Annotated in this window: 56 protein-coding genes (2 of these 56 cut by a window edge); 38 read left to right on the top strand and 18 right to left on the bottom strand. The window is 64.5% G+C overall.

Translation table 11 applies throughout. The features are described 5' to 3' along the window. On the bottom strand, window positions 1–663 hold the 5' portion of the coding sequence (locus PCE31107_RS11965) for an AAA family ATPase (protein ID WP_150608630.1). The gene continues 180 nt to the left of window position 1, outside the view; 663 of the gene's 843 nt are visible here — the first part of the coding sequence; it begins with the start codon at window positions 661–663; its stop codon lies beyond the left edge, outside the window. A 281-nt stretch (window positions 664–944) separates the two neighbouring features. Between PCE31107_RS11965 and PCE31107_RS11960 the strand changes: the two genes are divergently transcribed. Next, window positions 945–1,310: a c-type cytochrome gene (locus tag PCE31107_RS11960; RefSeq protein WP_017234928.1), complete on the top strand. Its 366-nt coding sequence runs from the start codon at window positions 945–947 to the stop codon at window positions 1,308–1,310. A gap of 25 nt (window positions 1,311–1,335) precedes the next feature. Continuing rightward, the gene (locus PCE31107_RS11955; RefSeq protein ID WP_017234929.1) at window positions 1,336–1,749 is read left to right on the top strand and encodes a c-type cytochrome; all 414 of its coding nucleotides are present in this window, start codon (window positions 1,336–1,338) and stop codon (window positions 1,747–1,749) included. Window positions 1,750–1,978: 229 nt separating this feature from the next. Here PCE31107_RS11955 and PCE31107_RS11950 read toward each other — a convergent pair whose 3' ends face one another. Then, window positions 1,979–2,410, bottom strand: coding sequence for a DUF1841 family protein (locus tag PCE31107_RS11950; RefSeq protein WP_130025544.1), 432 nt, complete (start codon window positions 2,408–2,410; stop codon window positions 1,979–1,981). A 203-nt stretch (window positions 2,411–2,613) separates the two neighbouring features. Here PCE31107_RS11950 and PCE31107_RS11945 point away from each other — a divergent pair, with 203 nt between their 5' ends. Continuing rightward, window positions 2,614–3,510 carry a DMT family transporter gene (locus tag PCE31107_RS11945; protein WP_150608783.1) on the top strand — a complete coding sequence of 299 codons (897 nt, stop codon included), beginning with the start codon at window positions 2,614–2,616 and terminating at the stop codon, window positions 3,508–3,510. Window positions 3,511–3,601: 91 nt separating this feature from the next. Then, entirely contained in the window at window positions 3,602–4,195 is a 594-nt protein-coding gene (locus PCE31107_RS11940; protein WP_017234931.1) for a malonic semialdehyde reductase, read from the top strand. Window positions 4,196–4,325: 130 nt separating this feature from the next. On the opposite strand, the gene nth is transcribed toward PCE31107_RS11940, so the two are convergent. Together nth and rsxB are read right to left on the bottom strand one after the other, a co-directional pair. Beyond that, the gene (gene nth / locus PCE31107_RS11935) at window positions 4,326–4,970 is read right to left on the bottom strand and encodes an endonuclease III (RefSeq protein WP_017234932.1); all 645 of its coding nucleotides are present in this window, start codon (window positions 4,968–4,970) and stop codon (window positions 4,326–4,328) included. Between the two features lie 65 nt (window positions 4,971–5,035). Further along, the gene (gene rsxB, locus PCE31107_RS11930; protein WP_150608628.1) at window positions 5,036–5,929 is read right to left on the bottom strand and encodes an electron transport complex subunit RsxB; all 894 of its coding nucleotides are present in this window, start codon (window positions 5,927–5,929) and stop codon (window positions 5,036–5,038) included. Window positions 5,930–6,033: 104 nt separating this feature from the next. Here rsxB and PCE31107_RS11925 point away from each other — a divergent pair, with 104 nt between their 5' ends. Beyond that, window positions 6,034–6,672, top strand: a complete 639-nt coding sequence (locus PCE31107_RS11925) for a TetR/AcrR family transcriptional regulator (RefSeq protein ID WP_130025545.1) — start codon at window positions 6,034–6,036, stop codon at window positions 6,670–6,672. 107 nt (window positions 6,673–6,779) lie between these two features. On the opposite strand, the gene PCE31107_RS11920 is transcribed toward PCE31107_RS11925, so the two are convergent. After that, window positions 6,780–8,021 (bottom strand): polyhydroxyalkanoate depolymerase, encoded by a 1,242-nt coding sequence (locus tag PCE31107_RS11920; RefSeq protein WP_130025546.1) that lies wholly within the window; start codon window positions 8,019–8,021, stop codon window positions 6,780–6,782. 218 nt (window positions 8,022–8,239) lie between these two features. Then, entirely contained in the window at window positions 8,240–9,439 is a 1,200-nt protein-coding gene (locus PCE31107_RS11915) for an amino acid aminotransferase (RefSeq protein WP_150608626.1), read from the bottom strand. A gap of 320 nt (window positions 9,440–9,759) precedes the next feature. Here PCE31107_RS11915 and uvrB point away from each other — a divergent pair, with 320 nt between their 5' ends. From uvrB to iscX, 12 genes are all read left to right on the top strand, one after another. Next, a complete protein-coding gene (gene uvrB / locus PCE31107_RS11910; RefSeq protein ID WP_130025548.1) occupies window positions 9,760–11,847 on the top strand; it encodes an excinuclease ABC subunit UvrB in 2,088 nt (695 codons plus the stop codon). Beyond that, window positions 11,844–12,320, top strand: coding sequence for a low molecular weight protein-tyrosine-phosphatase (locus PCE31107_RS11905; RefSeq protein ID WP_165385261.1), 477 nt, complete (start codon window positions 11,844–11,846; stop codon window positions 12,318–12,320). Before uvrB ends, PCE31107_RS11905 begins: the two co-directional genes overlap by 4 nt. A 78-nt stretch (window positions 12,321–12,398) precedes the next feature. After that, complete coding sequence (locus PCE31107_RS11900) at window positions 12,399–14,507, top strand: site-specific recombinase (RefSeq protein WP_150608624.1); 2,109 nt, start codon at window positions 12,399–12,401, stop codon at window positions 14,505–14,507. A gap of 115 nt (window positions 14,508–14,622) precedes the next feature. Then, entirely contained in the window at window positions 14,623–15,150 is a 528-nt protein-coding gene (iscR, locus tag PCE31107_RS11895; protein WP_017234962.1) for a Fe-S cluster assembly transcriptional regulator IscR, read from the top strand. 30 nt (window positions 15,151–15,180) lie between these two features. Next, window positions 15,181–16,404 carry an IscS subfamily cysteine desulfurase gene (locus tag PCE31107_RS11890; protein WP_130025550.1) on the top strand — a complete coding sequence of 408 codons (1,224 nt, stop codon included), beginning with the start codon at window positions 15,181–15,183 and terminating at the stop codon, window positions 16,402–16,404. 18 nt (window positions 16,405–16,422) lie between these two features. Continuing rightward, on the top strand, window positions 16,423–16,830 hold the full coding sequence (gene iscU, locus PCE31107_RS11885; protein WP_017234964.1) for a Fe-S cluster assembly scaffold IscU: 408 nt from the start codon (window positions 16,423–16,425) through the stop codon (window positions 16,828–16,830). 31 nt (window positions 16,831–16,861) lie between these two features. Continuing rightward, complete coding sequence (iscA, locus tag PCE31107_RS11880) at window positions 16,862–17,185, top strand: iron-sulfur cluster assembly protein IscA (RefSeq protein ID WP_017234965.1); 324 nt, start codon at window positions 16,862–16,864, stop codon at window positions 17,183–17,185. Next, a complete protein-coding gene (locus tag PCE31107_RS11875; protein ID WP_130025551.1) occupies window positions 17,151–17,396 on the top strand; it encodes a DUF3565 domain-containing protein in 246 nt (81 codons plus the stop codon). Before iscA ends, PCE31107_RS11875 begins: the two co-directional genes overlap by 35 nt. A 198-nt stretch (window positions 17,397–17,594) precedes the next feature. After that, a complete protein-coding gene (gene hscB / locus PCE31107_RS11870; protein ID WP_130025552.1) occupies window positions 17,595–18,125 on the top strand; it encodes a Fe-S protein assembly co-chaperone HscB in 531 nt (176 codons plus the stop codon). Between the two features lie 86 nt (window positions 18,126–18,211). Further along, window positions 18,212–20,089 carry a Fe-S protein assembly chaperone HscA gene (gene hscA, locus PCE31107_RS11865; RefSeq protein WP_150608622.1) on the top strand — a complete coding sequence of 626 codons (1,878 nt, stop codon included), beginning with the start codon at window positions 18,212–18,214 and terminating at the stop codon, window positions 20,087–20,089. Between the two features lie 23 nt (window positions 20,090–20,112). Continuing rightward, window positions 20,113–20,454, top strand: a complete 342-nt coding sequence (fdx, locus tag PCE31107_RS11860; RefSeq protein WP_130025554.1) for an ISC system 2Fe-2S type ferredoxin — start codon at window positions 20,113–20,115, stop codon at window positions 20,452–20,454. Between the two features lie 53 nt (window positions 20,455–20,507). Beyond that, entirely contained in the window at window positions 20,508–20,699 is a 192-nt protein-coding gene (gene iscX, locus PCE31107_RS11855; RefSeq protein WP_017234969.1) for a Fe-S cluster assembly protein IscX, read from the top strand. Between the two features lie 121 nt (window positions 20,700–20,820). Here iscX and PCE31107_RS11850 read toward each other — a convergent pair whose 3' ends face one another. Continuing rightward, window positions 20,821–21,516, bottom strand: coding sequence for a glycine zipper 2TM domain-containing protein (locus tag PCE31107_RS11850; RefSeq protein ID WP_150608620.1), 696 nt, complete (start codon window positions 21,514–21,516; stop codon window positions 20,821–20,823). A 328-nt stretch (window positions 21,517–21,844) separates the two neighbouring features. Between PCE31107_RS11850 and PCE31107_RS11845 the strand changes: the two genes are divergently transcribed. Continuing rightward, window positions 21,845–22,447 (top strand): DUF1444 domain-containing protein, encoded by a 603-nt coding sequence (locus PCE31107_RS11845; protein ID WP_150608618.1) that lies wholly within the window; start codon window positions 21,845–21,847, stop codon window positions 22,445–22,447. Window positions 22,448–22,461: 14 nt separating this feature from the next. On the opposite strand, the gene lysS is transcribed toward PCE31107_RS11845, so the two are convergent. The 5 genes from lysS to PCE31107_RS11820 all read right to left on the bottom strand — a co-directional run bounded on the left by lysS (window position 22,462) and on the right by PCE31107_RS11820 (window position 28,555). After that, complete coding sequence (gene lysS / locus PCE31107_RS11840) at window positions 22,462–24,006, bottom strand: lysine--tRNA ligase (protein ID WP_150608616.1); 1,545 nt, start codon at window positions 24,004–24,006, stop codon at window positions 22,462–22,464. Between the two features lie 16 nt (window positions 24,007–24,022). Beyond that, entirely contained in the window at window positions 24,023–24,502 is a 480-nt protein-coding gene (locus PCE31107_RS11835; RefSeq protein ID WP_130025558.1) for an Ivy family c-type lysozyme inhibitor, read from the bottom strand. 3 nt (window positions 24,503–24,505) lie between these two features. After that, a protein-coding gene (gene prfB, locus PCE31107_RS11830) for a peptide chain release factor 2 (RefSeq protein WP_174966640.1) occupies window positions 24,506–25,610 on the bottom strand; the annotation gives its coding sequence in 2 pieces (ribosomal slippage) (window positions 24,506–25,537 and window positions 25,539–25,610; 1,104 coding nt in all). A 171-nt stretch (window positions 25,611–25,781) separates the two neighbouring features. Then, complete coding sequence (recJ, locus tag PCE31107_RS11825; protein WP_150608614.1) at window positions 25,782–27,479, bottom strand: single-stranded-DNA-specific exonuclease RecJ; 1,698 nt, start codon at window positions 27,477–27,479, stop codon at window positions 25,782–25,784. Beyond that, window positions 27,476–28,555 (bottom strand): regulator, encoded by a 1,080-nt coding sequence (locus tag PCE31107_RS11820; RefSeq protein WP_130025561.1) that lies wholly within the window; start codon window positions 28,553–28,555, stop codon window positions 27,476–27,478. The genes recJ and PCE31107_RS11820 overlap by 4 nt, the downstream gene beginning before the upstream one ends. Before the next feature lie 217 nt (window positions 28,556–28,772). Here PCE31107_RS11820 and PCE31107_RS11815 point away from each other — a divergent pair, with 217 nt between their 5' ends. The 9 genes from PCE31107_RS11815 (at window position 28,773) to ftsB (ending at window position 40,881) form a co-directional block, all read left to right on the top strand. Next, a complete protein-coding gene (locus tag PCE31107_RS11815; RefSeq protein ID WP_130025562.1) occupies window positions 28,773–30,026 on the top strand; it encodes a lipoprotein-releasing ABC transporter permease subunit in 1,254 nt (417 codons plus the stop codon). Beyond that, a complete protein-coding gene (lolD, locus tag PCE31107_RS11810) occupies window positions 30,019–30,756 on the top strand; it encodes a lipoprotein-releasing ABC transporter ATP-binding protein LolD (RefSeq protein ID WP_240756228.1) in 738 nt (245 codons plus the stop codon). Before PCE31107_RS11815 ends, lolD begins: the two co-directional genes overlap by 8 nt. Before the next feature lie 209 nt (window positions 30,757–30,965). After that, complete coding sequence (locus PCE31107_RS11805; protein ID WP_150608612.1) at window positions 30,966–31,841, top strand: TatD family hydrolase; 876 nt, start codon at window positions 30,966–30,968, stop codon at window positions 31,839–31,841. Between the two features lie 44 nt (window positions 31,842–31,885). Next, window positions 31,886–34,837, top strand: a complete 2,952-nt coding sequence (locus PCE31107_RS11800; RefSeq protein ID WP_150608610.1) for a DNA internalization-related competence protein ComEC/Rec2 — start codon at window positions 31,886–31,888, stop codon at window positions 34,835–34,837. A gap of 298 nt (window positions 34,838–35,135) precedes the next feature. Next, the gene (locus tag PCE31107_RS11795) at window positions 35,136–35,966 is read left to right on the top strand and encodes an alpha/beta fold hydrolase (RefSeq protein WP_130025565.1); all 831 of its coding nucleotides are present in this window, start codon (window positions 35,136–35,138) and stop codon (window positions 35,964–35,966) included. A 186-nt stretch (window positions 35,967–36,152) separates the two neighbouring features. Then, complete coding sequence (pyrG, locus tag PCE31107_RS11790) at window positions 36,153–37,811, top strand: CTP synthase (RefSeq protein WP_150608608.1); 1,659 nt, start codon at window positions 36,153–36,155, stop codon at window positions 37,809–37,811. Between the two features lie 37 nt (window positions 37,812–37,848). Next, entirely contained in the window at window positions 37,849–38,703 is an 855-nt protein-coding gene (kdsA, locus tag PCE31107_RS11785) for a 3-deoxy-8-phosphooctulonate synthase (protein WP_150608606.1), read from the top strand. Window positions 38,704–39,093: 390 nt separating this feature from the next. After that, complete coding sequence (gene eno, locus PCE31107_RS11780) at window positions 39,094–40,377, top strand: phosphopyruvate hydratase (RefSeq protein ID WP_130025566.1); 1,284 nt, start codon at window positions 39,094–39,096, stop codon at window positions 40,375–40,377. Window positions 40,378–40,449: 72 nt separating this feature from the next. After that, window positions 40,450–40,881, top strand: coding sequence for a cell division protein FtsB (gene ftsB, locus PCE31107_RS23800; RefSeq protein ID WP_343032345.1), 432 nt, complete (start codon window positions 40,450–40,452; stop codon window positions 40,879–40,881). An 88-nt stretch (window positions 40,882–40,969) separates the two neighbouring features. On the opposite strand, the gene PCE31107_RS11770 is transcribed toward ftsB, so the two are convergent. The 3 genes from PCE31107_RS11770 to PCE31107_RS11760 all read right to left on the bottom strand — a co-directional run bounded on the left by PCE31107_RS11770 (window position 40,970) and on the right by PCE31107_RS11760 (window position 43,164). Further along, the gene (locus PCE31107_RS11770) at window positions 40,970–41,515 is read right to left on the bottom strand and encodes a hypothetical protein (protein WP_150608604.1); all 546 of its coding nucleotides are present in this window, start codon (window positions 41,513–41,515) and stop codon (window positions 40,970–40,972) included. A 20-nt stretch (window positions 41,516–41,535) separates the two neighbouring features. After that, on the bottom strand, window positions 41,536–42,471 hold the full coding sequence (hslO, locus tag PCE31107_RS11765; RefSeq protein ID WP_130025568.1) for an Hsp33 family molecular chaperone HslO: 936 nt from the start codon (window positions 42,469–42,471) through the stop codon (window positions 41,536–41,538). 168 nt (window positions 42,472–42,639) lie between these two features. Continuing rightward, the gene (locus PCE31107_RS11760) at window positions 42,640–43,164 is read right to left on the bottom strand and encodes a gamma carbonic anhydrase family protein (protein WP_130025569.1); all 525 of its coding nucleotides are present in this window, start codon (window positions 43,162–43,164) and stop codon (window positions 42,640–42,642) included. A 49-nt stretch (window positions 43,165–43,213) separates the two neighbouring features. Between PCE31107_RS11760 and PCE31107_RS11755 the strand changes: the two genes are divergently transcribed. From PCE31107_RS11755 to PCE31107_RS11710, 10 genes are all read left to right on the top strand, one after another. After that, the gene (locus tag PCE31107_RS11755; RefSeq protein ID WP_150608602.1) at window positions 43,214–44,158 is read left to right on the top strand and encodes a ferritin-like domain-containing protein; all 945 of its coding nucleotides are present in this window, start codon (window positions 43,214–43,216) and stop codon (window positions 44,156–44,158) included. A gap of 81 nt (window positions 44,159–44,239) precedes the next feature. Then, a complete protein-coding gene (locus tag PCE31107_RS11750; protein WP_150608600.1) occupies window positions 44,240–45,130 on the top strand; it encodes an alpha/beta fold hydrolase in 891 nt (296 codons plus the stop codon). 88 nt (window positions 45,131–45,218) lie between these two features. Next, a complete protein-coding gene (locus PCE31107_RS11745; RefSeq protein ID WP_246181809.1) occupies window positions 45,219–46,076 on the top strand; it encodes a 3',5'-nucleoside bisphosphate phosphatase in 858 nt (285 codons plus the stop codon). Window positions 46,077–46,088: 12 nt separating this feature from the next. Beyond that, entirely contained in the window at window positions 46,089–46,715 is a 627-nt protein-coding gene (locus tag PCE31107_RS11740) for an L-threonylcarbamoyladenylate synthase (protein ID WP_130025573.1), read from the top strand. 73 nt (window positions 46,716–46,788) lie between these two features. Continuing rightward, window positions 46,789–47,454 carry a site-2 protease family protein gene (locus PCE31107_RS11735; RefSeq protein WP_017232996.1) on the top strand — a complete coding sequence of 222 codons (666 nt, stop codon included), beginning with the start codon at window positions 46,789–46,791 and terminating at the stop codon, window positions 47,452–47,454. A gap of 25 nt (window positions 47,455–47,479) precedes the next feature. Next, on the top strand, window positions 47,480–48,682 hold the full coding sequence (locus tag PCE31107_RS11730) for a tryptophan--tRNA ligase (protein WP_150608598.1): 1,203 nt from the start codon (window positions 47,480–47,482) through the stop codon (window positions 48,680–48,682). Further along, window positions 48,679–49,317 carry a class I SAM-dependent methyltransferase gene (locus PCE31107_RS11725; RefSeq protein WP_150608596.1) on the top strand — a complete coding sequence of 213 codons (639 nt, stop codon included), beginning with the start codon at window positions 48,679–48,681 and terminating at the stop codon, window positions 49,315–49,317. The genes PCE31107_RS11730 and PCE31107_RS11725 overlap by 4 nt, the downstream gene beginning before the upstream one ends. A 15-nt stretch (window positions 49,318–49,332) precedes the next feature. Next, the gene (gene dapA / locus PCE31107_RS11720) at window positions 49,333–50,250 is read left to right on the top strand and encodes a 4-hydroxy-tetrahydrodipicolinate synthase (protein WP_150608594.1); all 918 of its coding nucleotides are present in this window, start codon (window positions 49,333–49,335) and stop codon (window positions 50,248–50,250) included. Between the two features lie 51 nt (window positions 50,251–50,301). Next, on the top strand, window positions 50,302–51,444 hold the full coding sequence (bamC, locus tag PCE31107_RS11715; protein WP_150608592.1) for an outer membrane protein assembly factor BamC: 1,143 nt from the start codon (window positions 50,302–50,304) through the stop codon (window positions 51,442–51,444). A gap of 8 nt (window positions 51,445–51,452) precedes the next feature. Further along, a complete protein-coding gene (locus PCE31107_RS11710; RefSeq protein WP_150608591.1) occupies window positions 51,453–52,244 on the top strand; it encodes an MBL fold metallo-hydrolase in 792 nt (263 codons plus the stop codon). Between the two features lie 121 nt (window positions 52,245–52,365). Here PCE31107_RS11710 and PCE31107_RS23345 read toward each other — a convergent pair whose 3' ends face one another. After that, window positions 52,366–52,602 carry a hypothetical protein gene (locus PCE31107_RS23345; RefSeq protein ID WP_174966639.1) on the bottom strand — a complete coding sequence of 79 codons (237 nt, stop codon included), beginning with the start codon at window positions 52,600–52,602 and terminating at the stop codon, window positions 52,366–52,368. Between the two features lie 175 nt (window positions 52,603–52,777). Then, window positions 52,778–54,001, bottom strand: coding sequence for a ribosomal protein uL16 3-hydroxylase (locus PCE31107_RS11700; protein WP_150608589.1), 1,224 nt, complete (start codon window positions 53,999–54,001; stop codon window positions 52,778–52,780). 130 nt (window positions 54,002–54,131) lie between these two features. On the opposite strand from PCE31107_RS11700, the gene PCE31107_RS11695 reads away from it, so the two are divergent. Continuing rightward, window positions 54,132–54,665, top strand: a complete 534-nt coding sequence (locus PCE31107_RS11695; RefSeq protein ID WP_130025580.1) for an FKBP-type peptidyl-prolyl cis-trans isomerase — start codon at window positions 54,132–54,134, stop codon at window positions 54,663–54,665. Between the two features lie 151 nt (window positions 54,666–54,816). Here PCE31107_RS11695 and PCE31107_RS11690 read toward each other — a convergent pair whose 3' ends face one another. Continuing rightward, window positions 54,817–55,166, bottom strand: partial view of a hypothetical protein gene (locus PCE31107_RS11690; protein WP_150608587.1) — the final stretch only. The gene runs 1,027 nt beyond the window's last position; only the last 350 of its 1,377 coding nucleotides appear in the window; its start codon lies off the right edge, out of view; it ends in the stop codon at window positions 54,817–54,819.

Here is a 55,166-nt window from a genome sequence, read left to right as displayed (position 1 = left end):
CGGTTTCTTCTTGAGTCCGGGAATATCGCGCACGTCGAAGAAGGTCGCCATCGCGGCGTTCACCAGCTCGCGGCGAATGTTCGGGAAATGCACGTCGATGATCGACTGCATCGTCGACGGCTCGGGGAACTTGATGTAGTGGAAGAAGCAGCGGCGCAGGAAAGCGTCGGGCAGCTCCTTTTCGTTGTTCGACGTGATGATGACCAGCGGGCGGTGGCGTGCCTTCACGAGCTGGCGCGTCTCGTACACATAGAACTCCATGCGGTCGAGTTCGCGCAGCAGGTCGTTGGGGAATTCGATGTCGGCCTTGTCGATTTCGTCGATCAGCAGCACGACGGGCTGGTCGGCCTCGAAGGCCTGCCAGAGCACGCCTTTGACGATGTAGTTGGCGATATCGCGCACCCGCTCGTCGCCCAGCTGCGAATCGCGCAGTCGCGAGACGGCGTCGTATTCGTACAGGCCTTGCTGGGCCTTGGTGGTGGACTTCACGTGCCATTGCAGCAGTGGCATGTCGAGCGCGGCGGCGACTTCCTCCGCGAGCATCGTCTTGCCGGTGCCGGGTTCACCCTTGATGAGCAGCGGTCGTTGCAGTGTGGCCGCCGCGTTCACGGCGAGCTTGAGGTCGTCGGTCGCGACGTACTGGGAAGAGCCTTCGAAGCGCATTGTCTGAGCCGTCCGCAAACAGCCGGCCTACCGGCCGGGCAGGGAAAAAGTTCAGTATAAGACATTGCGCATAAGGCTCGCTCGGACAGCGGAAATCGGCTGTGACATCAAAGGCTTGCGGGAAAACTTCGGAGAACTGTGCGGGTCAGCCCCGAGTTTGCGGACCGAAGGCTGTGGGTTACAATCGATTGCTTTTTTCACAGGACGGTGGCCTTGGAGTCGGGCCGTCGACCTGCGTGTTGCGGGCCGGTATTCCAACCAAAAACGTTCCCAAGAAGACCATGAAAAAGTTCCTCACGATGATGGCGCTGGCGCTCGGCAGCACGTCGTTCATGTCGCTCGGCGCGGCGCATGCGGCCGATCTCAAGCCCAATCTCGACGCGGCGAAGGACAAGGTCGCCATGTGTATTGGCTGCCACGGCATTCCCGACTATCGCACCGCGTTTCCCGAGGTCTATCACGTGCCCCGGCTCGGCGGACAGAATGCGAAGTACCTTGAGAACGCCCTGAAGGAGTACGCCAAGGGCGACCGCAAGTTCCAGACGATGCATGGCATCGCAGCCACGTTGACCGAGCAGGACATCGTCGACATTGCCGCCTACTACGCGGCGCAGACGGCGTCGACGCCGGTCAATCCCCAGAAGTAAAACGTGCGTGGCTGAGGAGAACACGATGAAGCATTCGATGGTAAAGGCCGCCGCGGCGGCATCCCTGGCGCTCGGCGCCGTGCTCGCAGGTGGGGTCGGCTCGGCGTTTGCCGCCGGCAACGTCGCCAATGGACGCGCGCTCGTCGAGAAAGGCATGTGCGTGAGCTGCCACGGCGCCAATCTGAACGCGCCGATCAGCCCTGAGTATCCGAAGCTGGCCGGTCAGTATGCAGACTACGTTTATAACGCGCTGCGGGCGTATCAGAACGAAACCAGCCTGATTTACGGTCGCAGCAACGCGATCATGAAGACGCAGGTCATGTCCAATCCCGCCACGGTCGGTAAGGACGGCAAGCCGCGTCCGTTCACCTCGCAGGAGTTGCGTGATATTTCGGCCTATGTCGAATCGCTGCCCGGCGATCTCGTCACGAAGAAGTAAGCAGACCGGCCGCGCTATCCGGCATCAGGCACGACGGTGACCCTCAGGGGGACCGTCGTCGCTTTTCATGGGCGTGGATGGGGGGGGGCGTCGCTGTCATCGGGGCTACCGGCCGGCGTTCGTCGCTCACGAGCCGTCGATACGCCGATGTGCCGATGTGCCGACGTGCCTGCGTCCCGATGTACCGTTCCACCTATCCGCCGATAAGCCGGTCCGCCGACGTTGGCGCTCAGCGCGACGCTTGCTGCTCGATACGCTGCAGGTAGGCGTCCGAGTCGGGCGGCTGGCCGCTGCGTTGCGCTTCCCAGAGCGTTTGTCCCAGGCACTCCATGATGCGGTGCTGCGCCTCGTGGGGCGAATCGAGCCGTTGGCTCAGTTTCTCGTAGGCGGCACGAATGCCCGGCGGCTGGTCGATCGAGACCTGCTCGCTGATCGCCAGATGCATCGACAGATGCAGGAACGGGTTCGTCTGCCCGGCCTCGGGCGAGTAGTCGCGGGCGTTGGCGTCTTCGGTGTCGGACAACGCGTCGTGATACTCGGGATGGGCTTGGATCCAGTCGGCGGCCATGGTCTCGAGCGGCGTGAGAATGCTGCCGCTGCGCTGCTTTTGCCAGGTGGTGCAGAAGAATTGCCGGACTTCGTCACGGCTCGGATTGAACATGGGGACTCCGTGGGGTTCTGATGTCGCCGCTTGCGGCACGCCGCCCCTTGACTACAATGGCGGATCGATCGCTGCCGTGCATCGTGCCAGGCGCAGGGGAAACGCGCCGCCAACGCCTGAAAATCTCGCCGTATTGTCGCTCAATTTATCCAGTCATGTCGCAAAGCCCTCGCGCGCACGCGCCCTCCGGCAACGCCGCCGTCATGCCGCCGGCCCCCCGTCCCTCGGCCTGGACCGGCGTCGCGCTGATCGCCGTGTCGGCGTCCGCGTTCGGCGCCATGGCCATCTTCGCACGGGCGGCGGCGGCGTCCGGTGCCGACATCTTCGCGATGCTGTTGTTTCGCTTTTTCGTCGCCGCGGTCCTGCTGCTGGCCTGGTGTCGGTTGCAGCGGGTGCGCTTCCCGTCGCGCCGTCAGGCGCTCGGCATTGCGCTGATGGGCGGCATCGGCTACGTCGGCCAGTCGCTTTGCTATTTCGGCGCGCTGCAATACGCGCAGGCGTCGCTCGTCGCGCTGCTGCTCTATCTCTACCCGGTCTTTGTGACGATTTTGGCGGCCATCTTCCTCCATGAACGCCTCACGCCCGTGACGCTCGGCGCGCTCGCGCTCTGCTCGCTGGGCACGGCGCTCACCGTCGGGGGGGGACAGGGGCAGCCGCTGGGCATGGCGCTGGCCGTGGTGGCGGCGTTGATCTATTCGGGCTACATCGTGATCGGCGCGCGGTTGACACGCGGTGTCGATGCCCGCGCCACGGCAACGCTCGTCTGCCTGGCGGCCACCGTTTCCTTCGGAGCGATGGCGGCGGTGCGAACCACGCAAGGGCTGCCGCTGCACTGGCCCGCAGGCGTCGGGGGCTGGGCGGCGCTCGCGGCCATTGCGGTGTGTTCGACGGTCGTTGCCATTCTGACCTTCTTCGCTGGTTTGCAACGATTGGGGGCGGGACGCGCCTCCATGCTCTCGACGCTGGAGCCGGTCGTCACGGTGCTGCTCGCGGCCATGCTGCTGGGCGAAACGCTCACGGCGGCACAACTGGGCGGCGGCGTGCTGATTCTGGCGGGCGTGGTCTGGCTGTCGGCGCGTGGCGCCGCCGCAACCCCCTGATCTCGCGGGCATTTTTGCCACGTCAGCGCGTGTCGCGCGGCAACGGTACAATCGCCGGTCATTCGCCACTCATCTCCCGAGGTCCATTGTCATGAGCATCATCGCCAAAGAAGCCATCGCCCAACTATTCACCGATGCCCGCACGCACAATGTGTGGCTCGACAAAACGGTCAGCGATGAAACGCTGCGTGAGCTGTACGACCTCGTCAAATGGGGCCCGACCTCGGCCAACACCACGCCCGCGCGCGTGGTCTTCGTGAAGAGCCCGGAAGCGAAGAACAAGCTGCTTGAATGCATGGCGCCGGGCAACGTGGACAAGACCCGCACGGCGCCCGTGACGGCCATCATCGCGTACGACCTGAAGTTCTACGAACACCTGCCCAAGCTGTTCCCGAACGGGGCCGACAAGATGGTGCCGATGTTCTCGGGCGACCCCGCCAAGGCTGCCGGTGCCGCGCACATGAACAGCTCGCTGCAAGGCGGCTACTTCATCCTCGCTGCCCGGGCGCTGGGCCTCGACTGCGGCCCGATGGCCGGTTTTGACGCACAGAAGGTCAACGACACCTTCTTCGGCGGTACCGAGTGGCGTGTGAACTTCATCTGCAATCTGGGCTACGGCGATCACGGCAAGCTGTTCCCGCGCAATCCGCGTTTGTCGTTCGACGAGGCGGCGCGCATCATCTAAGCAGGATTTGTCGCGCGCCGCGCGTATTCTCGGCGCGTACAGAACAAACGGGCGGTCCCGATGTCGGGACCGCCCGTTGTCATTTGCGTCGTCTGTGTCATTTGCGACGGCGTTGCCGGGGGAGCGCCGGTCAGCCCTTCGGCGCGGGCGTCTTGGGGCGGAAGTCGCACAACGGCTCGATGGCGCAATGCCAGCACTCCGGCTTGCGCGCCTTGCACACATAGCGGCCGTGCAAAATGAGCCAGTGGTGGGCATCGTGCTTGAACTCGCGCGGGATGACGCGCTCCAGCGCCAGTTCCACGGCCAGCGGATCCTTGCCAGGCGCGAGACCCGTGCGGTTCGCCACGCGGAAGATGTGTGTATCGACAGCAATGGTGTCTTCGCCGAACGCGGTATTGAGCACGACATTTGCCGTCTTGCGACCGACGCCCGGCAGCGTTTCGAGCGCTTCGCGCGAGCGCGGCACTTCGCCGCCGTGCGCGTCGAGCAGCAACTGGCAGGTGGCGATGACGTTCTTGGCCTTGGTGCGGTACAGCCCGATCGTCTTGATGTAATCGGCAACCCCGGCCTCGCCCAGCGCAAGCATCTTTGCCGGGGTGTTGGCCACCGCATAGAGCTTGCGTGTGGCCTTGTTTACGGAGACGTCGGTCGCCTGGGCCGAAAGCAGCACGGCGATCAACAACTCGAATGGCGACGTGTACTCCAGCTCCGTCGTCGGATGCGGATTCAATTGCTGCAACGTTTCGAACAGGGCGCGTCGTTTGGCGTCGTTCATGGCGGGTGGCGCGTGGGTTGGGGCGTCTGTCTTGTTATCAGGTGACGGCGTGGGCGGCCGCCCGCCTAGACTTTTTGCGGGGCGCTGTCGGCCCCCGAGGGGGCGGCATCGTCGTCTGCGCTGAGGCCCAGGCGTTTGCGACGGGCTTCCGCTTCGTCGATCTGCGCCTGCACGGCGGCCGAAACGTGCGTCGTGTTCTTGGGCGCGAGCCCTTCGGCCGCCAGCGCGGCCTTTTTCTCTCTCGCGCGCGCCAAAGCCGCTTGAATGATGGCCTGCTTGCGAGCTGCTGCCGCAGCGGCTTCATCGGCGACGGGGGAAGGCGCCGGCGCTACGTCGCCCGTTTGCGCTCCCGGCGACACATCTTGCCCTGAGGCGGGCGCCGCAGGCGTGCCGGGCGCCGCGGGGGCAACCCGCGCCGCGCGCGCGGCCAGCCGCGCTTCCCGCGCTGCCCGATCCTTCGCGAGACGGGCCTGATTCACCTCGAAATGCGAGCGCGCGTCGTCGGCTTGCGTTTGCGACCAGGCGTCCCAGCCGGTGCGCTCGCCGGTGACCGGCACCATGTCGATGCAGTCGACGGGGCAGGGCGGCACGCAGAGATCGCAGCCCGTGCAACGGTCCTCGATCACGGTGTGCATCAGTTTGGCGGCGCCGACGATGGCGTCGACCGGGCAGGCCTGCAGGCAGAGCGTGCAACCGATACACAGCGATTCGTCGATGACGGCGCGCGGCCGGGGACGCTCTGCGCCATTGTCCGGATTCAGCGCGATGATGGGGCGATCCAGCAGCTTGGCCAGACGCGCCACGCCCTCGGCGCCGCCGGGCGGGCACTGGTTGTAGCTGGCCTGGCCGCTGGCGATGGCGTCGGCATACGGGCGGCACCCGGCGTAACCGCACTTGGTGCACTGCGTCTGGGGCAAAAGGGCATCGATGCGCTGCGCGAGCGCGCTAACTTCGGACACGTCGTTTGAGGGGGATTCGGCGGAAAGTCGAATTATCCTGCATTTTCCGGAAACACTGAAACCGATGTGCCATAATTCCGCCCGATGAGAACGACCGGCCGATCATGACTACACCTCAAACCAAGATCAAACGCGACCCCGAACGCACGCGTCAGCGCATTCTTGCTGCGGCGATCGAGGAGTTTGCGGAGCGGGGTTCAAGCGGTGCGCGCGTGGACAGCATTGCACGCCGAGCCGACATCAACGAGCGCATGTTGTATTACTACTTCGGCAACAAGGACCAGCTCTATCTGGCGGTGCTCGAGGAGGTCTATGGCGAGTTCAACCGCGCCGAACACGCGCTCAGGCTGGATGTGCTGGCGCCGCTCGACGCCGTGGCCGAACTGGCCCGCTTCGTGTGGGACTATTACGCCGACCATCCGGAACTGATTCGGCTCATCAACAACGAGAATCTGCACGACGCGAAGTCGATGCGTCAGTCGACCGAGATTCGACAACAGGTCTCACCGATTGTGGAGCTGCTCGCACAGACGCTCAAGCGCGGCGAAGCCAGCGGCGAAATCCGGCCGGGCGTCGATCCGGTCGATCTGTACGTGACGATCTCGGCGATGGGCTATTACGTGATGTCGAACCGCCACACGCTGTCCATCGTGATGGGGCGTGATTTCATGGCCGGCGACGCGCGCAAGTCATATTCGTCCTTCAATACGCAAATGCTGCTGGATTCATTGCGTACGCGATGACCGATTAAGCGTGCGGCGCTTGCCGTAGGCTCGCTAAAACAAAACCGCCGCGAGGGCCGAAGCCCCGCGGCGGTTTTGTCATGGCCGCTCGGCGAACCGGTGACGGTTCAGGCGTGCTTGGCGATGAAGTCGCGAATCTGCGGATAAATCACGCTGCGCCAACGGCTGCCCGAGAAAATGCCGTAATGACCGCAAGCCGGGGCGGTAAAATGCGCCCGCCGTTTGGCGGGGATGCCGATGCACAGCTCATGCGCGGCCTGGGTCTGTCCGCTGCCCGAAATGTCGTCCAGCTCGCCTTCGATGGTGAAGAGCGCCGTGGTCTTGATGTCTTGCGGACGAACCCGTTGGCCAGCCACATCCCACGTACCTCGCGCGAGGCTGAAGTCCTGGAAAACGGTCTTGATCGTGTCGAGATAGTACTCGGCAGCCATGTCGAGCACCGCGTTGTACTCGTCGTAGAAGCGACGATGCGAGTCGGCGTCGTCGTTGTCGCCGCGCACCAGATCCAGATAGAAATCCCAGTGCGACGTGAGGTGACGATCAGGGTTCATCGCCACGAACCCGGCGTGCTGAAGGAAGCCCGGATAGACCAGCCGGCCCGAGCCCGGATAATTGGCGGGCACCGGATGGATCACGTGATTCTCGAACCACTCGTACGACTTGTTCGTCGCCAGCGAGTTGACCGACGTCGGACTCTTGCTCGCGTCGATCGGGCCGCCCATCATCGTCATGGTCTTGGGCGTCGTTTCGCCATTCGATGCCATGAGCGAGATGGCGCCGAGCACCGGCACGGTGGGTTGGCACACCGAAATGACGTGCAGGTTCTCCGCGCCGATGTGGCGAATGAACGCCTGGATGTACGCGACGTAGTCGTCAAGATGGAACGCGCCGGCCTCGAGCGGCACCATGCGCGCATCGACCCAGTCGGTGATGTAGACCTTATGGTCCTTGAGCAGCGTGGTGACGGTGTCGCGCAGCAGCGTGGCGTGGTGGCCGGAGAGCGGCGCGACCACGAGCACGACCGGGTCGTCCTTGAGCTGCCCGACGGCGCCGGCGTCGTCGGCGTACCGCTTGAAGCGCAGCAGGCGGCAGAACGGCTTTTCCATTGCCGTGACTTCCACGACCGGAATATTGTGACCGTCGACTTCGACGGCCTTGATATTGAATTCGGGTTTCTCGTAATCCTTGCCGAGCCGGTAGAGCAACTCGTATCCCGCGGCGATGCGGGGCGCGCCCGGCATCATGGCCAGCAGGCTGCTCGGATTGACAAACGTGGTCGCCGCTGCCTTGGCCCAAGTGGTGAGGGGGTTCAACCACGCACGGTTGTATTCGTGAATCTGATACAGCATGTTGTGAGCCCAGAGGCGGATGGTGAGCGAATTATGCAACCGTTTATCGCGGCTGTGCAACGCAGCATAACCCTGATATATGGCATTTCTGCATCATTGCGATAGCTTTTGACTATTTTGACAATTGTTTTCAATTATCGTTGCTGCGCTGCAACAAATTGGGGTGCAAAAAAAGCCCGCCGGGTGGCGGGCTTCGACTTCGACGATGCCGGATGGGCTTAGCGCAGCACTTGGGCGATGGCCGAGGCGACGCGGTCGATGTTCTTGTCGTTGAGCGCGGCCACACAGATACGGCCCGTGCTCACGGCATAGATGCCGAACTCTTCACGCAGGCGTTCGACCTGGTCGGCGGTGAGGCCCGAGTACGAGAACATGCCGCGTTGTTTGATCACGAACGAGAAATCGCGCTCCACGCCATGCGCACGCAGCTTCTCGACCAGGGCGAGACGCATCGCGCGGATGCGCTCACGCATTTCGGCCAGTTCCTCTTCCCACAGCGCGCGCAGTTCGGGGCTGCCCAGCACGGCGGCGACGACCGAGCCGCCATGCGTCGGCGGGTTCGAGTAGTTGGTGCGGATCACGCGCTTGAGTTGCGAGAGCACGCGGGCCGATTCGTCCTTGCTGCCCGTCACGATCGACAGGGCACCCACGCGTTCGCCATACAGCGAGAACGACTTCGAGAACGAACTCGACACGAAGAAGTCCAGGCCGGTGGAGGCGAACAGGCGCACCACGGCGGCGTCGGCGTCGATGCCGTCACCGAAACCTTGATAGGCGATGTCGAGGAACGGCACCAGTTTGCGGGCCTTCACGACCTCGACGACTTGCGACCACTGGTCCATCGACAGGTCGACGCCGGTCGGGTTGTGACAGCAGGCGTGCAGTACGACGATGGTGCCTTCGGGTTCCTTGCCGAGCATGTCGAGCATGCCCGCCAGGTTCACGCCATGCGAGTCGGCGTCGTAGTACGGGTACGAGACGACGTTGAAGCCGGCTTGACTGAACAGCGCACGGTGGTTTTCCCAGCTCGGATCGCTGATGGCGACGGTGGCATTCGGGTTCAGTTGCTTGAGGAAGTCAGCGCCGATCTTGAGGGCGCCGGTGCCGCCCAGGGCTTGCGCGGTGACCACGCGGCCTTCGGCCAGCACGGGCGATTCCTTGCCGAACAACATTTCCTGCACGGCCTTGTCGTAGGCGGCAATGCCTTCGATCGGCAGGTAGCCGCGCGGCAGACCGGCGGCCACGCGTTGTTCTTCGGCGGCCTTCACGGCCTTGAGCAGGGGGAGCTTGCCTTCCGCATTGAAATACACGCCCACGCCCAGGTTCACCTTCTCGGTGCGGTGATCGGCGTTGTAGGCTTCGTTCAGGCCAAGGATGGGGTCGCGCGGGGCGAGTTCGACAGCGGAGAACAGGGTCATTTCGACGGCTCGAGGCAGGTAGTAGGAAAACGCGGCGGGTCGGCGGCATCAGACGCGCGATCAGCTCAACGCGACATTTTAGCGAAGATTCTCCACGCTTGTGGGAAACACCGGCCCACGCCGCGCGAAATTGCCCGCTTTCAGCACGAAAACTGCCACGTATTGCCAGAAATTGACGACATCGCCCTGTCGTGGGCCACGTGGCGGCAGCGTCGGCTCTGATTCGCGCCGCCGCCCGATCCGTTGTCACCCATGGGCCTCAGGGAATCGTCCGACGCGCTAGAATGCTCGATTACGTCCCACACGCTTGCGCGCTCGCCATGACTCCTGCGGCTGACCACGATCTCGACGAAAGCAAGTTCCTGACGTTTCCGGACTCGCCTTATCAGCTCTACTGCCCATTCGACGCGGCCGGCGATCAGCCGGCGGCCATTGCCCAGTTGACCGAGGGCGTGGAGGACGGGCTCGCCTTTCAGACCCTGCTTGGCGTGACCGGCTCGGGCAAGACGTTCACGATGGCGAACGTCCTGGCGCGTCTTGGCCGGCCGGCCATCGTGTTCGCGCCCAACAAGACGCTCGCCGCGCAGCTTTACTCGGAATTCCGCGAGTTCTTCCCGCGAAATGCGGTGGAGTACTTCGTCTCGTACTACGACTATTACCAGCCGGAAGCGTACGTTCCACAGCGCGATCTCTTCATCGAGAAGGACTCGTCCGTCAACGAACACATCGAGCAGATGCGTCTGTCAGCGACGAAGAGCCTGCTGGAGCGGCGAGACGTGGTGATCGTGGCGACCGTCTCGGCGATCTACGGTATCGGCAATCCGAGCGAATACCATCGGATGATTCTGACGATTCGGCAGGGCGACAAGCTGGGGCAGCGCGAGATCATCGCGCGCCTGATCGCGATGCAGTACACCCGCAACGAAACCGACTTCGGTCGCGGCACGTTCCGCGTGCGCGGCGACACCATCGACATCTTCCCGGCGGAACACGCCGAACTGGCGTTGCGCGTCGACCTGTTCGACGACGAAGTCGATACGCTGCAACTGTTCGATCCGCTCACGGGACGCGTGCGGCAGAAGGTGCCGCGCTTCACGGTGTACCCGTCGTCTCACTACGTGACGCCGCGCGATACGGTGCTGCGCGCCATCGAGACGATCAAGGACGAACTGCGCGAGCGCCTCGACTTCTTCTACAAGGAAAACAAGCTGGTCGAGGCGCAGCGCCTTGAGCAGCGCACGCGCTTCGATCTGGAAATGTTGCAGGAGCTGGGTTTCTGCAAGGGCATCGAGAACTATTCGCGGCATCTGTCCGGCGCGGCGCCGGGCGAGCCGCCGCCGACCCTCGTCGACTACCTGCCGCCCGATGCGTTGATGTTCCTCGACGAATCGCATGTCCTCATCGGGCAGTTCAACGGCATGTACAACGGCGACCGGGCGCGCAAGGAGAACCTCGTCAACTACGGCTTCCGGCTGCCGTCGGCGCTCGACAACCGTCCGCTCAAGTTTGCCGAATACGAACGCAAGATGCGTCAGGCCATCTTCGTGTCGGCGACCCCGGCCGATTACGAGGCAAAGCGCACCGGGCAGGTGGTGGAGCAGGTGGTGCGTCCGACCGGATTGATCGACCCGATCATCATCGTGCGTCCGGCGCAGACACAGGTCGACGATGTGCTGAGTGAGATCAACAAGCGCGTGGCCGTGGGAGAGCGCGTGCTTGTGACCACGCTCACCAAGCGCATGTCCGAGCAACTCACCGATTATCTGTCGGATAACGGGGTGAAGGTTCGCTATCTGCACAGCGACATTGATACCGTCGAGCGCGTGGAGATCATTCGCGATCTGCGTCTGGGCGCGTTCGACGTGCTGGTCGGGATCAACTTGCTGCGCGAGGGGCTGGATATTCCCGAGGTGTCGCTGGTGGCGATTCTCGATGCGGACAAGGAGGGGTTTCTGCGTTCCGAGCGGTCACTGATTCAGACGATCGGGCGCGCGGCGCGTAACGTCAATGGAACGGCCATCCTCTATGGCGACAAGATGACCGATTCCATGACGCGCGCGATCGGGGAGACGGAGCGTCGCCGTGCCAAGCAGATGGCGCACAACGAGGCACACGGCATCGTGCCGCAGGGGGTGAAGAAGCGTATCAAGGACATCATCGACGGTGTCTACGACCCGCAGGACGCCAAGGCGGAACTCGCCGAAGCCAAGGAGCAGGCGCACTACCAGGACATGTCGGAAAAGCAACTGGCGCGCGAGATCAAGAAGCTCGAAAAGCAGATGCAGGAGCATGCGCGCAACCTGGAGTTCGAGAAGGCCGCCAAGGCGCGCGACCAGTTGCTGCACGTCAAGGCACTGGTCTTCGGCACCGATGGGGCGAGCGAGGCGGAGTTGGGGCCGAAGGCATGAAAACGACCTCCGTCCTCTTCGTCTGCATGGGCAACATCTGCCGCTCCCCCAGCGCCGACGGCATCTTTCGTCACCGGCTGGCCACCGCTGGGCTCACCGATGTGATCGCCGTCGATTCGGCGGGCACGCACAGCTATCATCTCGGTCACGCCCCCGACGAACGCACGCAGGCCGCTGCCGAGCGGCGAGGCTACGACCTGAGCGCACTGCGCGCGCGCCGCGTCGATGCCGATGATTTCGTGCGCTTCGAATGGATCGTGGCGATGGACGACGCCAACGTCGCCGAACTCGTGGCGCGCTGTCCGGCTGAGTATCGTCACAAGATCGTGCGTCTGATGGACTTTGCCACGCGGCACGACGCCACCGAAGTGCCCGACCCGTATTACGGCGGTGCACAAGGCTTCGAGACCGTGCTCGACTACATCGAAGACGGGCTCGACGGCCTGCTCGCCCATCTGGAAACGCAACGCTGAGCGTCAGCGACGTTGCTTTGCGCGGTCTGTCCTGTAGTACTGTGCTTTTCTCCTCCCCCTTCACCTCGTCTCCCATCGATGCTCACTTCGCTCACTTCGTACTGGCGTAAATGGCGTGCCTCACGTCACGCCGGCCATCAGCTCGACGAACTGCTTGCGCACGCCGATCCGTCTGCGCCGCTGGCGGTCCGCAACCAATGGCTGATCGAATTGGCGCACTGGGTGCAAAAGCGCGGCGCCCTCGTCAACGAGGCGCGCGGGGAGGGGGAGGCGGCGCGCTATCGCCCGCACACGCGGCTGCGCTATCTGCTGCAGATGCTCGAGCGGAACCCCGCATGGCGACTCCCCGTGGCGCGCACGCTGCGCAGCGTCGTTGCCGAGAGCGACGCCATTTCGCTGCTGTGCGATACAGGCATGCCGGTGCGCCCAGGGTTTTGGGGGGCGCTGGTCGAGCGCGTCGAGAAGGCGCTGATTCCACCACCGCCGACGCGGCGCGATCTCTCGGCACTGTGCTCGCTGATGTTTCCCGATGGCGACGCCGCCGACTGGATCGCCGCCATGCCGCCGGCATTGTTGGCCGACCTCATCGCGCTTTTGCATGAAGGCGAGGACGAGGATGACAACGCCGACTGGAACCCTTTCGGCGAAGACTTGCTCGTCGCGATGCACCACCTCGTCGACCAGATTGGGTCGACCGGGCTGTCGCAGGCGGTGCGCTCGCGCCTGGCATATCCGCGCGCCACCGAATCGCCGTTCTACCAGATCGGACGCGCCATGCAGGCACTCGAATCGGCTGGGCAGGCGTTCGCCCATGGTGCGCCACCGTCGCAGCACTTCGTGCAGCAGATCAACGTATTCCGCGCGCTGATCGACGACTGCGCGCGCGCGGCGCGTCAGGTCTATGCCCATCTGGACGAAAACGGCGTGAGCGTGGACATCGTATTTCAGGTCGAACGCACCAAGGCGCGGATCCGTCGGCTCGAGCGTCTGCTCGAAGCCTGGCTGACGCACGGCGAGAGCGGCGATCGCGCCGTCGCGCGGGTGCAACTCCTCGCCGATCTGGTGCGCGCGAACCGGGCGAGCCAGAGCGTGGGCGAATTGGCGCGCACTTCGTTCGGGTTGCTCGCGCGCAAGGTCGTCGAGCGCAGCGCCGAGACGGGCGAGCATTACATCGCCCGAAATCGCAGCGAGTACTTCACCATGCTGAAGATGGCGTGCGGCGGCGGGCTGGTGACAGTGGTCACCGTCTACGTCAAGTTCCTGATTGCGAGCGCGCACCTGCCGAGCGTCGTCGAGGGGTTCCTTGCCGGGGCCAATTACGCGCTCTGCTTCCTGTTCATGCACTTCTGCCATTTCACGCTCGCGACCAAGCAGCCGGCCATGACCGCGCCGGCCATCGCCCGCAAGCTCGACGACGTCGACACGTCCGCCGGTATGGACGCCTTCGTGGGCGAGGTCATCGCTCTGGTGCGTACGCAAGCGGCCGCTATCTTCGGCAACCTGGCCGTGGTGTTCCCGTTCTGCCTGCTGGTGCAATGGACGGTGTCGGCGGCGCTTGGCATGAACACGATTCCGCCTGAAAAAGCCCATGCGACGCTGAATTCGTTCTCGATATTGGGCATCACGCCGCTGTTCGCGGCCATGACGGCGGTGCTGTTGTGGTTCTCCAGTCTGATTTCAGGCTGGGCCGACAATTGGTTTGCGCTGCACGGCATCGGGGATGTCCTGGCCTACAACCGACGACTGCGCTTCGTCTTCGGACGGAACGGGGCGGCGCGGCTGGCGGACGCGTGCCGCCGTCACATTGCGCCGGTGCTCGGGAATCTGACGCTCGGCTTCATGCTGGGTCTCGTGCCGGCGGTGCTGACGGCGTTCGCGCTGCCGTTCGAAGTGCGCCACGTCACGCTGTCGACCGGCGCGATCGCGACGTCGATCGGCGTGCTGGGCATGCCGGTGCTGCGCGATCCGGCACTCTGGCTGGCCGTTGCCGGTGTCGGGTCGATGGCGCTGCTCAACGTCGGGGTGAGTTTCGCGTTAGCATTCCACATGGCGCTCAGATCGCGTCCCCTGCGAATGGGCGACCGCCGGCACATTCACCGTGCCCTCTGGCGCGCCGTGCTGCGCAATCCGCTGGTGCTGCTGTTCCCCCTGCGCGCCCCCCAGGCGAACGCGCGTCCCGAAAATTAGCAAATTTCCCAAATGGACGACGGAACTTTTGCAAAAAATGGGCCAGAAGTACTTGACTGATTTCGTAGGGAATTTATACTTGACGAAAATAGTCGAGATTAATCCCTGCATCCTCATGAGACTTACCACGAAAGGCCGTTTCGCCGTCACGGCGATGATCGACCTGGCCATGCGCCAGGACGCGGGTCCCGTGACGCTTGCGGGCATTAGTCAGCGTCAACGGATTTCCCTCTCTTACCTGGAACAGTTGTTCGGCAAGTTGCGCCGCCACGAGATCGTGGAGAGCGTGCGTGGGCCGGGCGGCGGATACAGTCTGGCGCGTCGCGCGGAAGAGGTGACGGTCGCGGACATCATCATCGCGGTCGACGAGCCGCTCGACGCCACGCAGTGCGGCAGCAAAGGCAATTGCGAGAAGGGCCAGGACGGCCATCGCGGCCACTGCATGACGCACGAGCTGTGGGCAACGCTCAACCAGAAGATGGTCGAGTATCTCGATTCGGTTTCGCTGCGCGACCTCGTCGAGCAGCAGCGCAGCAAGCAGGCCCAACAGGCCGTGCTGCACGACACGCGCGAGTCCGGCACACCCAGCCAGACCATTGCCACGCGCATTCCCAATTCGGTCTTCGATATGGCCCGTTCTTAACTGGCGCCACGGCACGATCCTGGAGCACCCATGAAAAACGACACCCTCAACCTCCCCATTTACATGGATTACAGCGCCACGACGCCGATTGACCCGCGCGTCGTGGACAAGATGTTGCCGTACCTGCGCGAGCAGTTCGGCAACCCGGCATCGCGCAGCCACTCGTTCGGCTGGGCTGCCGAGCAGGCCGTGGAAGAGGCACGCGAGGAAGTCGCCAAGCTGGTGAACGCCGATCCGCGCGAGATCGTCTGGACGTCGGGCGCCACCGAGTCGAACAACCTCGCCATCAAGGGCGCGGCGCACTTCTACCAAGGCAAGGGCAAGCACCTCGTCACGGTGAAGACCGAGCACAAGGCAGTGCTCGACACAACGCGCGAGCTGGAGCGCGAAGGCTTCGAAGTCACGTATCTGGATGTCAAGGACGACGGTCTGCTCGATCTCGACGTCTTCAAGGCCGCGCTGCGTCCGGACACGATTCTCGTGTCGATCATGGCCGTGAACAACGAAATCGGCGTGATCCAGGACATCGAGGCGATCGGAGAGATCTGCCGCGAGAAGGGCATCATCTTCCACGTCGACGCCGCACAGGCCACGGGCAAGATGCCCATCGACCTGGCCAAGCTGAAGGTCGACCTGATGTCGTTCTCGGCACACAAGACGTATGGCCCGAAGGGCATCGGCGCGCTGTACGTGCGTCGCAAGCCGCGTGTGCGCATCGAGGCACAGATTCACGGCGGCGGTCACGAGCGCGGCATGCGTTCGGGCACGCTCGCCACGCACCAGATCGTGGGCATGGGCGAGGCATTCCGTCTGGCGCGTGAAGAGATGGCGACGGAAAACGAGCGCGTGCGCATGCTGCGCGATCGTCTGCTGCGCGGTCTGACGGAAATGGAAGAAGTGTATGTGAACGGCGACATGGAAAAGCGTGTGCCGCACAACCTGAACATCAGCTTCAATTTTGTCGAAGGCGAGTCGCTGATCATGGCGATCAAGGACGTTGCGGTGTCGTCGGGCTCGGCGTGCACGTCGGCCTCGCTGGAGCCTTCGTACGTGTTGCGTGCGCTGGGTCGCAACGACGAACTGGCGCACAGCTCGATTCGCTTCACGGTGGGTCGTTTCACGACCGAGCAGGAAGTCGACTATGTGGTCGATCTGCTCAAGGCCAAGATCGGCAAGCTGCGCGATCTGTCGCCGCTGTGGGAAATGTACAAGGACGGGGTCGATCTGAATTCGATCCAGTGGGCCGCACACTGAGCATTCAAGGAGTTAGCCATGTCTTACAGCAAGGAAGTTCTGGATCACTACGAAAACCCGCGCAACGTCGGTTCGTTCGAAAAGGGCGATGACGCCGTCGGCACGGGCATGGTCGGCGCACCGGCGTGCGGCGACGTGATGAAGCTGCAGATTCGCGTGAACGAAGCCGGCGTGATCGAAGACGCCAAGTTCAAGACCTACGGCTGCGGCTCGGCGATTGCATCGTCGTCGCTGGTCACCGAGTGGGTCAAGGGCAAGACGCTCGATCAGGCGCTCGATATCAAGAACACCCAGATCGCGCAGGAACTGGCGCTGCCGCCGGTGAAGATTCACTGCTCGATTCTGGCCGAAGACGCCATCAAGGCGGCCGTGGCCGACTACAAGCAGAAGCACGGCCAGACGGCCGAGCCGGCCAAGGCTGCGTAAGCGGCACGACGGATAAAGGAATCAGGCAATCATGGCCATTACATTGACCGAGAAGGCCGCGCAGCACGTTTCGCGTTATCTGACGCGGCGCGGCAAGGGCGTGGGCCTGCGGCTGGGCGTGAAGACGACCGGCTGCTCGGGCCTGGCCTACAAGCTGGAATACGCCGACGACGTGGCGGGCGAGGACACCGTCTTCGAGAGCCACGGCGTGAAAGTGATCGTCGATCCGAAGAGTCTGCCGTATATCGATGGCACCGAGCTGGACTTCGCGCGCGAAGGCTTGAACGAAGGGTTTCGCTTCAACAATCCGAACGTCAAGGATGAGTGCGGCTGCGGCGAGTCGTTCCGGATCTGACACCGCGCCGTTGCGCAAGATCGTCGGGTTCCGGCAGGACGACGAAGGCCAATGGGTCGCGCGTCTGGCGTGTGGGCATGGGCAACATGTCCGGCATCTTCCCCCGTGGCAGATCCGGACATGGACGCAAAGCGCGGCAGGTCGCGACGCGATGCTGGGTAGCCGGTTGCGCTGCCGCAAATGTGAGCGCGGCGAGCCGCCCGATGCGTGAGGCGGTGGGCTTCGCGTGGCGGCGGTCACCGTAGCCGCGAAATACGTCGCCGGACCGTCGGACGGTTCGGCGCCAAAGCAGCAGCGTAGGCAACCAGGCGGCGCGAGCCGCTTTTTTTACGGGCCGGCGGCGGGTGGCATGGCGCGCATGGCGCGACGTTCCCTCGCATGGGCGCCCTGGATGGATGATGAGTGCGCGATGAGTGCATTGACTGACAACTACTTCACGCTGTTCGATCTGCCGCAGCGATTTGCGCTCGACGCAGACGCGCTCGACACGGCCTACCGTGCCGTGCAATCGCGCGTGCATCCGGATCGATTCGCGAGTGCGAGCGATGCAGAGCGCCGTGTGGCCATGCAATGGGCCGCGCAGGCGAACGCCGCCTACCGCACGCTGCGCGACCCGCTGCAACGCGCGACGTATCTGCTCACGCTGCAGGGCATCGATGTGGGCGCGGAGAACAACACCGCGATGGCCCCCGATTTCCTGATGCAGCAGATGGAGTGGCGCGAAGCCATCGACGACGCCGTGGACGCGCGCAATATCGGCGCTCTGGAAACCCTTGCCAAATCGTTGCGCGAGGATCGTCGCGTGCGGCTGGCCAAGCTGGGCGACTGGCTCGAAAGCCAGGCGTGGCAACCGGCCGCCGAAGCCGTGCGGCAACTGATGTTCATTGCGCGCGCCGACGAAGACATCGCGCAGCGCATCGAAATGCTGGAAAACGCGTGACGGCCCGGTGCGGCGCCGTCACATGTCACTGAGAACTGCTTGAGAACAGGGCGGCCGCGCGAGCGCGTCGCCCGCATTGCAAAGTCATGGCCCTTCTGCAAATTTCCGAACCCGGCATGTCCCCCGCGCCGCATCAGCGGCGACTCGCCGTGGGCATCGACCTGGGCACGACGCATTCGCTCGTGGCCTCCGTACGTAGCGGCGTGGCCGAAGTGCTCCCGGACGAGCAGGGCCGCGTGCTGCTGCCGTCCGTCGTGCGCTATCTGGGCGGTCCCCGTACCCAGATCGGCTACGACGCTCGTGCGGCCGCCGCCAGCGATCCGCGCAACACCATCGTCTCCGTCAAACGCTTCATGGGCCGGGGCCTGGCCGATGTCGCCCATGCCGACAACGCGCCGTACGATTTCGTCGACGCGCCGGGCATGGTGCAGATGACAACGGCCGGCGGCGTCAAGAGCCCGGTGGAAGTGTCTGCCGAAATTCTCGCCACGTTGCGTCAGCGCGCCGAAGACACGCTCGGCGACGATCTGGTGGGCGCTGTGATCACCGTGCCCGCTTACTTTGACGACGCGCAGCGTCAGGCGACCAAGGACTCCGCGCGTCTGGCCGGCCTCAATGTGCTGCGGCTGCTCAATGAGCCGACGGCGGCGGCGATTGCCTACGGTCTCGACAACGCGGTGGAAGGTCTTTACGCGGTCTACGACCTGGGTGGTGGCACGTTCGACATCTCGATTCTGCGACTGACGAAGGGCGTGTTCGAAGTGCTGGCGGCGGGCGGCGATTCCGCGCTTGGCGGCGACGACTTCGATCAGGTGATCTACCGCTGGGCGGTGGAAGCGGCCGGTCTCGACGCGGCTTCGCTCACGCCTGAGGATGTGCGCGGCTTGCTCGATCACGCGCGCACCGCCAAGGAAGCGTTGACCGACGCCGCGCAAGCGACGATCGCCCTGACGCTGTCTGGCGAGCGCAACCTCGCGCTGACGCTCACGCGCGACCAATTCACGGCGCTGGGCGCGCCGCTCGTGCAACGCACGATCGGCCCGATGCGCAAGGCGTTGCGCGACGCCGGCATGGGCCCGGAGGACGTCAAGGGCGTCGTGCTCGTCGGGGGCGCCACGCGCATGCCGCAAGTGCGTGCCGCGGTGGCGACCTTCTTCGGACGCGAACCGCTGATCGATCTTGATCCGGACCAGGTGGTGGCGCTCGGCGCCGCCGTGCAGGCGAACCTGCTGGCGGGCAATCAGGCCGACGGTGACGACTGGCTGCTGCTCGACGTGATTCCGCTGTCGCTCGGTGTCGAGACGATGGGCGGCCTTGTCGAGAAGATCATTCCGCGTAACGCTACGATTCCCGTGGCGCGTGCGCAGGAATTCACCACGTTCAAGGACGGCCAGACGGCGATGGCCGTTCACGTGCTGCAAGGCGAGCGTGAGCTGGCGTCCGATTGCCGCTCGCTGGCCCGGTTCGAATTGCGCGGCATTCCGCCGATGACGGCCGGCGCGGCACGTATTCGCGTGACGTATCAGGTCGACGCCGACGGGCTGCTCTCCGTCTCCGCCCAGGAGTTGCACTCGGGCGTGGCGGCCTCTATCGAGGTCAAGCCGTCGTATGGTCTGGCGGACGACGATATCTCGCGCATGCTGCAAGACAGCTTCGGTTCGGCCGAGGCGGATATGCGCGCCCGCGCGCTGCGCGAGCAGCAAGTGGAAGCCGAGCGTCTGCTGGTTGCGATCGACAGCGCCTTACAGGCGGACCCGGAACTGCTCGACGCCGACGAGCGCGCACAGATCGACGGCTTGCTGGCTGAGTTGCGCCAGAAGGCGTCCGGCGACGATCAGATTGCCATCAAGACGGCGACCGAAACGCTCTCGCATGCGACCGACGCGTTTGCCGCGCGCCGCATGGACAAGAGCATCCGCGCGGCGCTGGCCGGCCGGCGCGTGGCGGACATCGAGAAACTGTAAGACACACACGGAAAGCCAAAGCCATGCCTCAAATTGTTGTATTGCCTCACGTCGAGCTGTGCCCGGAGGGCGCGGTGCTGGACGTTCCGACCGGCACCACCGTGTGCAGAGCGTTGTTGGACAACGGCATTGAAATCGAACACGCGTGCGAGTTGTCGTGCGCGTGCACCACGTGCCACGTGATCGTGCGCGAGGGTTTCGAGGCGTTGGAGCCGGCCGAAGACGAGGAAGAGGATCTGCTCGACAAGGCCTGGGGCCTGGAGCCGACGTCGCGCCTGTCGTGCCAGGCGAAGATGCCCGCCGACACCGATCTGGTCGTCGAGATTCCGAAGTACACGATCAATCACGCCAAGGAAAGCCACTGATCGACGCCGTTTGGCGTTGCGTGGCGACACGTCAGAAGAAGAGGACCCTGCCCATGAAATGGACCGACATTCAGGACATCGCGATTGCGCTTACCGAGGCGCATCCCGACATCGACCCGCAGTATGTGCGCTTTACCGACCTGCATCAATGGGTGATGGCGCTCGACGGCTTTGACGACGCGCCCGACCGTGCCGGTGAGAAGGTGCTCGAAGCGATTCAGATGGCGTGGATCGACGAGGTCTGACCCGACGATCGCGCAGGGCGCGCGACGCTGCCGCAGACGCAAAAGCCGCTCATGAGGAGCGGCTTTTGCGTTAACACGAGATCCGTCGCGGCACAAACGGGGTGACGCGGATCGCACCCCCTTAGCCCGCGCGCACCAGCCCGTTGTTCTCGAGCCGCACGCGATCCCCCGGCTGCACGCCAGGGGCGGACTGATAGGTCCAGTAGCGCGTCTTGCCGGTATCCATGCGCACGTACACGCGATACACGGTTTCGGAGCGAACGCGCTTCTCGACTTCGTTGCCGGCCAGACCGCCGCCCAGCGCGCCGACCACGGTCATCGCCGTGCGGCCGTTACCCGCGCCAAACTGGTTACCGAGCAGGCCGCCAGCAACGGCACCGCCGACGGCGCCCAGGCCCGAGGCCTGACCTTGCGTGCTGATCGGTTCCACCGACTGCACCGTGCCGCACGTCGAGCATGTCGCCGCCTGGCGCTGTGCGGGGGCGGCCGAGGATTGGGCATATGACGGCTGCGGCGCCGGGGCCCGTTGTGCCGGCGCCCGCTGCGACGCGTACTGAGCTTGCTGCGGCGCGTATTGCGTCTGCTGGGTCGGCTGCTCCGTCACCTGCGAGCTGCGCATCGCGTTCGAAGACGGCTGTTGGGCCGACGTCAGCGCGTACTGCGAATGATCGACGGTCGTTGCGGGGCCGTCGGTGCTTTTGGCGACAGGGAGCACGCCCGTGATGGCGGCAACGCCGAGCAGGCTGACGACCACGATGCTGCCGGCTGCGGCAGCGACCAGCGGATGCATGCGGCGCGGTTGAAGATCGTTATTCATGTGGCTTTTCTCCATCGTGCGGTTGTCGCGAACCCCATTCTTCGTGCTGACAGGCACGGGAGGCTTCGCATGAGAAAAGTCTCCGTCATGGCAGGCGCGGCATCCGTTTCATTTTGTAACGCGATGTAAGATGTGCATCGCGGCAGTCCCAGGCGAGTGTCCTTCGGCTGACTGCTAATTCATTGAAAAATATGAGAATTTTTCGCGATTGATGGGGCGCTGCGTCGTCATCGCGCACGGTTGTCATAACAAATGAAACAAGTCGCGCCGCGCGCATAATGGCACGCATTGTCCGTCAACGTCCTTCTTGCCGATTCGTCCCAACGCCATGATCGATACGCTGCCGCCGCTGGATACCCCGCTCGACGCCGCAAGCCACCCGCACCTCTATCCGTACGTGGTACAACGCGCGTGGGTCGACGTCCACGATCCGCAAGGGGAGGTCAGCGAACCGTTTTCGGACGACGTTTTCGTGACGCTCGTGCTCGATGGCACGGCTGGACTGCGTCGGCTGCAGGGCGAGGATTTGCGCTCGGCCGGTCTGACGTTCGAGGCGGCATTTGCGCAAGCCGCGTCGAATCTCGCGCGCGCATGGAAGGCGGGGCATTTCGAATTCGGCATTGCGCGGCTCGACGACGGCACGCCGATTGCCGGCTGTCGCGGCAATTGGATGGCACCGGCTGGCGGCCTGGTGCTGGGCAATCTCTACCAGTCGATGGTCGAGCATTTCGAGATGACGGACTTTGCGGCCGTCCCCGTCAATCGCACATTGCTTCTCGCGTTTCCGACCGATGCCAAAACGCTGTCGTCGCTGGCGTTACGGCAATTGGTCGAAGGGGCGGCGAGCGGTGCGATTCTCCCCATCGCGCGCACCTGGTTGCGGCTCGATGGGGAGTGGCCGTCCGCCTATCGCGGCGTTCCGGCCTTCTAAACGATCCAAACGACTCAGTCTTCGCGGCGCAGGTGCGGGAAGAGCAGCACGTCGCGAATGTTCGGACTGTCGGTGAGCAGCATGATCAGACGGTCGATGCCGATGCCGCAGCCGCCCGTCGGGGGCATGCCGTACTCGAGCGCGCGAATGTAATCGGCGTCGTAATACATGGCCTCTTCGTCGCCCGCGTCCTTCTGCTCGACCTGCGCACGGAAGCGTGCGGCCTGATCTTCCGGGTCGTTCAACTCGGAGAAGCCGTTGGCGATCTCGCGGCCCGTGATGAACAGTTCGAAGCGCTCGGTGATGCCCGGCACGGTATCGGACTCGCGCGCGAGCGGCGAGACTTCCACCGGATAGTCGACGATGAAAGTCGGCTCCCACAACTGGCTCTCGGCCGTCTCTTCGAACAGGGCCAGTTGCAGCGCACCGAGGCCCGCGTTCTTGAACTGCGGCGCATCGACCTTCACGCCATACTTGCCCAGCGCGCCACGCACGAATTCGATGTCGGCCAGTTGCGCTTCGGTGTACTCGGGCGCGTATTTGCGAATCGCTTCGACGATCGTCAGGCGGTGGAACGGCTTTGACAAATCCAGTTCGCGGCCCTGGTATTCGATAGTTGCGGTGCCGCGCGCGTCGAGTGCGGCGTTGCGGATCAGCGCTTCGGTGAAGTCCATCAGCCAACGGTAGTCCGTGTAGGCCGCGTAGAACTCCATCATCGTGAATTCCGGGTTGTGGCGCGGTGACACGCCTTCATTGCGGAAGTTACGGTTGATCTCGAACACACGCTCGAAGCCGCCGACGATCAGGCGCTTCAGATACAGCTCCGGGGCGATACGCAGATACATCTGCATGTCGAGCGCGTTGTGGTGCGTGATGAACGGCTTGGCCGCGGCGCCGCCCGGAATCGGGTGCAGCATCGGCGTTTCGACTTCCATGAAGTCGGCGTCCGTCATGTACTTGCGCATCGAGGCGATGGCCTTCGCGCGGGCGCGGAACGTGCTGCGCGTTTCGGGCGAGGTAATCAGGTCGACGTAGCGCTGACGGTACTTCGTCTCCTGATCCGACAGGCCGTGGAACTTGTCCGGCAGCGGGCGCAGCGCCTTGGCGAGCAGCCGCAGTGCCTTCACCTTGACCGACAGTTCGCCGGTGCGCGTACGGAACAGCGTGCCGGTAGCGGCGACGATATCGCCGATGTCCCAGCCCTTGAAGGCGGTCATGGCATCGGCGCCGACGTCGGTGGTGCTGATGAAGAACTGGATTTGACCGCTGCCGTCCTGCACGGTGGCGAAGGCGGCCTTGCCCATCACGCGCTTGAGCATCATGCGACCGGCCACCGACACGGGGACGGGCTCGGCTTCGAGCACCTCGTTGTCCACGTCCTGATAGCGCGCCTGCAGGTCGCCGGCGTGCTGTTCGGGACGGAAGTCGTTCGGGAACGCCACGCCGTTGGCGCGCAGCGCCTGCAGTTTCTCGCGACGCTCTGCGATGAGCTTGTTGTCGTCGTGCGGCAGGTCGCCCGCCGGGGTGCCCGTATGGGCCGGAGTATTGTGATCGGTCATGATGCGAGCGATGAGGTTATTCGGTAAAACGCAGCGTGTGCAGCAGGGCATTCTTGAGCAAGCCGTCGGGCGTGCCCAGCCAGATCAATTCCGTGCGGTCCTGATGCGGTCCGGCATTGGCCGCCGCACTCGGGTCCCGCACGAACAGCGCCGCGATCGCCTGTGAGCGCGGCTCATACAAAATGTGGACATACTCGCTCGGGCAATCGTGCGGCTTGCAGCTCTGCACCAGCAACCAGGGCTTGCCCGCGACGCTCACGCGTTGCGACGGCGTCGATGTGCCACCCTGACGCACCCACGCGGGAACGTTGCGTGGCGTGATGATGCGCGCATACGCCCCCGAGAAGTCCGGGCGCTTGAGCAATTCATGCAGGTACGGTCCCGTCTCGGGATTGGCTCCCGGCGCGCCCGGTGTACTGGCCGGGGCAGCAACGGCGGCGCACTGCAGACACAGCGCGCTCACCCCCCACACGGCTAGCGTGCGGACAAACGCCATTCATTACACTCCCTGCTTGAGACTCGCGGAGATGAAGTCGTCCAGGTCGCCGTCGAGTACCTTGCCGGTATTACCGGTTTCCACGCCGGTGCGCAGGTCCTTGACGCGTGACTGGTCGAGCACGTACGAGCGAATCTGATGGCCCCAGCCCACATCGGTCTTGCTTGACTCCAGCTTGTCCTGCTCGGCGCGACGCTTGCGCATCTCATGCTCGAACAGGCGCGAGCGGAGCATGTCCCACGCTTCTGCGCGATTGCGGTGCTGCGAACGGTCGTTCTGACAGGCGACGACAATGCCGGTCGGGATGTGCGTCAGACGAACGGCGGAGTCGGTCTTGTTGATGTGCTGACCGCCTGCACCGGACGCGCGATACGTGTCGGTACGCACGTCGGCCGGATTGATTTCGATGTCGATCGAATCATCCACTTCCGGGTACACAAACAAGCTGGCGAACGACGTATGGCGACCGCCCGACGAGTCGAACGGCGACTTGCGCACCAAACGATGCACGCCGGTTTCCGTACGCAGATAGCCGTAGGCGTAGTCGCCGGTGACCTTCAGCGAGGCGCTCTTGATGCCCGCGACGTCGCCGTCCGACACTTCGAGCACTTCGGCCTTGAAGCCCTTGCGTTCGCAGTAGCGCAGATATTGGCGCAGCAGCATGCCGGCCCAGTCGTTGGCCTCGGTGCCGCCGGCGCCGGCCTGGATGTCGATGAAGCAGTTGTTCGGGTCGGCCGGGGTGTTGAACATCCGGCGGAACTCCATCTCGCCCACGCGAGCGGCGAGACCCTGCGTGTCGCTCTCGAGCGCCAGCAACGAGTCTTCGTCGCCCTCGTCGCGGGACATTTCGAACAGTTCCTGCGTATCGGAAAGGCTGGCGTCGAGTTCGGTCAGGTTGCTGACGATGCTGTCGAGCGCCTTCTTTTCCTTGCCCAGTGCCTGCGCACGCTTGGAATCGTTCCAGATGTTGGGGTCTTCGAGTTCTTTGTTGACTTCAATCAGGCGAGCTTGCTTGACATCGAAGTCAAAGATACCCCCTGAGCTCGCCAACGCGGGTGCGCAGGTCGGCGAGCAGGGATTCAAGTGCGTTAAGGCGTTCGGCTTCCATGAGCTTTGACAGGGGCGAATTCGGGGAAACGAGGATTATAGCGCAGCGAAGCCCCCGTTTCCCCACTTTTCCCGGGCAGTTGAGACGCCGTCCTGACGGCGGGTGACTGCCAGCCGCTGGCCGGATTTCGCTGTCGGCGGGCAAGACGGGCGGCCCTGGCGCCGCATACGGTCAGCCCTGGGCGTGTTCGACGATCATCTGCACGCGCGAGACGCCGTTGAAGGTGTCGGCGGCCAACCGATAGGCAAATCGCGCACGGCTCGGCAAGGTATCGGCGTGATTGAACCAGATGGCGTTGAAGCGCATGCGCCCGCGACCGAGTTGCAACTTCAGGTGCTTGTCCTTGAGGATGGCTTGGGAGAGCACATCGAACTCGCCCGAGAACACGGGCGGCGGGAAACCCTGTCCCCACACTTGTGCGTCGAGCAGGGCGACAAAGGGCGGCACGAAGCACTCGTCGCCGATGTCGCCGTCGGTCTCGATCACGCGTGAGAGCGCCGTCTCGTCGAGCCACGCCTGTCCCACGGCTTCGAATGCCGACTGGAAGCGCGGCAGGGCGTCGGCCGCGATCGTGAGGCCTGCGGCCATCGCGTGACCGCCGAACTTGCCGATGAGACCCGGTTCGCGCTTGGTGACGAGATCGAGCGCGTCGCGCAAGTGAAAGCCGGGGATCGAGCGGCCGGACCCCTTGATCTGGCCGTCGTCGCCCGGGGCGAACACGATGGTCGGACGGTAGAACTTTTCTTTGAGCCGCGCGGCCACGATCCCGATCACGCCCTGGTGCCAGGTCTCGTTGAACGCGCACAGCGTGGTGGCGGCGCGAGGGTCGAAGCGCGCCAGATCGGCCAGGGCTTCCTGCTGCATCCCTGCTTCGATCTCACGGCGCTCGCGATTCATCGCGTCGAGTTCCTGCGCGAGCGTCCAGGCGCGGGCGTCGTCGTCCGTCAGCAGGCATTCGATGCCGAGCGACATGTCGGCAAGGCGCCCTGCGGCGTTCAGACGCGGCCCGAGGCCGAAGCCCAGATCGAAACTGGCCGCCTGGCGCGCATTGCGGGCGGCCGCGCGAAAGAGCGCGTTGATCCCGGGATGCATGCGCCCTGCGCGCATGCGCGAGAGGCCTTGCGCCACGAGGATGCGGTTGTTGGCGTCGAGCTTGACCACGTCCGCGACCGTGCCCAGTGCGACCAGGTCGAGCAACGTATCGAGCCGCGGCTGTTCGCGCGCCTCGAACGCCCCGCGCGTGCGCAACTCGGCGCGCAGCGCGAGCAGAACGTAGAACATCACGCCGACACCGGCCAGGTGCTTGCTCGGGAATGCGCAGCCCGGCTGGTTGGGATTGACGATGCAACGCGCGTTGGGCAATTCGTTGCCCGGCAGATGGTGATCGGTCACCACGACTTCGATGCCGAGCGCCTGCGCGGCGGCCACGCCCTCGAGGCTGGCGATGCCGTTGTCGACGGTGATCAGCACGTCCGGCGGCCCCGCCTTGCCTTGCGCGGCCAAAGCCACGATTTCGGGCGTCAGGCCATAGCCGTATTCGAACCGGTTCGGCACCAGGTACTCGACCTTCGCACCGAACATGCGCAAGCCGCGCACGGCCACGGCGCAGGCGGTCGCACCGTCGCAATCGTAGTCGGCCACCACGAGCATGCGCTTGCCGGCGGCCATGGCGTCGGCGAGGAAGGCGGCCGCCTCTTGCGCGCCCTTGAGCTGGGTCGGGGGGATCAAACGGGCCAGCGCCGTTTCGGTCTCGGCGGTCTCGGCCACGCCGCGCGATGCGAACAGGCGGGCAAGCACCGGGTGGACGCCGTCGCGCGCGAGGGCGTTGGCCGTCGCGTCGTCGACATGACGGGTGACGATGTCGGTCATGCAACTTCCTCGCCAAGCCGCGCGAGCGGCACCATGCGGGCGGCGAGCGCCTGACGGCGCCAGAACTTGCGCAAGTCGCCGCCGCGCGAGCGCATCGTCACGCTGTGACTGTCGCCGCACAATGTCAGCGAGACTTCGCGGGCCTGGCCCTGGGCGACACGCGCGAGCGCCGGCGCCAGCCAGTCACGGTCGATGTCGACGAGGGCATCGCGCCAGCGCGCCCAGTCTTCCGTCAGGAAATGCGGCGTGAGCGTGTCGAGTTGCACGACGGTTCTGCCGTTCGCGGCAGCAAGGCCGGCGTCCGTGCCGTGCAAGGCGATTTGCAGGTGGTTCGCCAGACCGCGGGTGGCGGGGGCGTCTGCCAGGATCGTCACGCAGGGCCGGTTCAGGCGCGGCGCGGCAATGCGCTGACCGCCGCCGTACAGCCAGATGGCATTGACCGGCGGCAGGCCGCGGGCTTCGCGCGCCTGATTGGCGGGATGGTCGTACCACGCCATCTGGACTTCGTTCTGCCATTTGCGCCACGTCAGTTCGGCCTTGCCTTGCGGCAGCCAGATGTCGACATTGCGGCCGGCCGCGCGCGCGGGCGACGCGGTCAGCAGGTCGCCCAGCGCCGGCGCGCTCAGGTACCACCGGTCCGGGCGCGGGGCGACGAGGTCGCCGCCGACCTCCGCGAACAGGGCGTGCGCGGTGGCGAACAGGGCGGCTGAATCCTCGTGGCTCAACGCGAGTTCGGTGGGATCGGTCAGTACCAGGTGGTCGGTGGCGATGTGGATATGCGCCGGCTGCGCGCAATACCAGAACCGGGTGTCGAGCATGCCGCTGTCCTCGAACAGCATGAACGGCGCGAGCGGCGCGCGCGACGGCCCGCCGGGCAGGCCGAAGGCTTCGGTCAGCCAGCGTTCATGGGGCAGCGTGGGGACAAACGGGTCGGCCGGCACGTCCTGCGCAGCCTGAACGCCGCGCGCGAGCAACTTTTCGAGCGCAGGCAACTCCAAGTTGGCCAGCAGTGCGGGCAAATGGGCCGACGCGGGCAGCGCGAACGGCAAGAGAAAGTGCAGGGCAGGTGTATCCATATCGAGGCGAATTGTATGGCAAACTTCGCGCTGGCAGTTGGCTGACCCTCACGTCGGGGGCTGAACGAGCCATGTGTCGAGCCGGGTTCAGGTCAGGTGGCCGCCGGGCCGCGACGACATGGTGGCCACGTGGCGGTCAGATACATGGGCGCTGGGCACCGGTGCGGACTGGCGCCGGAACGCTCCGATCGATCCTTATCAAGAATCAGGAATCCGTTTGAAATTCCCATACGAATGGCAGATCGGCTGGCGCTATACGCGCACCGGCAAGCGATCATCCGGCAACGGTTTCATTTCCTTCATTTCCTTCATCTCCATGGCCGGCATTGCGCTCGGCGTGGCGGCGCTCATCGTGGTGCTGTCGGTGATGAACGGTTTTCAGAAGGAAGTTCGGGACCGCATGCTCTCCGTGCTTGCGCACATCGAAGTCTTCGCGGTCGACGGCAATCTGCCCGACTGGCACCGCACGGCGGCCGAAGCGTTGCAGAACAAGAACGTGATTGCGGCGGCGCCCTACGTGGGCGAGCAGGCCATGCTAACGCGCGAGGACAACGTGCGCGGGGTGGTGTTGCGCGGCATTGTTCCGAGCGAGGAAGCCAAGGTGTCCGATCTCGGCAAGCAGATTACCGAGGGCTCGCTCGCCAATCTCACGCCGGGCAGCTTCGGTATCGTGCTCGGTCGCGAACTGGCGCGGGCGCTGGGCGTGAGCATCGGCGACAAGATCACCCTCGTCGCCCCGCAAGGGACGATCACGCCCGCAGGCGTGTTGCCGCGCGTGAAACAGTTCACGGTGGTGGCCGTTTTCACGGCGGGGCACTACGAATACGACAGCTCGCTGGCGCTCATCGATCTGCACGATGCCGAGACGCTCTTCCGACTCGACGGCCCGACCGGCGTGCGGCTGAAGATCCATGACATGGAGCGGGCGCCGCTCGTGGCCCGCGAGTTGGCCAAAACCCTGTCCGGCAATATGTGGGTGCGCGACTGGACGCAACAGAACAAGAACTGGTTCATCGCGGTGCAGACCGAAAAGCGCATGATGTTCATCATCCTGACGCTCATCATCGCCGTGGCGGCCTTCAATCTGGTGTCCTCGCTGGTGATGACGGTGACCGACAAATATGCGGACATCGCCATTCTGCGCACGCTGGGCGCACAGCCCGGCTCGATCATGAAGATCTTCATTGTGCAGGGCGTGACGATCGGTTTTGCCGGAGCGCTGCTCGGCGTGGCGCTGGGCTGCCTGATCTCGGTGAATATCGGCACCATCGTGCCATTCATCGAGCACTTGCTGGGTATCCACTTCCTGCCGCAAGACATCTATTTCATCTCCGAATTGCCCTCGGATCTGCAGTCGTCGGACGTGATCCGCATCGGGGTGATTTCGTTCATCCTCTCGGCGCTGGCGACGATCTACCCGAGCTGGCGTGCCTCGCGCGTCAAACCGGCGGAGGCCCTGCGCTATGAGTAACGCGAAAAATCAAGCGAATGCATCGTTGGCCGGTGTGCCGAACCTTGCCTATGACGGACCGGTGCTGCGCGCGCGCGATCTGCACAAGACATTCCGCCAAGGCCAGCTCAATGTGACGGTGCTCAACGGCGCGAGTCTCGACGTGGCCCCCGGCGAGAAGGTGGCCATCGTGGGCGCGTCGGGATCGGGCAAGAGCACATTGCTGCACGTGTTGGGCGGGCTCGACGATCCGTCGCGCGGCGAGGTGTCGCTGCTCGGCAAGCCGTTTTCGTCGTTGCGCGAGCGCGAGAAGACGTCGCAGCGCAATCAGTCGCTGGGCTTTGTCTATCAGTTCCACCACCTGCTGGCCGAGTTTTCGGCGCTCGATAACGTGGCGATGCCGCTGCGCATTCGCCGCTTGCCGACCGAGCAGGCGCAAGCGACGGCGCTGGCCATGCTTGAGCGTGTCGGGCTCGGCTCGCGCGTGAAGCACCGTCCCTCGGAGTTGTCGGGAGGCGAGCGCCAGCGCGTGGCAATGGCGCGGGCGCTGGTCACGCAGCCGGCTTGCGTGCTGGCTGACGAGCCGACCGGCAACCTCGACGGGCATACCGCCGAGACCGTGTTCGAACTGATGCTCGAGTTGTCGGAGACCCTGAAGACCAGCTTCGTGATCGTGACGCACGACATCGATCTGGCGAAGCGCTGCGATCGTGCCCTGCGACTGCGCGATGGGGTGCTGGAACCGGCATGACCGTGGTGCAAGCGCGTTAGCGCGAGCGGCGGCTGACATGAGCGAAACGCCGGGGTTCTCCCCGGCGTTTCGCATTTCGCGAGGCGGCGGCCGCCGTCGATTTCGGCAACGTCCTAGACCGTAACGCGGTGTCTTCCGATGGTCATCGCCAGAACGATGTGCGAGCCTTGTCAACGACCCGTAGAATTGACGCTCAAGGACCTTTGACCATGTGGATCGATACCCATTGCCATCTCGATGCGGCCGAGTTCGACGCCGACCGTGCGACCGTGATCGCCGACGCCACTGCTGCAGGAGTGGTGGGGCTCGTGGTGCCCGCCGTCGAATGCGCAACGTTCGACGCGGCGCGGGCCGCGGCTCGCGCAATCCCCGGCGGCGCTTACGCGCTGGGGATTCATCCGCTCTACACGCCACGCGCGCGCGACGCGGACATCGCCACGCTGCGCCGGGCCGTCGCGAGGGCGATGGGCGATCCTCGCTTCGTCGGTATCGGCGAGATCGGTCTTGATTTCTTCGTGACGACGCTGGACCCCGAGCGTCAGCAATTCTTTTATGTCGAGCAGTTGAAGATCGCGCGCGACTTCGATTTGCCCGTCATCCTTCACGTGCGTCGCTCGCAGGATGCCTTGCTCAAGCAACTGCGCATCTTCACCCCGCGCGGCGGCATCGCGCACGCGTTCAACGGCAGCCGGCAACAAGCGGACATGTTCGTCGAGCGTGGCTTCTGCCTGGGGTTTGGCGGGCAGATGACATTCGAGCGCGCCCTGCAGATTCGGCGTCTCGCGTCGGATCTGCCGCTCGATGCGCTCGTGCTGGAGACCGACGCGCCCGATATTGCGCCGCAATGGCGCTACAAGCAGCGTAATAGCCCGGTCGAGTTGGCGCGCATCGCGCAAGTGCTGGCGGACCTGCGTGGGGTGACGACTGCAGCCCTGGCGCAGGCGACTTGCCGCAATGCTTGGCGCGTGTTGCCGCGTCTGGCTGGCGCTATGGCCATGGTGCCGGGCGACGGGCCGGCTACCGGCGTTTCTCTGATCGCCGACATCTCCGACATCTCCGATAGCTCTGACGGCTTGGCGCGCTGACGATGCGGCGTTGCGCGGTCGCGAATACATGACGCGGTGACGTCATGAGACTTGTGCTGCTTGCGTGGGTCGCCGGCGTCTGGTGGTTGCAACAGGCGGCCGTGTTGCCTCAGGGGCGAGCGTTCGGTGCCGCGCTCGGCGTTGCCGCGGGCCTGTTTGCCATGTGGGCGGTGTGGGCGATCTGGGGCGTAGTGGGGTGCGATCGCGGTGCTGCGCGCGCCAGCCCGACGACGCGGGACAGTGGCGCACGCTTCGCACGAAGCGGCGCGCACGCCGGCGTGCGCTGGCGTCACCGGAGCGTGGTGGCCGTACTGGCGCTTTGCTCGGGTGTCTTCGGTTATTCGTGGGCAGCGTTTCGGGCGGAGGCGCGATTGAACGATCGGCTGCCCGTCGAACTGGAAGGGCGCGACGTGATGGTCGTCGGTGTCGTGTCCGGACTTCCTGCGTCGACGGATGATGGGCGGCGGTTCGCTTTCCATGTGGAGCGCGCGTACGTCTTGGACAAACGATGTGAGATGCCGATGTCCGCGACGGTGCGCTCAATGTCGGACACGCGCGGCGACCGACGCGACGCCGATACCCGCGCCGTGCCGTGCCGGGCGGTGCGTGTGCCGAAGGCCATTGAGTTGGTGTGGCCGGGGCGCTCGCGTTTGGGGGGCAACCCGGGCCGGGGTGGGGCGACGGCGGGACATCCGCACGCCGGTGAGCGATGGCGCTTGCCGGTGCGGCTCAAAGCGCCGAGAGGTTTTGCGAATTGGCACGGGGCCGATGCCGAGTTGACGGCGCTGGTGCGCGGCATTCGCGCGACGGGATACGTGCGGGCGTTGAGCGGCAGAGACGGCGCGACAGGGACAATGGCGCCGCGTCGTCTGCAAGCGGAGACGGTGCCCGGGTATCGATTCGTAGCCTGGCGGGAACGGCTGCGCGACAAACTTCGTGCCGGACTCGGGCCGTCGACGCGATACGGCGGCGTTTTGATCGCGCTGGCGTTGGGGGAGCGGGGGGATATCGCGGCCGACGACTGGCAGGTTTTTGCGGATACCGGTGTAAGTCACTTGCTGGCGATTTCCGGATTGCATGTGTCGCTCGTGGCGGGGGTGCTCGCGACACTGGTTGGCACGCTCTGGCGGCGCGCTTGCGGACGGCGCTTCAGTTTGCCGCTATGGTGGCCTGCGCCCAAGGCGGCGGCCGTCGCCGGTCTGCTGGCGGCGATGGCGTACGGGGCGGTGGCGGGGTGGGGCGTTCCGGTGCGGCGCGCCGTCGGCATGGTGGCGATTCTGGTCTTCGCCTTGCTCAATGGCCGTATGGCGGCGCCATCGTATGTGCTGGCGTGGGCGTTGGCCACCATTGTCGCGCTCGATCCGTGGGCCGTGGTAACGCCGGGCCTGTGGCTCTCGTTTGGCGCGGTCGCGGCACTGGTCCTGGGCGCTGGGCGGAAGCAAACGCCGCCGGTGGCACGTCGACGCGGCATCCCGGAGGTGGCGCGGTCGCCGTCAACAGCGAGCGCGATGGGGCGCGCGCTGGCGGATGTGCGGCGTCCAGGCGAATGTCGGGACGTTCCGCGTCAGGGCGCTCAGCGTCAGGGCGGTGAGCGTCGGCCGGGCGACAGTCGGGACGGCGGACGTCAGGGCCTTGAATATCAGGCAGGCAAACGTCGGGGCGGTGAACCTCAGGACGCTGAACGTCGGGAAGGCGCGATCCCCCGCTGGCGCGCGGCGACCCTGGCCCGTCTGCGGCCTGCGGTGCGCGCACAATACGCGGTCACGATCGGACTGGTGCCATTGACGTTGGCATGGTTCGGGTCGGTGCCACTGCTTGGGCCACTGGCAAATGCGATTGCCATACCGGTGATGACGTTGATCGTGACACCGCTGACGCTGGCGAGCCTGTTGCTGCCCGAGATGTTGGCCCATTGGGCGTTGGCGGTAGCGCACGCGGTGGTCGTCTGGCTGGCCGATTGGCTCGGCATGCTGGCAGCGTGGCCCTGGGCGGTGTGGCGAGCGGCCGTTGCGCCGCCCTGGGCGCAGGCGGCCGCTGTCGGCGGCGTGCTGCTCTGTCTGATGCCTTGGCCGGCCGCGATGCGTCGGCTGAGGGGGTGGCGCGTCGGTGTTCGTTTTGCCGGCTTCGCGTTGCTGGGGCCGGCGTTGCTCGCGTCGCCGCCGCGGCCGGGCACCGGAGAATTTCGGGTCACCCTGCTCGATATCGGGCAGGGCAATGCGGTGCTCGTCGAGACGGCGTCGCGTACGCTGTTGTTCGACGCCGGGCCGCCGCTGGGGCGATATAGCGATGCCGGGCGCCGCGTGATCGTTCCCTATCTGCGCGCGCACGGCATCCGGCGGCTGGATCGGCTCGTGATCAGCCACGCGCATGACGATCATTTCGGCGGCGCACTGAGCGTGCTGCGGGCGTATCCGTCGGCGCAGGTACTGTCGTCGCTGCCGGCGACGCATGGGGTGCGAAGCGCCGCAGCGGCCCATCGCACTTGCCTGGCCGGGCAGCAATGGACGTGGGACGGCGTCACGTTTCGCTTCCTGCATCCTGATAAAGGGGCGTTGCGCGACGGCTGGGAGGGACGCATGGGACCGAACAGCGTCAGTTGTGTGCTGCGCGTATCGAACGCCGAGCACAGTGCGCTGCTCGCGGCGGATGCCGAAGCGCCGCAGGAGCGCACCATGCTGGCACGCTTCGGTGCCGGTTTGCGCTCTGACATCCTGTTGGCACCGCATCACGGTAGCCTGACGTCGTCGACAACCGTGTTCATCGAGGCCGTATCGCCAGCCCACGTGGTGTTCCAGGCGGGCTACCGCAACCGCTTTGGACATCCAAGGCCCGGGGTCGTGGCTCGTTATCAGGCAGCCGGCGCGCAGATTTGGCAAAGCGTGACGCACGGGGGCGTTCGGTTTTCGTTCACAAAGGATGGAATCGAGGCGCAGTCTTACCGCGAGCAATATCGACGGTACTGGCACGCGGAAGTACCGGATACGTCACGACGTTGATGTCATGCCACCGGCAAGCGTGGACATTCCGGCGCTTCGCCACGGGATCGCGGAGTGTGCCCGGGCGTCGCGATTCGACGGAAACCTCTACCGGTACTTAACGAGCGGTTCGCTAGAATGGCCCGATGCGCCGGATTGCGGTCCGCTCGTGCATGCACCGGCTGGTCCTGACCCACACAGTGATTCCCGTCGATCGGCACCGATTGCCGCGGGCTGCCGTCCCTGGTTTTCAGTGGCCGCCGGGCGGCCGATTTCAGCACATTTCGCACAAGGCCGGCTCGCCACGACAACGAATGCCATGACAAGAGACATCCTTCATTTTTCGCACGGCAACGGCTTTCCCGCCGGCGTCTATCGCAAGCTGCTGGGCGCGCTGGCCGACGATTACGACGTTCGCGCCATCGACCGCATCGGTCACGACCCGCACTATCCCGTCACGCCGGGCTGGCGCTATCTGCGCAACGAACTGGTCGACACCCTCATGCGCGAATACCGCGGTGAGCCGGTCTGGCTCGTCGGACATTCGCTCGGCGGCTTCCTGAGCCTGATGGCCGCGCTCAAGGCGCCGCAGTGCGTGCGCGGGGTGGTCATGATCGATTCGCCCATCGTTACGCCCGGCTGGCGCACGCAGATGCTCCGCTTGGGCCTGCTCACCGGACTGTACGAGCGAATGTCGCCTGCGGGCGTGACCAAGCGGCGTCGCGATCACTGGCCCGACTGGGAAACGGCCTGGCAACATTTCGCGAGCAAGCCGGTGTTCGCCGGCTGGGATTCGGACGTGCTGCGTGACTACATCGACCGCGGCACGATGCCGACCGGCGAGGGCGAGGCCCGGCGTCTTGCGTTTGCGCGTGACATCGAATATCGGATCTATCTGACGCTGCCGCCGCTGCTCGCCGTGCGTGCAATGCGCGGCGTGCCGGTGCCGGTCGGTTTTCTCGCGGGCACCGAGTCTCGCGAGCTACGGCAAGCCGGGATCGGGGCGACGCGTCGTATCGTCGGCACCCATCTGCGTTACGTGCAGGGCACCCATCTCTTTCCGATGGAGCATCCGCTGGAAACGGCCGCCGCCGTGCGCGACATGCTCGCGGAACTGCGCGGCGAGCGCCGGCGTTCGCTGGCCGCCTGAGACGCCCGGGCGGGAATCGCGTCGCGGGGTGTCCGATCCGGGCGCATGCTTGCCGGTCGGGAGCGATGTCCCGGCCATGCGGAGCGCCGCGCAGGGCGCCTGTCAAGGTCAAAATTTGCCGCGCCGCACGTCGAGGGCGGGGCCGCTTTCGGGTATAATCCGGCTTTCCCGCGAGCAATTACTGCGATGACCAAATTTGTTTTTGTCACGGGCGGCGTGGTTTCCTCTCTTGGTAAGGGAATTGCTGCCGCATCTCTGGCCGCGATTCTCGAATCGCGTGGCCTCAAAGTCACCCTCCTCAAGCTTGATCCCTACATCAACGTCGACCCGGGCACGATGAGCCCGTTTCAGCACGGCGAGGTGTTTGTCACCGAGGACGGTGCGGAAACCGACCTCGATCTGGGCCATTATGAGCGCTTCATCAGCGCCAAGATGCGTCGTGCGAACAACTTCACGACGGGCCAGATCTACGAATCGGTGATCCGTAAGGAGCGCCGTGGCGAGTATCTCGGCAAGACCGTTCAGGTCATTCCGCACATCACCAACGAAATTCAGGCTTTCGTCGAGCGCGGTGCGCGTTCGACGTGGGACGGCCATCCCGACGTCGCCATCGTTGAAATCGGCGGCACGGTCGGCGATATCGAATCGCTGCCGTTCCTCGAAGCCGCGCGTCAGATGAACCTGCGCCTGGGCCGCAACAGCGTGGCCTTCGTGCACCTGACGCTCGTGCCGTACATTGCGACGGCTGGCGAGCTGAAGACCAAGCCGACGCAACACAGTGTGCAGAAGCTGCGTGAGATCGGCATTTCGCCGGACGTGCTGCTGTGCCGCGCCGACCGTCAGATTCCGGAAGACGAGTGCGCCAAGATTTCGCTGTTCGCGAACATTCCGCAGGACGCCGTGATTTCGGTGTGGGACGTCGACACGATCTACAAGATTCCGCAGATGCTCCATGACCAGGGCATGGACAAGATCATCTGCGACGAACTGAAGATCGAAGCCAAGCCGGCCGACCTGTCCATGTGGACGCATCTGGTGCACGCCGTCGAGAATCCGAAGCACGAGGTCACTGTCGGCATGGTCGGCAAGTACGTCGATCTGACCGAGTCGTACAAGTCGCTTATCGAAGCGCTGCGTCACGCCTCGATCCACACGGAAACGCGTGTGAACATCGAGTACATCGATTCGGAACAAATCGAGAAGGACGGCACGGACGCGCTCAAACATCTGGACGCCATTCTCGTACCGGGCGGTTTCGGCCGACGCGGTACCGAAGGCAAGATCAAGGCGATTCGTTATGCGCGCGAGAACCGCGTGCCGTATCTCGGCATCTGCCTGGGTATGCAGCTCGCCGTGATCGAATTCGCGCGTGACGTGGCCAAGTTGTCCGACGCCAACAGCACGGAATTCGAGCCGTCGACGCCGCATCCGGTCGTCGCCCTCATCACTGAGTGGCAGGACCGCGACGGCAAGATCGAGCAGCGTACCGAAAATTCGGATCTGGGCGGCACCATGCGCCTGGGCTCGCAGCGTGTACCCGTCAAGACGGAAACGCTCGCGTCGCGCATTTATGGCGATTCGGTCAATGAGCGTCACCGCCACCGTTACGAAGTCAACAATCATTATGTTCCGCAGCTCGAAGCCGCCGGTCTGGTGATCTCGGCGCGCACGCCGAGCGAGAACCTGCCGGAGATGATGGAGTTGCCGCAGCAGGTGCATCCGTGGTTTGTGGGCGTTCAGTTCCACCCGGAGTTCACCTCGACGCCGCGCGATGGCCATCCGCTGTTCAAGGCGTATGTCGAGGCGGCGCTGGCGGGTCAGCAGTCGCGCAAGAAGGCCGCCTGAGGCCCCGCCCGCCGCGAGCGAGACATAAGGAGTTCTCATGAAACTGTGCGGTTTCGAGGTTGGCCTGGACCAGCCGTTTTTCCTGATCGCGGGGACCTGCGTCGTCGAATCGGAGCAAATGACGATCGACGTCGCGGGACAGCTCAAGGAAATTACGAGCGCGCTGGGCATTCCGTTCATTTACAAGTCGTCGTTTGACAAGGCGAATCGCAGCTCCGGCAAGTCGTTTCGCGGCCCCGGGCGCGAGGCTGGCCTGAAGATCCTCGAGGAAGTGCGCCGCCAACTCGGCGTGCCGGTGCTCACCGACGTGCATACCGAAGAGGATGTGGCCGTGGCCGCGCCTATCGTCGATGTGCTGCAAACGCCGGCGTTCCTGTGCCGCCAGACCGATTTCATTCGTGCCTGCGCCCAGTCGGGCAAGCCGGTGAACATCAAGAAGGGGCAGTTTCTTGCCCCGCACGACATGATCAACGTCATCGACAAGGCCCGCGACGCCGCGCGCGAGGCTGGCCTGCCCGATGACGTGTTCATGGCTTGCGAGCGTGGCGTTTCGTTTGGCTACAACAATCTGGTCTCGGACATGCGCTCGTTGGCGATCATGCGCGAGACCCGTGCGCCGGTTGTGTTCGACGCGACGCACTCGGTGCAGTTGCCCGGCGGCCAGGGCACCAGCTCGGGCGGTCAGCGCGAGTTCGTGCCGGTCCTCTCGCGTGCCGCCGTGGCCGTGGGCGTGTCGGGCCTGTTCATGGAGACGCACCCGGATCCGGCCTGCGCGCTTTCGGACGGCCCCAACGCCGTGCCGCTCGGACGCATGCGCGAACTGCTCACCACGCTCAAGACGATCGATGCGGCGGTGAAGCAGGGCGAGTTCCTGGAAAATAATTTCAGTTGAAATGAGACACGCCGTCCTGGGGCCACTATCAGCACGCCCACAGGACGGGTATAGCGCTCGGATGCCTTGGCAGCGTGGCGTCGAGTCGTTAAGCTTGTCGCGCAGCGGTCGTCGGAAGTCGCCGCGAGGGCAAGCCCACAAGGAGATGCCCGCGTGCGGTACGCCGAGCGCACCGTCGACATCGATGTCATCCCGCAGGCCGCCGTACCTTATTTCGAGGTGCCGTTGTTTCCCCGTCCATGCAGTACCGCGTCGTTGCGCGCTTGAGCGCCGCACCGGCATCCACGTCAGGGTTCGGCGCGAGCGCCCGACGTGAACAGGGCAGGTGACGGGCCGCGGCGCGAAGCAGGTTCCCTTTAGCGTTTTTGTCATACAGATACCGAGGAATACATGAGTGCAATCGTAGATATCATCGGGCGCGAAGTGCTGGACTCGCGCGGCAACCCGACGGTCGAGTGCGACGTGCTGCTGGAGTCGGGCGTGATGGGCCGTGCGGCAGTGCCGTCGGGCGCATCGACCGGCTCGCGCGAAGCGATCGAATTGCGTGATGGCGACAAGGGTCGCTATCTCGGCAAGGGGGTGCAGAAGGCAGTCGAGCACATCAATACCGAGATTTCGGAAGCGATCATGGGCCTGGATGCGGCGGAACAAGCCTTCCTGGACAAGACGCTGATCGAACTCGACGGCACGGACAACAAGTCGCGTCTCGGTGCAAACGCCATGCTGGCCGTGTCGATGGCCGTGGCCAAGGCCGCGGCGGAAGAAGCCGGCCTGCCGCTGTACCGCTACTTCGGCGGTTCGGGCGCCATGCAAATGCCGGTGCCGATGATGAACATCGTCAACGGCGGCGCGCACGCCAACAACAGCCTGGACATCCAGGAATTCATGGTGATGCCCGTGGGCCAGTCGAGCTTTCGCGAAGCCCTGCGTTGCGGCGCCGAAATCTTCCACGCGCTGAAGAAACTCATCGCCGAGAAGGGGATGAGCACGGCCGTGGGCGACGAAGGCGGCTTCGCACCGAATTTCGCGTCGAACGAAGAGTGCCTGACGACCATTCAGCAGGCGGTTGAGAACGCCGGCTACCGCATGGGCGACGACGTGCTCCTGGCGCTGGACTGCGCCTCGACCGAATTCTTCAAGAACGGCAAGTACGAGCTGGCCGGCGAAGGTCTGTCGCTGACCTCGGAAGCGTTCGCCGACTACCTCGCCAACCTGTGCGACAAGTTCCCGATCGTGTCGATCGAAGACGGCATGTCGGAAGACGACTGGGCCGGCTGGAAGGTCCTGACCGACAAGCTCGGCCACAAGGTGCAGCTGGTCGGTGACGACCTGTTCGTGACCAACACCAAGATCCTGAAGCAAGGCATCGAGCAGGGCGTCGCCAACTCGATCCTCATCAAGATCAATCAGATCGGTACGCTCACCGAAACGTTCGCCGCCATCGAAATGGCCAAGCGCGCCGGCTACACGGCCGTCGTGTCGCACCGTTCGGGCGAAACCGAAGACTCGACGATTGCCGACATCGCCGTTGGCACGAACGCGGGCCAGATCAAGACGGGCTCGCTCTCGCGCAGCGATCGTATCGCCAAGTACAACCAGCTTCTGCGCATCGAAGAGGATCTCGGCGATATCGCCTCGTATCCGGGCAAGGAAGCGTTCTACAATCTGCGCTAATTCCGTTTCCCGGGAGGTTGCGCCCCGACGGCTGTCGAGGCGCGCTTCTCGGCATTCTTGCCAGGCGAAAGCATGCGAATGGTGACCTTGCTGCTGGTGCTGCTGCTGGCGGTGATCCAGTATCCGCTCTGGTTCGGCCATGGTGGTTGGCTGTACGTGCACGAGCTGCGCGACGAGTTGAGCGCCGAACAGCAGAAGAACGAGCAGTTGAAAGAACGTAACGATCGTCTTGCCGGCGAAGTGCAGGATCTGCAGGACGGCACGTCGGCGATCGAGGAGCGCGCGCGTTTCGAGCTGGGTATGGTCAAGGACGGCGAAGTGTTCGTTCAGTTCGTGGCGCCGGACGGCTCGGGCGGTCCGCAGGCCGCTTCCGCCGCGGGTGCCCCACTGGTCTCGTCGACCGAACCGGCACACAAGTCGGTCGCGGCAGCGCCGCCGGCACCGCCGACTTCGTCCCCAGCGAAGCGCGGGGCGCACGCGGCGCACAAGGCTCAGCATCACTGAGCGTCGCCGGCACAACGCGCAGACAGTACGACAAAATGGCGTTCCCACGGGAACGCCATTTTTTCATGTCATCTCGCGGTGCCGCACACTAGAAGCCGATGCCCACACCCACCGATGCGCGTGGGCCATAGCCGCCATATCGGCCCGGTCCGTACCATCCCGGTCCGTACCATCCCGGGCCATACCACGCAGGACCACCCCAACCACCGTAGAAATACGCGTTGTTGGCATTGCTGCGCAGCGCAGCCTCGATGGCGCGCTGTGCGCGTTCGTGCTCGATGGTCGCTTCCTGCTCGTCGTAGATGCGTTTGTTCAAGCGTGTCAGGTCCTGCTTCTGGGCATCGGTCATTGCCGGGATGCCTTGCGTCTGCGGCAGACGTGCCGCGGGCGCGTCAGGCGGTGGCAGTTGCGCACAACCGGCGGCGAGCATCAGGAGCAGCGCGCCGAGGACACCGAGGACACCGAGGGCGCCGACGACAAGCCGAGGGGGCCGTTCACGCGTGGCGCGCGTAGTGCTGGCGTTGAACGCGAGTCGCGGCGTGAGCGATGCGCCGAGGGCGATAGCGGGGTGGCGAGCCGAACCACCGCCCGCCACATCCTGCATGCGGTGCCTGGTGACGTCTATCCGGCGCATGCCTGCGATCTCCGCGTCGCTCAATGTTGCGCGGACGGCGCGGCGTGCAGTTGCTCCGTAAAGAGCTGCGCCGCATCCACCTTGTCGAAACGATAGGTCTGGCGGCAGAACTCACACGCCACTTCAAGATCGGGACGCTCGTCGAATACGCTCATGACTTCTGCTTCGCCGAGCGTGCGCAGCATGTTGGTGACCCGCTCGTGCGAGCACGTGCAGCGAAACGCCGTGACCGCCGGCTCGAACACGCGCACCGTTTCTTCCCAAAACAAGCGCTGCAGCAGCGTTTCCCGATCGACGCTCAGCATTTCGTCTCGCTTGAGCGTATTGCCAAGCTGGCAGACGCGATTCCACATGTCCTCGTCTTGCTCGGGCGCACGCTCGGCACCGGTGCCGGCCGTGCCGCCATGGCCGGGCAGCTTCTGCAGCAGCATGCCCACCGCGTGGCGGTCGTCCGACGCGAGCCACAGGCGTGTGTCGAGCTGCTCCGAATGATGCATGTAGTGTTCGAGCACCGACGCCAGATCGGGCAGGGGGCCGTGTTCATCCGACAGCGGCACCACGCCCTGGTAAGGCTGTTGGCCCGGTTGCTTCACGCGCGGGTCGAGCGTAATGGCGAAGCGTGCGCGGCCGTCGACGTTGACGAGCGCTTTGAGGGTCGCGTCGTCGGGGATCTCGCCGCTGTACTTTGCCGTGGCGCGCATCGTCAGGTCGGCGTTACATTCGACGACGATCATGGTGACCGGGCCATCGCCGTGCAGTTGCAGGATCAGGGCGCCGTCGAATTTGACGTTGGCCGTGAGCAGCGCGGCCGCGGCCATCATTTCACCGAGCAGATGACGTACCGGCGCCGGGTAGTCGTGACGCTCGAGCACGGCGCGCCACGTCGCGTCGAGGCTGACGTATTCGCCGCGCACCGGGGCGGCGTCGAACATGAATTTCTGAAGTTGATCGGACACGGTTGAATTCCTGAAAAATGCGGCAACGGCGGTTGTCGTGGCGGGCCGCGTTGCGCGGTAACAACCGCGCAGATTCGAGCCGGATGCTGCACGAACGCCGGTGGTTGGCGCGTCAATACTGCGTAATCTGGGGGCGCGCACCGCATTTTCAACACACCGGCGGGGCGATCAGCCGATGCGCACCAACTGTTCCTTGAAGACCTGACGGCGTGCCGCATAGCCCTCGGCGTTGCGCTTGAGGTTCGCGACTTCCTCGTCGGTCAGTTCGCGCACGACCTTGGCGGGCACACCCAGGATCAGGGAGCGGTCAGGGAACGTCTTGCGCTCGGTGACCAGCGCGCCCGCACCGACCAGACAGTCGCGGCCGATGACCGCGCCATTGAGCAGCACCGCCTGAATGCCGATGAGCGAGTTTTCGCCCACGGTGCAGCCGTGCAGCATCGCCTGATGGCCAATGCTCACGCCGCTGGCCAGCGTGAGCGGGTACCCCGGATCGGCGTGCAGAACGGCACCTTCCTGCACGTTGGTACCCACGCCGACCTTGATCGGCTCGTTGTCGCCGCGAATCGCGACCCCCGGCCACACGCTGCTGTTCTCGGCGAGGATCACATCTCCGATGATGCTGGCGGTGTCGGCCACGAAAGCACTCTCGTGGATCTGGGGGGTCTTGTCTCCAAGTTTGTAGATCGGCATGGCGGCTTCGGTTCGCGGTTAAAATCGATGAATTAGGTATTGTAACGTCATGACCGATTTCACTCCCACGCCCGGCGGCCGTGCCGCGCGCAACGCCGACCCCGGCCATGGCTCCGAAGCCAGCACATCCGGCAACGCGCATCTCGCGTTCACCGGATCGGCGTGTGCCCGCGAGCACACGCTTGCGCTCCTGCGCCTGTGCGATCCGTATGAGAAGGCGCACGGCGTGACGGCACTTCGCGACGCAGTGCGAGACGGCCGTGCACGCTGGCACCCCGAGCGTCGCTTCGAGGTGGCCGAGCCGGCGGCGCCGGCGCGCGCGGGGGAGGCCGGCATTCCGGGACGTCCCGCCGCGCCCCGGCTGGTGTCGCCGCGAGAATTGAAGCACCGCGCCGCGACATCGGTCGAGGGCCGTGCCGCCTTGCTGCACGCGCTCACCCACATCGAATTCAACGCGATCAATCTTGCGCTCGACGCCCTGTGGCGCTTCGACGGCCTGCCCACCGATTACTACGACGACTGGCTTCAGGTCGCGGCGGAGGAGGCGTATCACTTCTCTCTGCTTGCCCAGCACTTGAACACGCTCGGTGAGCCGTACCGCTACGGCTATTTCCCGGCGCACGACGGCTTATGGGAGATGGCGCGCAGGACGTCCGGCGACTGGCTGGCTCGCCTCGCGCTGGTGCCACGCACCTTGGAGGCGCGCGGGCTCGACGCCAGCCCGCCGATCAAGGCCAAGCTGGCGAGCGCGGGCGATGCCGCCGGGGCCGCCATTCTCGATATCATCCTGCGCGATGAGATCGGGCATGTCGCCATCGGGAACCGTTGGTATCGCTGGGGATGCGAGCGCGCCGGATGTGATCCCATCGAGACCTATGCCCGGCTCGCGGCGCAATATGGTGCGCCGCGTCTGCGCGGGCCGTTCAACCTGGAGGCCCGCCGGGCGGCGGGCTTCGACGACGACGAACTGGCTGCGCTGCAGGCGCTTGTGTAGCGGCGCGGCCGATTCGTCATTTTTGACGCTGATAGACTCGGCGTTCCTCGATCGTTTCGATCTTCACTTTCTGCCTGCGCCATGACCGATTCGCGATCCGAATTTCTGACGGTGCGCGGCCTGCGCCACCATGTCCGGCAGTGGGGTACGCCCGGCGCGCCGAAACTGTTCGCGCTGCACGGCTGGATGGACGTGTCGGCGTCGTTCCAGTTCGTCGCGCAAACGCTGGCGCAGCGCTGGCATGTGCTCGCCCCGGACTGGCGCGGTTTCGGCCTCACCGACTGGCCAGTGGCGCAAGGCCGCTGCGGCAGCTACTGGTTTCCAGACTACCTCGCCGACCTCGACGCCCTGCTCGACGTCTACACGGAGCCCGGCGAAGCTGTCCGGCTGATTGGTCACAGCATGGGCGGCAACGTCGCGTGTCTGTATGCCGGGGTGCGGCCCTCGCGGGTTCGGCGTCTCGTGAATCTGGAGGGCTTCGGTCTGCCACCGTCGCAGCCGATCGCGGCGATCCGCCAGCTCGGCCGTTGGCTCGACGATTTGCAGCATGCGCCGACGTTGCGTCCTTATGCCACGCTCGACGCGGTGGTGGCGCGGCTTCGCAAGACCAATCCGCGCCTCACGCAGGTGCGGGCGGACTGGCTGGCACAACGATGGGCACGCCAGGACGTCGATGGACAATGGCATTTGCTTGCCGATGCGGCGCACAAGATCGCCAATCCCTACCCGTACCGGCTCGATGAAGCGATGGCGGTATGGGGCAACGTGAGCGCGCCCGTCCTGCATGTGGAAGCCACGGACTCGGACGTGCTGCGACATTTCGTCGGGGCGCAGGGGACGGCGGCGTTCCGGGAGCGCTTCGAGGTCTTTCCGAATTTGACGGAGGCTTTCGTGGAAGATGCCGGTCATATGCTGCATCACGACCAACCCGACGTCGTTGCCCGGTTGATCGACGACTTCTGCCGGGAGTGAGGCCGCGGGTCACTCGCGCCGCGCTCACTTGAGCGGTAGAATAAAGGCGTCACAACCACGTCATACGGCGGTGCCGGGCGGACGCGATATGTCATCCCCCCGGCGGCTCATCATGCTCAACGCGGATCTTCATTGTCATTCCCGAGTGTCCGACGGCACGCTCGCGCCGTCCGAGGTGGCGCAGGTGGCGTTTGAGGCCGGTGTCGACCTCTGGTCGCTGACCGACCACGACGAGATCGGTGGCCAGCGCGAAGCGCGCGCGGCGGCCGAAGCGCTCGGCATGGGGTACGTGAGCGGTGTGGAGATCTCCATTACGTGGGCCAACCGCACGGTGCATATCGTCGGGCTGAATCTCGATCCCGATAATCCCGCGCTGATCGATGGACTGGCGGCCACGCGCGGTGGCCGGGCGTTGCGAGCCCAGCAGATGAGCGAGCAATTGGCGGCCGCCGGCATTCCGCACGCCTACGAGGGGGCGCTGCGTTTCGTCGGGAATCCCGATCTGATTTCGCGCACGCACTTCGCCCGATATCTCGTGGCAATCGGCAAATGCACGTCGGTTTCCGATGTGTTTTCGAAGTATCTCGCGGAGGGGCGGCCGGGTTACGTGCCGCACCGCTGGGCCACGCTGGAGAATGCCGTGAGCTGGATCCGCGGGGCGGGGGGCATTGCCGTCGTGGCACACCCGGGACGCTACAAATTCACGCCGCTCGAGTTCGGGGTACTGTTCGATCAGTTCCGCGAACTGGGCGGGGAGGCCATCGAAGTGGTGACCGGCAGCCATACGCCGGATCAGTACCGCGAGTATGCCGACGTCGCGCGCCGCTACGATTTTCTGGCGTCGCGCGGCTCGGATTTCCATGGGCCGTCCGAGAGCCGTGCGCTGCTCGGCAAGCTGCCTGCGCTGCCCGACGATCTCACCCCGGTCTGGAGCCGCTGGCAGTAACTTTCCGACACTATGTCGCAATTCTTCCAGATCCATCCGGAAAATCCTCAGTCACGACTCATCAAGCAGGCCGCCCAGATCATCGACAAGGGCGGCATCGTGGCGTTGCCGACCGACTCCAGCTACGCGATCGCCTGTCACATCGACGACCGGCAGGCCGTCGAACGCCTGCGTCGTATTCGCGGTCTCGACGACAAGCAACTGCTCTCGCTCCTGGTCCGCGATCTGTCGGAGCTGGCCGAGTTCGCCATGGTGGATAACCGGCAATACCGGTTGATCAAGGCGACGACGCCGGGGCCCTATGTGTTCATTCTCGAAGCGACGAAAGAGGTGCCGCGCCGGCTCTCGCATCCGTCGCGAAAGACGATCGGTCTGCGGGTGCCGGATCATGCCATCACGCTGGCACTGCTCGAGGCGCTGGGGCAGCCGTTGCTCGCCACCACCCTGATTCTGCCGGGCGAAACCGAGCCGCTGAACGACCCCGACGAGATTCGTGAGCGCTTGGAAAAGCAACTGGATCTGGTGATCGACGGCGGGGCCTGTCCTAAAGAACCGTCCACGGTGGTCGACCTGACGGTGACGCCGCCCGAGGTGCTGCGTCGCGGTCGCGGCTCGCTGGCGCCGTTCGGTCTGTCGTGAACGGGCGCGTGTCGCTCGCCTTGCAATACGCGGTAATACTGGCGCGCAGGTCGGCTTGCTACAATACGCGGCTATGAATGCAGACCTGATCCAGACCGTTGCGGTCTATGCGCTTCCCGTCCTCTTCGCGATTACGCTGCACGAGGCCGCGCACGGCTATGTCGCGAAGTATTTCGGCGACCCCACGGCCTATCTGATGGGGCGCGTGACGCTCAATCCCCTCAAGCACATCGATCCGATCGGCACGGTGCTCGTGCCGCTTGCCCTCTACTTCATGACGAGCGGAGCGTTTCTGTTCGGCTATGCCAAGCCGGTGCCGGTGGCGTTCGGCAGCCTGCGCAATCCGCGGGTCGATACGATCTGGGTGGCGCTGGCCGGTCCGTTGTGCAACTTCGTCCAGGCCATACTGTGGGCTGTGTTCGGTGTGGGGCTGCAAATCGCCGGCGTTCACGAGCCGTTCTTCATGATGATGGCGCAGGCCGGTCTCCTGGTGAACCTCGTGATGTGTATGTTCAACCTGTTTCCGGTGCCGCCGCTCGATGGCGGCCGCGTGCTCGTGTCGCTGCTGCCGGCGCGTGCGGCCTATCGCCTTTCCCGCGTCGAGCCCTACGGGTTCTTCATCGTGATGGCTCTGGTGGTGAGCGGTGTGCTCGGCCGTGTCTGGCTGTGGCCGCTGATTCAGTGGGGGCGTGACTTCATCGTCTGGATGCTCACGCCGCTGTTGTCGCTGATTTCCTGAAGTTTTTGCAGAACATAACGAGACCATGTATCCCGAACGCGTTTTCTCCGGCATGCGACCGACCGGTCGTCTCCACCTCGGCCATTATCATGGCGTGCTCAAGAACTGGATTCAGCTTCAGTCCGAATATCCATGCTACTTCTGTGTGGTCGACTGGCACGCGCTCACCACGCACTACGAGACGCCGGAAGTCATCGAACAGAACGTATGGGACGTGCTGATCGACTGGCTTGCCGCAGGGATCGATCCGAATCAGGCCACGCTCTTCATCCAGAGCAAGGTGCCCGAACATGCGGAGCTGGCGCTGCTCATCGGCATGAGCACGCCGCTGGGCTGGCTCGAGCGCGTGCCGACGTACAAGGAACAGATCGAGAAGCTCAGGGAGAAGGATCTCTCGACATACGGCTTCCTCGGGTATCCGGTGCTGATGGCGGCCGACATTCTGCTCTACCGTGCGCTGCACGTGCCGGTGGGGGAGGACCAGGTGCCGCACGTCGAAATGACGCGCGAAATTGCGCGCCGCTTCAACTATCTCTACGGCCGCGAAACCGGTTTCGAGGAAAAGGCGTTGGCAGCCGCACGCAAGCTTGGCGGCAAGCGCGCGAAGCTGTATCTCGAACTCCGGACGGCGTACCAGGAGCAGGGCGACGACGAAGCGCTGGAACAGGCACGCGCGATGCTCTCCGAGTCGCAGTCGCTGTCCATGGGCGATCGTGAGCGGCTCTTCGGCTATCTCGAAGGCGCGCGCAAGCTGATTCTGGTCGAGCCGCAGGCGTTGCTCACGCCGGCGTCGCGCATGCCGGGACTCGACGGTCAGAAGATGTCGAAGTCGTATAACAACACCATTGGCTTGCGCGAAGACGCGGACTCGATCACCAAGAAGGTGCGTACGATGCCGACCGATCCCGCACGCGTGCGTCGAACCGATCCGGGCGACCCGGAGAAGTGTCCGGTGTGGCAACTACATCAGGTCTATTGCGACAACGACACGCGCGACTGGGTGCAGAAGGGCTGCCGCAGCGCCGGGATCGGTTGCATCGAGTGCAAGCAGCCGGTCATCGAAGGCATTCTGCGCGAACAGCAGCCGATGCTCGAGCGCGCCCAGAAGTACGTGGACGATCCGTCGCTGCTGCGCGCCATCGTGGCCGATGGATGTGAGAAGGCGCGACGCTCCGCGCAGGAGATCATGCGCGACGTGCGTGAAGCCATGGGGCTGCAATATTCATGACGCACGCGGTCGCTCCCGGCGTGGTGCAAGGCGGTAGTGCGCACGGTACTGGCGCGCCGTCGCCGTGGCTGGTGCGCTGGGCGCATCTGATGCCGTCGGGCGGCCGCGCACTCGATCTGGCCTGCGGTCAAGGACGCCACGCGCGTTGGCTCGCGTCCCGCGGCATGCACGTCATCGCCGTGGATCGCGACGAGGCGGCGCTTGCCACGATGTCAATGCTGGCGAACGTGACGACGCTGACCGCCGACCTGGAGGGCGCGCCGTGGCCGTTGGCCGAGGGCGAGCGCTTCGATGCCGTCATCGTGACGAATTATTTGCATCGACCGCTCTTCTCGCGTATCGCAGCCAGTGTCGCGCCGGGCGGCGTGCTGATTTACGAAACCTTTGCGCGGGGAAACGAACGGTACGGAAAGCCGTCCAATCCGCAGTTTCTGTTGGCTCCCGGTGAATTGCTCGACGTGGCGCGAGAGGCCGGCCTGCGTGTGGCGGGTTTCGAGGATGTCACGTTGGCGGCGCCGCGCGCGGCGTGCGTGCAGCGCGTGTGCGCCACGCGTGCCGTCCCCGGGGAAAACCCCGGCAATGCCGCCCTGTACGAGCCGACGGCGGAATCCGCTACAATCCACCCTTATCGCTGAATTGTTCGATCAACCATGACTACCCAAACTCCGATGCAAGGCAGTATCGTCGCGATCGTCACCCCGATGGCAGAGGACGGCAGCCTTGACCGTGAAGCACTGCGCAACCTGATCAACTGGCACGCCGACGAAGGCACCGACGGCATCGTGATCGTCGGCACGTCGGGTGAATCGCCGACGGTCAACGTCGAGGAGCACTGCGAACTCATCGAGATCGCCGTGCAGCAAGCCGCGCAAGCCGGCGAGTCGCGCGGCCGCAAACTGCCGGTCATTGCCGGCACGGGCGGCAACTCGACGGCGGAAGCCATCGAACTCACGAAACATGCGAAGCAGGTGGGCGCCGACGCGTCGCTGCAGGTCGTGCCGTACTACAACAAGCCCACGCAGGAAGGCCAGTACCAGCACTTCCGCGCCATTGCCGAAGCCGTCGAGCTGCCGGTCATTCTCTATAATGTGCCCGGCCGTACCGTGGCGGATGCCAGCAACGACACGCTGCTGCGTCTGGCGCAAGTGCCTGGCATCGTTGGCGTGAAAGACGCCACGGGCAATCTGGATCGCGGCATTGATCTGATCCGGCGTGCCCCGAAGAGCTTCGCCGTGTACAGCGGCGACGACCTGACGGCTGTTGCGCTCATGCTGATGGGCGGTCAGGGTAATATCTCGGTCACTGCCAACGTGGCACCGCGTGCGATGCACGAGTTGTGCGTGGCTGCGCTGGCCGGCAATGTGGCCAAGGCACGGGAACTGCAATTCCAGTTGTTCGAACTGCACCGCGCCATGTTCGTCGAAGCCAATCCGATCCCCGTGAAGTGGGCGCTGCAACAGATGGGCATGATCGCGTCGGGCATCCGCCTGCCGCTCACGCCGCTGGCGCAGCCTTACCGCGACACGGTGCTTGGTGCCCTCAAGTCGGCCAACATCGCCGTTGTCTAACCTGTCGTTCCGGCACCCGGGTTCGATTGCCCACCCCTTTTTTTGCGACTCATGAAACGAATCGTCAGTAATTCCGTAGCTCGTCCCGTGCTGGCATGGGCCGCTATTGCCTCGTTGGCCCTCGTCGCGGGATGCAGTTCGCTCTCGAGCGCCTTGTCCTCTGACAAGGTCGATTACAAGAGCTCGAAGACCGGCCCCTCGCTCGACGTCCCGCCGGATCTGACGAACGTCCAGGCGACCGACCGGAAGTACGTGTCGCCGGCCGGCATCGCAACGCTGTCGACCTACGAGAACCAGCAGAAGGTCGTTGCGGCCAACCCGACGGACACGGTGCTGCCGGCGGTGCCCGGCATGAAGGTCGTGCGCGACGGCAACGAGCGCTGGCTGGTGATTCAGAAGGCACCGGGCGACCTGTGGCCGACGTTGCGTGAATTCTGGCAAGAGAACGGCTTTGTGCTGACGATCGATTCGCCGGACACGGGCGTGATGGAAACGGATTGGGCGGAAAACCGCGCCAAGCTGAATCAGGACATCATCCGTGATCTGCTCGGCAAGGTGCTCGACAGCCTGTATTCGACCGGCGAACGCGATCGCTTCCGCACGCGCGTGGAACGTGATCCGAATGGCGGTACGGACGTCTACATCACGCACCGCCGCATGGTGGAAGTGTTCACGAACGCGCAGAAGGACACGACCAAGTGGGAGCCGGCGCCGAACGATCCGGGTCTCGAGGCAATCTTCCTGACCAAGTTGATGCAGCGCTTTGGCGTGCAGGCCGATCAGGCCAAGGCACAAGTCGAAGGCGCCAAGGCGGGTGGCCCGTCGAGCCAGGTCGTGAAGACGGCCGACGCCGCGTATCTCGACATCAACGAGCCGTTCGATCGGGCCTGGCGCCGTGTCGGCGTGGCGCTCGATCGCGGTAACTTCACCGTGGACGATCGCGACCGCGCGAAGGGCATTTACTTCGTGAGCTACGTGGATCCGGCATCGCTGGCGAAGGACAATGGTTTCTTCTACAGCTTGTTCCATGCGAAGGAAGTGCAGGACAGCAAGAAGGCCAAAAAGCTTAGCGTGAACGTGCAGGGGCGCGGCGATAACCAGACCCGTGTGCAGGTGCTCGACGATAAGGGTAACGTCGATAACTCGCAGATCGCACAGACGATCATCAGTGTGATCGGCAACCAACTCCGTTAAGGCGGGGCGTGCGGTTCGCCAGTCTTGGCAGTGGCAGCGAAGGTAATGCCCTGCTGGTGGAGGCGTCGGAAGGCGCCTCCACGACACGCATTCTCCTCGATTGCGGTTTCTCGATGCGGGAGGTCGAGCGGCGCCTGACGGCACGCGCGATCGATGTGGCGTCGCTCGACGCCATTGTCATCACCCACGAGCATGCCGACCACATCGGCAGCGCACTTTCCCTCACTCGCAAGTACCGGATTCCTCTCATCATGAGCTGGGGAACGGGGCAGGCCGTCAAGGTCCACGCCACGCTCAAGGGCGAGGGCGATGCGGCCCTCGTGCGCTGGTGCCGCGCCGATGAGCGGCTTGCCGTGGGCGATATCGAGCTTCATCCTTACACGGTGCCTCACGACGCGCGCGAGCCGCTGCAGTTCGTGTTTTCCGACGGCGCACGCCGTTTGGGTGTGCTCACGGATGCGGGGTGCGCGACGGCGCATCTGGTCGCGGCACTGGGTGGCTGCGATGCCCTGGTGCTCGAATGCAACCACGACCGCGACATGCTGGCGAATAGCAAGTATCCGGCATCGCTCAAGGCGCGCATTGGCGGCACCTATGGCCATCTGGCGAACGACTCGGCGGCGGAGATTCTGGGAGCGATCGACCGGAGGAAGCTGCAGCGCGTGATCGGTGCGCATTTGAGCGAGCAGAACAATACGCCCGAGCTGGCGATGGCGGCGATGTCGTCAGTCATCGGCTCGGCGGCCACCGAGATCCTCGTGGCGACGCAGTCGGGGGGCTTCGATTGGCTGGCGTGCTAGCGATACAGGGCGTGCCTTGATGCAGGCAGGGTGCCTGGCGTTGGGCGCGAAGCGTTGCGACAAACAAAAAAGCCGGTCTTTCGACCGGCTTTTTTCTCAACTGCCTTGCGGCAGCGATAGCTTACTTGCTGGCAGCAGCGTCAGCAGCCGAAGCAACGGCATCAGCAGCAGCACCGGCAGCCGAAGCAGCCGAGTCAGCAGCAGCGCCGACAGCCGAAGCAGCCGAAGCAGCCGAGTCAGCAACAGCAGCAGCAGCCGAAGCAGCCGTGTCAGCAGCCGGAGCAGCGGCTTCTTCCTTCTTGCCGCAGGCGGTCAGGGCGATAGCCAACAACGAAGCGACGAGGAGAGACTTCTTCATGATCACGTCCTTTTATGGTAGAAGACAAGCGAATGAATATTAATTACGGTAATACGCTCTTGCCAGCGCAAAGCCGATTGCGAGACATTGGCAATTGAGGATTACCCTTGGTCATGCAAGCTGCTTGGCGAGAAATTATATTGGGTTTTCCCCAACCCGTCACGTCAATCTCGCGTCATTTCCCCGCTTTTTTCCTTACGGCGCGCAACTTTAGCGGGGTCTTCGGGTCGCTTTCCACCTGCAGCCACCCGGAAGCATACCAATCGTACAGAATTTCGACGATTTCTTGGTCTTTTTGCCCCAAATTCGCACATTCACCTGCATTTAACTGACGGTGGTCAGCGAGGCGTCGTAAGGTCGCGCGCGCATCGACAGGGACGTCGAGCGGCTCGCCGTTGACGTAATATCGGTTGCGTCGATACAACAATTGCGTCTTGGGCGAGAGGGCCAAGCCGCGCGCGGCCGCTTCGCGCACGAATCTTGTCGCCGAAAGCGGGGTTTGCGGCGGATCGAAAAACACATGCGACTTGGGCTCGCTCAGCCAACGCCCAAGGAAATCCTCGACCTCTTTTTGTCCCCAACGCACTTTTTCGAGCTGTGCCACAAGCGTCTCGATCATGGCATCGGGTAGCGCCGCCGGATGTTTGACGGCCGATTGTCCCGGGTCGGCGTAACGGCCCGCAAAATGGCGGGCGAACGGTAGTGCGGGCGCGTTTTCCGCGAGGTAGTACAGAAAGTTCTGAAGCATTTCCTGCTCCAGCGGCGCGCGAAAGCCGATTGAGTAGGTCATGCACTCGCCTTGCGCTTCGCCATCATGCGCATACCCCGGCGGCAGGTACAGCATGTCGCCCGGTTCCAGCACCCACTCCTCTTCGGCCTCGAAGTACTTCAGGATGCGCAACGGTACGCCATCGAGCCACGTGGTGTCGCGCTGCGGCCCGATACGCCAGCGTCGCTTGCCATGCGCCTGCAGCAAAAAAACGTCGTAGGAATCGAGGTGCGGGCCGACGCCGCCGCCGTCAGTGGCGTAGCTGATCATCACGTCGTCCAGACGCGCGTCGGGAACGAAGCGAAACTGTTGCATGAGTGCGTCGACGGCCGGCGAGTGGAGATTCGCCCCCTGCACGAGCAGCGTCCATTGCTTGCGACTCAGTGGCGGCAGATCGTCCGCATCGAACGGCCCATGTTCGAGTTGCCAACGTTTGCGGGCATGGCTGATCAATCGGGATTCGACGTCGTCCCGGGCTGCCAGCGCGAACAGCGCTTCGCGCGAGAGCGGCGCGGTGAAGCCGGGAATGGCCTGGCGGATGAGGAGCGGGCGCTTGTGCCAGTAGCGCTTCATGAATGCGTCCGGCGCGAGGCCGCCGAGCAGAGGCGAGGGGAGGCGGGATGTCGTCATGGGTGGATCAATGCATCAAGAGAGGGCTGCGCCATGCACGCCGTTGTACGATTCAAGGTGGCGTCGGGTTGCGCGCGGGGCGATGTCATGCAGCTGCGCGTATAATGCGGGCTGTTTTTCGGAGAGTTTGATGAAGATCGAAAAGAATACCGTCGTCTCGGTGACTTACAAGTTGTCGGACGCTCAGGGCAACCTGATCGAAGAAAGCGGCGCCGAGCCGATGGTTTACCTGCACGGCGGATATGATGGCACGTTCCCCAAGATCGAGGAAGCGCTCGACGGCCAGGACGTGGGCTATGAAACGCAACTGCAACTGGAACCGTCCGACGCGTTCGGCGACTACGATCCCGAGATGATCAAGATCGAAGCGCGTGGTCGTTTCCCGGATCCGCTCGAAGTCGGCATGCAGTTCGAAGGCTCGCCGGAAGATGGCGACGAGGAGGCCGACACGCTGATCTACACGGTGACCGACGTTGCCGAAGACAAGGTCGTGCTCGACGGCAATCACCCGCTCGCGGGCATGGCGCTGCGTTTCGACCTGAAGGTGGCCGACGTGCGTCAGGCGACGGAAGAAGAAATCGAGCACCAGCACGCCCATGGCGCGTCGGGGCTTGAAGTCGTCGACGAAGACGAAGATCAGGACGACGCGCCTACGCTGCATTGAGGCTGACGCGTCGCGCTGCCCGCTGCCGCCTTGTGGCGCATGGCCGGGCAGGTGACGCAAGACGCACGCGCCGTACGCGGGCTTTCGCCGAATCCGGCGCATTGCGATATGCAATGCGCCGGATTCGGCGTTTGCGTTTTCAGGCGAGCACTCAGTTGCCACGCCTGGGGGCGCGCGTACCCGTGTTCGGATGGAGCGCCGGCCCGATGGGCATGACCCCTTGATTGGGATCCGACGCGGCCGGGCCCAGGTCGTTCGACATGCCGGACGACGGGTAGAGCGCCGAATAGGGCGCTGCATAGGGCATTGCGTGGGGCAAGCTGCCGGGCGCCGGCGCTGCCGCACCGGCGGGGGGTCCGCCAGACGCCGGTGTTGCGCCGCCGCGCGGGGTGTTAGTTGCCGCGGCGCTATTGGACGGTAGTGTCACCCCCTCGAAACGGAAGAGTGACGACGCGCCCGGATCGACCAGCACGCGCACCCATCGATTTGCGGTTGGCGAGC

It is taken from the genome of Pandoraea cepalis (genome assembly GCF_902459625.1).
Classification (GTDB): domain Bacteria; phylum Pseudomonadota; class Gammaproteobacteria; order Burkholderiales; family Burkholderiaceae; genus Pandoraea; species Pandoraea cepalis.
Note: the sequence above shows the minus strand (reverse complement) of the source record. Positions and strands in the feature narration are given on the sequence as shown.

What these genes read in the sequence shown, in the direction of transcription:
- PCE31107_RS11960 (WP_017234928.1), top strand. Translation starts at nt 945, where the DNA reads ATGAAAAAGTTCCTCACGATGATGGCGCTGGCGCTCGGCAGCACGTCG.
- PCE31107_RS11955 (WP_017234929.1), top strand. Translation starts at nt 1,336, where the DNA reads ATGAAGCATTCGATGGTAAAGGCCGCCGCGGCGGCATCCCTGGCGCTC.
- PCE31107_RS11950 (WP_130025544.1), bottom strand. Translation starts at nt 2,410, where the DNA reads ATGTTCAATCCGAGCCGTGACGAAGTCCGGCAATTCTTCTGCACCACC.
- PCE31107_RS11945 (WP_150608783.1), top strand. Translation starts at nt 2,614, where the DNA reads ATGCCGCCGGCCCCCCGTCCCTCGGCCTGGACCGGCGTCGCGCTGATC.
- PCE31107_RS11940 (WP_017234931.1), top strand. Translation starts at nt 3,602, where the DNA reads ATGAGCATCATCGCCAAAGAAGCCATCGCCCAACTATTCACCGATGCC.
- nth (WP_017234932.1), bottom strand. Translation starts at nt 4,970, where the DNA reads ATGAACGACGCCAAACGACGCGCCCTGTTCGAAACGTTGCAGCAATTG.
- PCE31107_RS11925 (WP_130025545.1), top strand. Translation starts at nt 6,034, where the DNA reads ATGACTACACCTCAAACCAAGATCAAACGCGACCCCGAACGCACGCGT.
- PCE31107_RS11920 (WP_130025546.1), bottom strand. Translation starts at nt 8,021, where the DNA reads ATGCTGTATCAGATTCACGAATACAACCGTGCGTGGTTGAACCCCCTC.
- PCE31107_RS11915 (WP_150608626.1), bottom strand. Translation starts at nt 9,439, where the DNA reads ATGACCCTGTTCTCCGCTGTCGAACTCGCCCCGCGCGACCCCATCCTT.
- uvrB (WP_130025548.1), top strand. Translation starts at nt 9,760, where the DNA reads ATGACTCCTGCGGCTGACCACGATCTCGACGAAAGCAAGTTCCTGACG.
- PCE31107_RS11905 (WP_165385261.1), top strand. Translation starts at nt 11,844, where the DNA reads ATGAAAACGACCTCCGTCCTCTTCGTCTGCATGGGCAACATCTGCCGC.
- PCE31107_RS11900 (WP_150608624.1), top strand. Translation starts at nt 12,399, where the DNA reads ATGCTCACTTCGCTCACTTCGTACTGGCGTAAATGGCGTGCCTCACGT.
- iscR (WP_017234962.1), top strand. Translation starts at nt 14,623, where the DNA reads ATGAGACTTACCACGAAAGGCCGTTTCGCCGTCACGGCGATGATCGAC.
- PCE31107_RS11890 (WP_130025550.1), top strand. Translation starts at nt 15,181, where the DNA reads ATGAAAAACGACACCCTCAACCTCCCCATTTACATGGATTACAGCGCC.
- iscU (WP_017234964.1), top strand. Translation starts at nt 16,423, where the DNA reads ATGTCTTACAGCAAGGAAGTTCTGGATCACTACGAAAACCCGCGCAAC.
- iscA (WP_017234965.1), top strand. Translation starts at nt 16,862, where the DNA reads ATGGCCATTACATTGACCGAGAAGGCCGCGCAGCACGTTTCGCGTTAT.
- PCE31107_RS11875 (WP_130025551.1), top strand. Translation starts at nt 17,151, where the DNA reads ATGAGTGCGGCTGCGGCGAGTCGTTCCGGATCTGACACCGCGCCGTTG.
- hscB (WP_130025552.1), top strand. Translation starts at nt 17,595, where the DNA reads ATGAGTGCATTGACTGACAACTACTTCACGCTGTTCGATCTGCCGCAG.
- hscA (WP_150608622.1), top strand. Translation starts at nt 18,212, where the DNA reads ATGGCCCTTCTGCAAATTTCCGAACCCGGCATGTCCCCCGCGCCGCAT.
- fdx (WP_130025554.1), top strand. Translation starts at nt 20,113, where the DNA reads ATGCCTCAAATTGTTGTATTGCCTCACGTCGAGCTGTGCCCGGAGGGC.
- iscX (WP_017234969.1), top strand. Translation starts at nt 20,508, where the DNA reads ATGAAATGGACCGACATTCAGGACATCGCGATTGCGCTTACCGAGGCG.
- PCE31107_RS11850 (WP_150608620.1), bottom strand. Translation starts at nt 21,516, where the DNA reads ATGAATAACGATCTTCAACCGCGCCGCATGCATCCGCTGGTCGCTGCC.
- PCE31107_RS11845 (WP_150608618.1), top strand. Translation starts at nt 21,845, where the DNA reads ATGATCGATACGCTGCCGCCGCTGGATACCCCGCTCGACGCCGCAAGC.
- lysS (WP_150608616.1), bottom strand. Translation starts at nt 24,006, where the DNA reads ATGACCGATCACAATACTCCGGCCCATACGGGCACCCCGGCGGGCGAC.
- PCE31107_RS11835 (WP_130025558.1), bottom strand. Translation starts at nt 24,502, where the DNA reads ATGGCGTTTGTCCGCACGCTAGCCGTGTGGGGGGTGAGCGCGCTGTGT.
- recJ (WP_150608614.1), bottom strand. Translation starts at nt 27,479, where the DNA reads ATGACCGACATCGTCACCCGTCATGTCGACGACGCGACGGCCAACGCC.
- PCE31107_RS11820 (WP_130025561.1), bottom strand. Translation starts at nt 28,555, where the DNA reads ATGGATACACCTGCCCTGCACTTTCTCTTGCCGTTCGCGCTGCCCGCG.
- lolD (WP_240756228.1), top strand. Translation starts at nt 30,019, where the DNA reads ATGAGTAACGCGAAAAATCAAGCGAATGCATCGTTGGCCGGTGTGCCG.
- PCE31107_RS11805 (WP_150608612.1), top strand. Translation starts at nt 30,966, where the DNA reads ATGTGGATCGATACCCATTGCCATCTCGATGCGGCCGAGTTCGACGCC.
- PCE31107_RS11800 (WP_150608610.1), top strand. Translation starts at nt 31,886, where the DNA reads ATGAGACTTGTGCTGCTTGCGTGGGTCGCCGGCGTCTGGTGGTTGCAA.
- PCE31107_RS11795 (WP_130025565.1), top strand. Translation starts at nt 35,136, where the DNA reads ATGACAAGAGACATCCTTCATTTTTCGCACGGCAACGGCTTTCCCGCC.
- pyrG (WP_150608608.1), top strand. Translation starts at nt 36,153, where the DNA reads ATGACCAAATTTGTTTTTGTCACGGGCGGCGTGGTTTCCTCTCTTGGT.
- kdsA (WP_150608606.1), top strand. Translation starts at nt 37,849, where the DNA reads ATGAAACTGTGCGGTTTCGAGGTTGGCCTGGACCAGCCGTTTTTCCTG.
- eno (WP_130025566.1), top strand. Translation starts at nt 39,094, where the DNA reads ATGAGTGCAATCGTAGATATCATCGGGCGCGAAGTGCTGGACTCGCGC.
- ftsB (WP_343032345.1), top strand. Translation starts at nt 40,450, where the DNA reads ATGCGAATGGTGACCTTGCTGCTGGTGCTGCTGCTGGCGGTGATCCAG.
- PCE31107_RS11770 (WP_150608604.1), bottom strand. Translation starts at nt 41,515, where the DNA reads ATGCGCCGGATAGACGTCACCAGGCACCGCATGCAGGATGTGGCGGGC.
- PCE31107_RS11760 (WP_130025569.1), bottom strand. Translation starts at nt 43,164, where the DNA reads ATGCCGATCTACAAACTTGGAGACAAGACCCCCCAGATCCACGAGAGT.
- PCE31107_RS11755 (WP_150608602.1), top strand. Translation starts at nt 43,214, where the DNA reads ATGACCGATTTCACTCCCACGCCCGGCGGCCGTGCCGCGCGCAACGCC.
- PCE31107_RS11750 (WP_150608600.1), top strand. Translation starts at nt 44,240, where the DNA reads ATGACCGATTCGCGATCCGAATTTCTGACGGTGCGCGGCCTGCGCCAC.
- PCE31107_RS11745 (WP_246181809.1), top strand. Translation starts at nt 45,219, where the DNA reads ATGTCATCCCCCCGGCGGCTCATCATGCTCAACGCGGATCTTCATTGT.
- PCE31107_RS11740 (WP_130025573.1), top strand. Translation starts at nt 46,089, where the DNA reads ATGTCGCAATTCTTCCAGATCCATCCGGAAAATCCTCAGTCACGACTC.
- PCE31107_RS11735 (WP_017232996.1), top strand. Translation starts at nt 46,789, where the DNA reads ATGAATGCAGACCTGATCCAGACCGTTGCGGTCTATGCGCTTCCCGTC.
- PCE31107_RS11730 (WP_150608598.1), top strand. Translation starts at nt 47,480, where the DNA reads ATGTATCCCGAACGCGTTTTCTCCGGCATGCGACCGACCGGTCGTCTC.
- PCE31107_RS11725 (WP_150608596.1), top strand. Translation starts at nt 48,679, where the DNA reads ATGACGCACGCGGTCGCTCCCGGCGTGGTGCAAGGCGGTAGTGCGCAC.
- dapA (WP_150608594.1), top strand. Translation starts at nt 49,333, where the DNA reads ATGACTACCCAAACTCCGATGCAAGGCAGTATCGTCGCGATCGTCACC.
- bamC (WP_150608592.1), top strand. Translation starts at nt 50,302, where the DNA reads ATGAAACGAATCGTCAGTAATTCCGTAGCTCGTCCCGTGCTGGCATGG.
- PCE31107_RS23345 (WP_174966639.1), bottom strand. Translation starts at nt 52,602, where the DNA reads ATGAAGAAGTCTCTCCTCGTCGCTTCGTTGTTGGCTATCGCCCTGACC.
- PCE31107_RS11700 (WP_150608589.1), bottom strand. Translation starts at nt 54,001, where the DNA reads ATGACGACATCCCGCCTCCCCTCGCCTCTGCTCGGCGGCCTCGCGCCG.
- PCE31107_RS11695 (WP_130025580.1), top strand. Translation starts at nt 54,132, where the DNA reads ATGAAGATCGAAAAGAATACCGTCGTCTCGGTGACTTACAAGTTGTCG.